The organism is Azospirillum sp. B510, from assembly GCF_000010725.1.
Taxonomy (GTDB): Bacteria; Pseudomonadota; Alphaproteobacteria; order Azospirillales; family Azospirillaceae; genus Azospirillum; species Azospirillum lipoferum_B.
Genome location: NC_013856.1, coordinates 610,001 through 667,671, shown reverse-complemented (window position 1 = coordinate 667,671; position 57,671 = coordinate 610,001). Strand labels below are relative to the sequence as shown.

General features: G+C 68.1%; 47 protein-coding genes (1 of these 47 cut by a window edge). 10 read left to right on the top strand and 37 right to left on the bottom strand.

Going from position 1 to position 57,671, the window contains the following annotated elements; all coding sequences use genetic code 11:
* The first annotated feature begins 115 nt into the window (after positions 1-115).
* Positions 116-883 (top strand): DeoR/GlpR family DNA-binding transcription regulator, encoded by a 768-nt coding sequence (locus tag AZL_RS24315; RefSeq protein ID WP_086935465.1) that lies wholly within the window; start codon positions 116-118, stop codon positions 881-883.
* Positions 884-896: 13 nt separating this feature from the next.
* Here the strand turns inward: AZL_RS24315 and AZL_RS24310 are convergent, their stop codons facing one another.
* Genes AZL_RS24310 through AZL_RS33630 form a run of 6 tightly spaced genes read right to left on the bottom strand, consistent with a single transcriptional unit; the run spans position 897 to position 7,163 of the window.
* Positions 897-1,799, bottom strand: coding sequence for a UbiA family prenyltransferase (locus tag AZL_RS24310; protein ID WP_012977083.1), 903 nt, complete (start codon positions 1,797-1,799; stop codon positions 897-899).
* Positions 1,775-2,968, bottom strand: coding sequence for a metabolite traffic protein EboE (eboE, locus tag AZL_RS24305; RefSeq protein WP_012977082.1), 1,194 nt, complete (start codon positions 2,966-2,968; stop codon positions 1,775-1,777). The genes AZL_RS24310 and eboE overlap by 25 nt, the downstream gene beginning before the upstream one ends.
* The gene (locus tag AZL_RS24300; RefSeq protein ID WP_012977081.1) at positions 2,968-4,161 is read right to left on the bottom strand and encodes a 3-dehydroquinate synthase; all 1,194 of its coding nucleotides are present in this window, start codon (positions 4,159-4,161) and stop codon (positions 2,968-2,970) included. The genes eboE and AZL_RS24300 overlap by 1 nt, the downstream gene beginning before the upstream one ends.
* Positions 4,158-5,579, bottom strand: a complete 1,422-nt coding sequence (locus AZL_RS24295) for an alkaline phosphatase family protein (RefSeq protein ID WP_012977080.1) — start codon at positions 5,577-5,579, stop codon at positions 4,158-4,160. Before AZL_RS24295 ends, AZL_RS24300 begins: the two co-directional genes overlap by 4 nt.
* A 5-nt stretch (positions 5,580-5,584) precedes the next feature.
* Positions 5,585-6,508 (bottom strand): TatD family hydrolase, encoded by a 924-nt coding sequence (locus tag AZL_RS24290; RefSeq protein WP_012977079.1) that lies wholly within the window; start codon positions 6,506-6,508, stop codon positions 5,585-5,587.
* The gene (locus AZL_RS33630; RefSeq protein WP_052293762.1) at positions 6,495-7,163 is read right to left on the bottom strand and encodes an EboA domain-containing protein; all 669 of its coding nucleotides are present in this window, start codon (positions 7,161-7,163) and stop codon (positions 6,495-6,497) included. Before AZL_RS33630 ends, AZL_RS24290 begins: the two co-directional genes overlap by 14 nt.
* A gap of 387 nt (positions 7,164-7,550) precedes the next feature.
* On the opposite strand from AZL_RS33630, the gene AZL_RS24280 reads away from it, so the two are divergent.
* Positions 7,551-8,945, top strand: coding sequence for a YcjX family protein (locus AZL_RS24280; RefSeq protein WP_012977077.1), 1,395 nt, complete (start codon positions 7,551-7,553; stop codon positions 8,943-8,945).
* A complete protein-coding gene (locus tag AZL_RS24275; RefSeq protein ID WP_012977076.1) occupies positions 8,942-9,958 on the top strand; it encodes a TIGR01620 family protein in 1,017 nt (338 codons plus the stop codon). The genes AZL_RS24280 and AZL_RS24275 overlap by 4 nt, the downstream gene beginning before the upstream one ends.
* A gap of 7 nt (positions 9,959-9,965) precedes the next feature.
* Here AZL_RS24275 and AZL_RS24270 read toward each other — a convergent pair whose 3' ends face one another.
* On the bottom strand, positions 9,966-10,496 hold the full coding sequence (locus AZL_RS24270) for an arsenate reductase ArsC (RefSeq protein ID WP_012977075.1): 531 nt from the start codon (positions 10,494-10,496) through the stop codon (positions 9,966-9,968).
* Positions 10,497-10,907: 411 nt separating this feature from the next.
* Between AZL_RS24270 and menD the strand changes: the two genes are divergently transcribed.
* The 3 genes from menD (at position 10,908) to AZL_RS24255 (ending at position 14,604) form a co-directional block, all read left to right on the top strand.
* A complete protein-coding gene (gene menD, locus AZL_RS24265) occupies positions 10,908-12,779 on the top strand; it encodes a 2-succinyl-5-enolpyruvyl-6-hydroxy-3-cyclohexene-1-carboxylic-acid synthase (protein ID WP_052293761.1) in 1,872 nt (623 codons plus the stop codon).
* Positions 12,780-12,852: 73 nt separating this feature from the next.
* Positions 12,853-14,055, top strand: coding sequence for an MFS transporter (locus AZL_RS24260; RefSeq protein WP_158306012.1), 1,203 nt, complete (start codon positions 12,853-12,855; stop codon positions 14,053-14,055).
* A gap of 54 nt (positions 14,056-14,109) precedes the next feature.
* Positions 14,110-14,604, top strand: coding sequence for a cupin domain-containing protein (locus AZL_RS24255; RefSeq protein ID WP_012977072.1), 495 nt, complete (start codon positions 14,110-14,112; stop codon positions 14,602-14,604).
* Between the two features lie 88 nt (positions 14,605-14,692).
* Here AZL_RS24255 and AZL_RS33625 read toward each other — a convergent pair whose 3' ends face one another.
* From AZL_RS33625 to msuE, 12 genes are all read right to left on the bottom strand, one after another.
* A complete protein-coding gene (locus AZL_RS33625; protein ID WP_158306011.1) occupies positions 14,693-16,651 on the bottom strand; it encodes a methyl-accepting chemotaxis protein in 1,959 nt (652 codons plus the stop codon).
* 163 nt (positions 16,652-16,814) lie between these two features.
* On the bottom strand, positions 16,815-17,789 hold the full coding sequence (locus AZL_RS24245) for a TRAP transporter substrate-binding protein (protein WP_012977070.1): 975 nt from the start codon (positions 17,787-17,789) through the stop codon (positions 16,815-16,817).
* Positions 17,790-18,114: 325 nt separating this feature from the next.
* Positions 18,115-18,495, bottom strand: coding sequence for a helix-turn-helix domain-containing protein (locus AZL_RS24240; RefSeq protein WP_012977069.1), 381 nt, complete (start codon positions 18,493-18,495; stop codon positions 18,115-18,117).
* A gap of 163 nt (positions 18,496-18,658) precedes the next feature.
* Positions 18,659-18,994 carry a hypothetical protein gene (locus AZL_RS24235; RefSeq protein ID WP_042445211.1) on the bottom strand — a complete coding sequence of 112 codons (336 nt, stop codon included), beginning with the start codon at positions 18,992-18,994 and terminating at the stop codon, positions 18,659-18,661.
* Between the two features lie 211 nt (positions 18,995-19,205).
* The gene (locus AZL_RS24230; RefSeq protein WP_012977068.1) at positions 19,206-20,459 is read right to left on the bottom strand and encodes an SfnB family sulfur acquisition oxidoreductase; all 1,254 of its coding nucleotides are present in this window, start codon (positions 20,457-20,459) and stop codon (positions 19,206-19,208) included.
* Between the two features lie 36 nt (positions 20,460-20,495).
* Positions 20,496-21,278: an ABC transporter ATP-binding protein gene (locus tag AZL_RS24225; protein ID WP_012977067.1), complete on the bottom strand. Its 783-nt coding sequence runs from the start codon at positions 21,276-21,278 to the stop codon at positions 20,496-20,498.
* 42 nt (positions 21,279-21,320) lie between these two features.
* A complete protein-coding gene (locus tag AZL_RS24220; protein ID WP_012977066.1) occupies positions 21,321-22,667 on the bottom strand; it encodes an ABC transporter substrate-binding protein in 1,347 nt (448 codons plus the stop codon).
* Positions 22,668-22,736: 69 nt separating this feature from the next.
* Positions 22,737-23,792: a branched-chain amino acid ABC transporter permease gene (locus AZL_RS24215; RefSeq protein WP_012977065.1), complete on the bottom strand. Its 1,056-nt coding sequence runs from the start codon at positions 23,790-23,792 to the stop codon at positions 22,737-22,739.
* A 3-nt stretch (positions 23,793-23,795) separates the two neighbouring features.
* Positions 23,796-24,683 carry a branched-chain amino acid ABC transporter permease gene (locus AZL_RS24210; RefSeq protein WP_012977064.1) on the bottom strand — a complete coding sequence of 296 codons (888 nt, stop codon included), beginning with the start codon at positions 24,681-24,683 and terminating at the stop codon, positions 23,796-23,798.
* A 3-nt stretch (positions 24,684-24,686) separates the two neighbouring features.
* On the bottom strand, positions 24,687-25,526 hold the full coding sequence (locus AZL_RS24205) for an ABC transporter ATP-binding protein (RefSeq protein ID WP_012977063.1): 840 nt from the start codon (positions 25,524-25,526) through the stop codon (positions 24,687-24,689).
* Positions 25,527-25,595: 69 nt separating this feature from the next.
* Positions 25,596-26,705: a dimethylsulfone monooxygenase SfnG gene (gene sfnG / locus AZL_RS24200; RefSeq protein WP_012977062.1), complete on the bottom strand. Its 1,110-nt coding sequence runs from the start codon at positions 26,703-26,705 to the stop codon at positions 25,596-25,598.
* A gap of 40 nt (positions 26,706-26,745) precedes the next feature.
* On the bottom strand, positions 26,746-27,321 hold the full coding sequence (gene msuE, locus AZL_RS24195; RefSeq protein ID WP_012977061.1) for an FMN reductase: 576 nt from the start codon (positions 27,319-27,321) through the stop codon (positions 26,746-26,748).
* 297 nt (positions 27,322-27,618) lie between these two features.
* Between msuE and AZL_RS24190 the strand changes: the two genes are divergently transcribed.
* The 4 genes from AZL_RS24190 to AZL_RS24175 all read left to right on the top strand — a co-directional run bounded on the left by AZL_RS24190 (position 27,619) and on the right by AZL_RS24175 (position 33,179).
* Complete coding sequence (locus AZL_RS24190; protein WP_173380518.1) at positions 27,619-29,796, top strand: aliphatic sulfonate ABC transporter substrate-binding protein; 2,178 nt, start codon at positions 27,619-27,621, stop codon at positions 29,794-29,796.
* A 174-nt stretch (positions 29,797-29,970) separates the two neighbouring features.
* Positions 29,971-30,828, top strand: coding sequence for an amidohydrolase family protein (locus AZL_RS24185; RefSeq protein WP_012977059.1), 858 nt, complete (start codon positions 29,971-29,973; stop codon positions 30,826-30,828).
* Between the two features lie 15 nt (positions 30,829-30,843).
* Positions 30,844-31,974, top strand: coding sequence for an FMNH2-dependent alkanesulfonate monooxygenase (gene ssuD, locus AZL_RS24180; RefSeq protein ID WP_012977058.1), 1,131 nt, complete (start codon positions 30,844-30,846; stop codon positions 31,972-31,974).
* Positions 31,971-33,179: an acyl-CoA dehydrogenase family protein gene (locus AZL_RS24175; protein WP_012977057.1), complete on the top strand. Its 1,209-nt coding sequence runs from the start codon at positions 31,971-31,973 to the stop codon at positions 33,177-33,179. Before ssuD ends, AZL_RS24175 begins: the two co-directional genes overlap by 4 nt.
* A 14-nt stretch (positions 33,180-33,193) precedes the next feature.
* On the opposite strand, the gene AZL_RS24170 is transcribed toward AZL_RS24175, so the two are convergent.
* The 18 genes from AZL_RS24170 to AZL_RS24085 form a co-directional block, all read right to left on the bottom strand.
* Entirely contained in the window at positions 33,194-35,575 is a 2,382-nt protein-coding gene (locus AZL_RS24170) for a hypothetical protein (protein ID WP_012977056.1), read from the bottom strand.
* 198 nt (positions 35,576-35,773) lie between these two features.
* On the bottom strand, positions 35,774-36,526 hold the full coding sequence (locus AZL_RS24165; RefSeq protein ID WP_012977055.1) for an MBL fold metallo-hydrolase: 753 nt from the start codon (positions 36,524-36,526) through the stop codon (positions 35,774-35,776).
* A 5-nt stretch (positions 36,527-36,531) separates the two neighbouring features.
* Positions 36,532-37,377, bottom strand: a complete 846-nt coding sequence (locus AZL_RS24160; protein WP_012977054.1) for an ABC transporter permease — start codon at positions 37,375-37,377, stop codon at positions 36,532-36,534.
* The gene (locus AZL_RS24155; protein WP_042445480.1) at positions 37,374-38,171 is read right to left on the bottom strand and encodes an ABC transporter permease; all 798 of its coding nucleotides are present in this window, start codon (positions 38,169-38,171) and stop codon (positions 37,374-37,376) included. The genes AZL_RS24160 and AZL_RS24155 overlap by 4 nt, the downstream gene beginning before the upstream one ends.
* 118 nt (positions 38,172-38,289) lie before the next feature.
* The gene (locus tag AZL_RS24150; RefSeq protein ID WP_371304245.1) at positions 38,290-39,453 is read right to left on the bottom strand and encodes an extracellular solute-binding protein; all 1,164 of its coding nucleotides are present in this window, start codon (positions 39,451-39,453) and stop codon (positions 38,290-38,292) included.
* A 74-nt stretch (positions 39,454-39,527) separates the two neighbouring features.
* Positions 39,528-40,643: an ABC transporter ATP-binding protein gene (locus AZL_RS24145; RefSeq protein WP_012977051.1), complete on the bottom strand. Its 1,116-nt coding sequence runs from the start codon at positions 40,641-40,643 to the stop codon at positions 39,528-39,530.
* 141 nt (positions 40,644-40,784) lie between these two features.
* A complete protein-coding gene (locus AZL_RS24140) occupies positions 40,785-41,792 on the bottom strand; it encodes a LacI family DNA-binding transcriptional regulator (RefSeq protein ID WP_012977050.1) in 1,008 nt (335 codons plus the stop codon).
* 57 nt (positions 41,793-41,849) lie between these two features.
* The gene (locus tag AZL_RS24135) at positions 41,850-42,359 is read right to left on the bottom strand and encodes a lysozyme (protein ID WP_042445203.1); all 510 of its coding nucleotides are present in this window, start codon (positions 42,357-42,359) and stop codon (positions 41,850-41,852) included.
* A gap of 93 nt (positions 42,360-42,452) precedes the next feature.
* Positions 42,453-48,764, bottom strand: coding sequence for a LamG domain-containing protein (locus tag AZL_RS37160; protein WP_042445200.1), 6,312 nt, complete (start codon positions 48,762-48,764; stop codon positions 42,453-42,455).
* A gap of 1 nt (position 48,765) precedes the next feature.
* Positions 48,766-48,975: a hypothetical protein gene (locus tag AZL_RS24125; protein WP_042445197.1), complete on the bottom strand. Its 210-nt coding sequence runs from the start codon at positions 48,973-48,975 to the stop codon at positions 48,766-48,768.
* On the bottom strand, positions 48,972-49,367 hold the full coding sequence (locus tag AZL_RS24120; RefSeq protein ID WP_148219603.1) for a hypothetical protein: 396 nt from the start codon (positions 49,365-49,367) through the stop codon (positions 48,972-48,974). Before AZL_RS24120 ends, AZL_RS24125 begins: the two co-directional genes overlap by 4 nt.
* Entirely contained in the window at positions 49,364-54,001 is a 4,638-nt protein-coding gene (locus AZL_RS24115; RefSeq protein ID WP_042445196.1) for a TipJ family phage tail tip protein, read from the bottom strand. Before AZL_RS24115 ends, AZL_RS24120 begins: the two co-directional genes overlap by 4 nt.
* The gene (locus AZL_RS24110) at positions 53,994-54,701 is read right to left on the bottom strand and encodes a C40 family peptidase (RefSeq protein ID WP_042445193.1); all 708 of its coding nucleotides are present in this window, start codon (positions 54,699-54,701) and stop codon (positions 53,994-53,996) included. Before AZL_RS24110 ends, AZL_RS24115 begins: the two co-directional genes overlap by 8 nt.
* A gap of 43 nt (positions 54,702-54,744) precedes the next feature.
* Positions 54,745-55,488, bottom strand: coding sequence for a phage minor tail protein L (locus AZL_RS24105; RefSeq protein WP_012977044.1), 744 nt, complete (start codon positions 55,486-55,488; stop codon positions 54,745-54,747).
* A 33-nt stretch (positions 55,489-55,521) separates the two neighbouring features.
* Positions 55,522-55,911: a phage tail protein gene (locus AZL_RS24100; RefSeq protein WP_012977043.1), complete on the bottom strand. Its 390-nt coding sequence runs from the start codon at positions 55,909-55,911 to the stop codon at positions 55,522-55,524.
* 3 nt (positions 55,912-55,914) lie between these two features.
* Positions 55,915-57,126: a hypothetical protein gene (locus AZL_RS24095; RefSeq protein WP_012977042.1), complete on the bottom strand. Its 1,212-nt coding sequence runs from the start codon at positions 57,124-57,126 to the stop codon at positions 55,915-55,917.
* Between the two features lie 15 nt (positions 57,127-57,141).
* Positions 57,142-57,375 (bottom strand): hypothetical protein, encoded by a 234-nt coding sequence (locus AZL_RS24090; RefSeq protein ID WP_012977041.1) that lies wholly within the window; start codon positions 57,373-57,375, stop codon positions 57,142-57,144.
* Positions 57,376-57,461: 86 nt separating this feature from the next.
* Positions 57,462-57,671 carry the 3' portion of a hypothetical protein gene (locus AZL_RS24085; protein ID WP_042445190.1) on the bottom strand. Its footprint extends 165 nt past the window's final position, so 210 of the gene's 375 nt are visible here — the last part of the coding sequence; the start codon falls outside the window, past its right edge — the gene reads right to left on this strand; the stop codon is at positions 57,462-57,464.

The following is a 57,671-nucleotide window of genomic DNA, read 5'->3' as shown; positions in this document are numbered from 1 at the left end:
TGTGATTCCGGCCATAATTCTCCTGCCCAAGGGGCCGTGCCATCGGGATTGACCCGTCTGGATCGCACGGTGCCGCCGGGCGCCGGGATGGACGGAAACGGTGTGGGATGGGGACATGTCGATGAGAAAGGCCGAGCGTCTGGACCGGTTGCAGAGCGCCCTGGAGGCCGGCGGCTATCTCCGGCTGAAGGATGCGGCCCAGTTGCTGGGTGTTTCGGAAATGACGGTGCGGCGCGACATCGCCTCCTGCGAGGGCCGCTTCGCCTATCTCGGCGGCTACATCGCCGGCGGGCCGGAGAGCGCCGGCGGCATGGGCTACATGCTGGACCGCGAGCGGGATGCCCATATCGAGATGAAGCGGGCGGCCTGCGAGGCGGCGGCGGGCCTGTTGAAACCGGGCGAGACGGTGTTCGTCGATTGCGGCACCACCACCACCCATCTGGCCAGCCGCATCCCGGCCGACAGCCGGATCACCGTGGTCTGTTACGCCATGAACATCGCGGAGATCGTCTGTAGGAAGCCGGGTGTCCGCGTGGTCATGCTGGGCGGCCTCTACCACGCCTCCTCGGCCTCCTTCTCCAGCCCGGAATCGCTGGAGATGCTGCGCGGCATCGGCATCAACACCGCCTTCATCTCGGCCGGCGGCGTGCATGAATCGCTGGGGATCAGCTGTTCCAACTTCCACGAGGTCGAGATCAAGCAGACCGCCATCGCCAACGCGGTCACCAAGGCGCTGGTGGTCGACAGCAGCAAGTTCGGGCAGGTCAAGCCGGCCTTCTTCGCCAAGCTCGACAGCTTCGACCTGCTGTGCTGCGACGGCGGACTGGGCGGCGAGCGGGCCGGACGGCTGGCCGCGGCCGGGCTGCGGGTCGTCCGGGCCTGAGTACCGCCTCCGGTCAGGTTCCCGGAACGATCCGCTGGAGCGCCAGGGTCGCCGGGAAGCACAGGGCGGCGACCAGCGCCAGCGGACCGGCGGAGCCGGCGGCGGCGACCAGAACCGCGTCGTAGAGCGCGATCGCGGCGATCAGCATCGCCACCGCGCGGGGGACGTCGCCGGGTACCCGGCGGAACAGCCGGTGCAGCGCCCAGCCCGTCGCCGCCGCCAGCGCCGTCCACAGCCCGAGCGCTGCCGGACTGCCGAGCGCGACCCACAGCGACCCGACCAGCGGAAGCGCCAGCACGCCGAGCGGCCAGGCGGTATCCAGCCGGTCATAGGCCTCCTGCCGGGCGGCGAAGGTCAGCCCGACGACATGGCAGAACAGCCCGCCCGCTCCCAGCAGCATCCAGGGCGCCAGCGCGCCGCCGCCTGCCGACCCTCCCGCGACGGTCGCCGCGGTGGTGTAGGACAGCAGCCGGCACAACCCCATGATCGCCGGGGCCGCCGCGGTGCGCTTGTGCAGGATGTCGTAGAGCAGGATGGTCCCGGCCAGCAGCGCGCCGCTCACCCCGGCCGCCGGACCGATGGCGGCCGTCAGGGCGACACCCAGTCCGATCATGACGAAGCCGGCGGCGAACACGACCGCTCGGCTGGCGTCGCCCTTGGGAATCGGGCGGGCCGGCCGTTCCCGCGCGTCGATCTCCGCGTCGAAGGCGTCATTGAGATACATGCCGCCGACATAGAACAGCGCCAGCACGATGGCCGCGCGGGCGATGCCTCCAAGGATGTCGCCGCCGGCCATGCCGACACCGGCCAGCGCGATGCCGGCGATCGCGTTGCTCAGCACCGTCGGCAGGTTGGAGACGCGGCCCAGGATCAGGGCCGCGCGCGGGCGGATCAGGACAGCCGTTCCAACACCCATCGCAGTTCCCTTTCAATTCCGTCGACGACGCTCATGGCGCCCGCGCCGCAGGCTTCGGCGGGCAGGACATCCCAGGTGTAGGTTTCGACCTCCAGATGCGGGGCCACCGGGTGGTTGCGGTGGATCTCCAACACCTGCTCCAGCGCGCCGCTGGTGGAGTCGAGCGGCGGTTCCGGCTCGGCGAAAAGCGGGACGTGGAAATGGACCCGCCATTCCTCCCCCTCTCCATCCTTCTCGCCACCCTTGCTTTCCAGCGCTTCCGGCAGATCGACGAAGCGCCGCGTCGTCCCGTCGGCCGCGCGGGTGACGGTCTGGTGGAGATAGACGGCGTCGCGGAAGGCGGCGATGCGTTCGCGCGCCACGGCATCGGCCCGCGCGATCCGCAGTGCGGCGCTCAGTTGCAGCTTGTGGATCGGGATGCCGGCGCCGGCCAGGGCGGCCAGCGCCTCCGCCGGCTCCTCGAAATTGACCGCCATGTGGCAGACGTCGAGGCAGAGGCCGAGATGGCGCGGCAAGGCCGCCGCCGCCTCGTCCGCCGTCAGGCCGGCAAGGGCGCCGAGCCGCTCCGCCGCCGCGCTGGTGAACAGGTGTTCGCCGAAGAAGGCGACGGCGTCGGCGGTGCTGTCCAGCAGGCACCAGGGTTCCGGCTCCAGCGCCAGCGCCACGCGGTGGCCGGTCTCCCGTTCCAGCCGGACCAGCCCGGCCACCGCCCGCAGCAGCCCGTCGGCCACCGCCGCCTCGCGTCCGCGCACCCGTGGCGCATAGCCGCCGGGCACCGTGCTGATCGTCGCGAAACCGCCCGGCGGGACCAGCGCCGCCATGGTCTCGGCCAGCGAGAGGCTGTAGGCGACGCGGTCGGCCGTCGTCCAGTCCGGCTCATAGACCGCCTGCTTGACCGGCGCGCCATGGAAGCGGCCATAGGGAAAGCCGTTCATGGTGTATGCGTGGAAGCCCTCCCCGGCGAAGATCGCCGCCAGCTCCGCCGCCACGTCCGGGTGCGCCGCCGCCTCCGCCGACAGGCGCAGCCCGACGCCGAAGGGCTGGTCGGGGCGGAGCCGGTGCTTGATCTCCCGCACCGGTCCCAACAGGGCGGCCCGCAACTCGGCGAAGCTCTGGGTCGGGTGGACGTTCAGGCAATAGCCGAGCGTGCCGCCGCCGGGCAGGCGCATCAGGCGGCCTCCCGCGCCGACAGCCAGCCGATGGCGCTTTCGACCAGGGCCGCGTCCATGGTGTTGACCTCGATGCCCCGGCCGATTCCCGCCAGCAGCGTGATGGTCAGCCGGCCGCCGAGATGCTCGCGGAACTCCTCCAGCCCGGCCAGAACCTGCGGTCGGCCCTCGCCGTCACGGCGGGCCAGCGCCGGGTGCCACAGGCGGAAACCCAGATGCTCCAGCAGGACGGCGACACGCAAATCCGCGCCTTCCGGCAGCAGTCCGGCCAGCACCGAATAGCGGGTGTCGAGCGCGATGCCGATCGCCACCGCCTCGCCATGGCGCAGATGGTTGCGGCTCAGTGTTTCCAGCTTGTGGGCGGCCCAATGGCCGAAATCGAGCGGACGGGCGCTGCCCTGTTCGAACGGGTCGCCGCCCTCGGCGATCTGGCGCATGTGCAGTTCGGCGCAGCGGCGGATCAGATGGGCGACGGCGTCGGCGTCGAACAGGGCCAGCGCATCGGCCGAGCGCTCCAGCCAGTCGAAGAAGGCGCCGTCGCGGATCAGCGCCACCTTCACCGCTTCCGCCATGCCGGCGATGCGGTCGCGCTGCGGCAGGCTGTCCAGGAAGGCGGCGTCGTTGACCACCGCCCAGGGCGGGGCGAAGGTGCCGATCTGGTTCTTGGCGCCGTTCATGTTGATGGCGCTCTTCACCCCGACCCCGGAATCATTCTGCGCCAACACCGTGGTCGGCATGCGCACCAGCCGCACGCCGCGATGGGCGGTGGAGGCGGCGAGGCCGACCGCGTCGAGGAAGGCGCCGCCGCCGACCGCCAGCACATAGGAATGGCGGTCGATGCCGTGTCCGAGGATGGCGTCGTGCATCTGCCCGATCAGGGCGGGGTCGTTCTTCACCGCCTCCCCACCCGGCAGCGGCCGGGGCGGCGCCACCAGGGTGGGCAGGTCGCCGCGCGCGGCGAAATGGGCGGCGATCGCCTCGGGCAGGGTCGGCCGCCCGGCCAGCACGCCCATGTCGACGAAGGCGAGGCAGCGCGGGCGCGGAACGGCCCCCGCCGTCCCCATCGCTTCGGCCAGGGTGGAATTGGCCGGGTCGAAGGCGTTCCGGGTGAAGGCGACGGCGTACTCGAAGGTGACGGCGAAGCGCCGGCGCAGGATGGGCGGGCGGACGTCCGCATGAAGCGTCGGGGTCATCGGACGGTCACCTCGTCGAACGAATGGTGCGAAAGGAAGGGCGAAGGGGTGGGGTCGAACAGATGGGCGAGCAGCAGGGACTTGACCGCTTGCGCCGGCACCGGGCCGTCGGGCAGCAGGCCGGGTTCGGAGGAAATCAGCAGCGGCCCGGCCTCCGCCCGGTCGGTCGGCCGGCCATGCGATCCCTTCACCAGCCCGGCATCGAGCGGGATCACGTCCATCAGCGTGCGGAAGCCCAGCGCCTTCTTCGCCAGCCGCCAGGCGATCGACGCCTTGGGCCAGGGCAGGGCGGGGTCGAGGAACAGCTCCGCCGGGTCATAGCCGGGCTTGCGGTGGATTTCCACGGTGCGGGCGAAGTCGGGCGCCCTGTCGTCGTCCAGCCAATAGGGATAGCTGAACCAGCGGTCGGCGCGGGCGACGGCGACCAGTTCGCCGGCGCGCGGGTGGCGGATGCCGGCGGCCCGCTGCGCCTCGGCATCCAGAACCCGCTCCACCCCGTCCAGCCCCAGCAGCAGGTCGCGCACCGCCGCCACCTGTTCGGGCCGGCGGACATAGACATGGGCAAGCTGATGGTCGGCGACGGCGAAGGCCTCCGACGCGCCGGGGTCGAGCAGCTCGCCACCCTGTTCCTCGCGCACCGCGATCAGCCCGGCCCAGCGCAGGGCGCGGTTGATGGCGACCGGGCCGCTGACGCCGGTGATGCCATATTCCGACAGCACGACGACCCGTGTTCCCTCGCGCTCCGCCGTCTCGATGAGCGGGGCGGCGAGGGCGTCGACGGCGGCCACCTGGGCGGGGATGCGCGGGTCGTCGGGACCCAGCCGTTGCAGGTCGTAATCGAGATGGGGCAGATAGACCAGCGACAGGCTGGGGCGGTATCGCCGCTCCACCTCCGCCGCGCAATCGGCGATCCAGCGGCTCGACACGATGTCGGCCCCCGGCCCCCAGAAGCGGAACAGCGGGAACGGACCCAGCGCCTGGGCCAGCTCGCCGCGCAGGGGGGCGGGGTGGGTGTGGATGTCCGGCAGCTTGCGGCCGTCGGCGGCATAGATCGGGCGCGGCGTGACGCTGATGTCGGCGCCGGAATACATATTGTACCACCAGAACAGCTTGGCCCCGACGAAGGCCGGGTCGCGCCGCCGCGCCTCCTCCCACAAGGTCTCGCCGCTGACCAGCCGGTTGCTCTGCTTCCAGAACAGGATCTCCGACAGATCGCGGTCATACCAGCCGTTGGCGACGCAGCCATGGCCGCCGGGGGGAAGCCCGGTCAGCATGCTGGCCTGCACCGAACAGGTGACCGCCGGCAGCACCGGCAGCAACGGGCGCATGCCGCGCGCCGCCAGACGGGAGATCGCCGGGGCGTGGGGCAGGAGGTCGGCGGTCAGCCCGACGATGTTCAGGACCAGCGTGCGCCTCATCGCCGTCAGACGTCCGCTTCGGCGGTCAGCGGCGAGTCCACTGTCGGGGCGTCAACCGTGGGGACTTGGCCGCGCAGCACCGTGTTTCCTTCGAACAGCAGGCGTTGGTCGACCGGCAGCGGGATTTCCAGTTCGGCCGGATCGAGCCGTCCGCTCTGGGCGTAGAAGGCGATGGGGTTGCGCCAGACGATGGTCTCGACGGCCGCGTCGGCGATGCCGGCGCCGCGCATGGCCCGCGCCGTCTTCGGCACCTTCAGCGGATCGCTGATCCCCCAGTCGGCCGAGCTGTTGACCATGATCCGCTCCGGTCCGAAGGCCTGGACCAGGCCGACCATGCGCGGCTCGTCCATCTTGCTGCCGGGATAGATGGTGTGGCCGGCCCAGCAGCCGCTTTCCAGCACCATCTCCAGCGTCTGTTCGTTGTTGTGGTCGATCAGCACGAGATGCGGTGGCATCCCCGCCTCGCGCAGCAGGTCGAGCGTGCGCCGGGTGCCGGCCTTCTTGTCGCGGTGGGGGGTGTGGATCATCACCGGCAGGGCGTGGCGCTTCGCCATCTCGACCTGCCGGGCGAGGATGTCGTCCTCCGCCGGGCTCATGTCGTCATAGCCGATCTCGCCGACCGCGACGACGCCTTCCTTCTCCAGATAGAGGTCCACCAGCTCCAGTACATCCTCGACGATCTCGGGTGTGTTGGCCTCCTTCGGATTCAGGCCCAGCGTGCAGTAATGGCGGATGCCGAACTGGCTGGCGCGGAAGCGCTCCCAGCCGATCAGCGACAGGAAGTAATCCTCGAAACTGCCGGCATGGGTGCGTGGCTGGCCCAGCCAGAAGGCCGGCTCGGTCACCGCGACGATGCCGGCCCGGCGCATTGCGGCATAATCGTCGGTGGTGCGCGACGTCATGTGGATGTGCGGGTCAAAGAGCTTCATCGTGTCGGCTTCCCAGGTCGAGGAGGAGGTCGAGGTCGGCCGGCACCGGCCGGCCGGCGGCGCGGCGTTCGTCGCGGAAATCGGCGGCCATGCGGCGGAGTCCGTTGGTCATCCGTTCCGCCAGACCGGCGACGCGGGCCAGCGGCGCGCCGGTGAACACCGCCTTCAGCACCATCTGATTGAAGACCGGTTCGGCGAAATGGACGGCGGGAAAGCGGTTGTCGCAGGCGATGGCCTCGAACACCGGCTGCACGCTGGAGCGGCAGGCGTCGGCGGCCAGATCGGCGAAGCGGGCGGGATCGGGCAGCAGCATCAGCGACTGGAGGATCGCCGCCCGCTCCGTAGTGTCCGAGCGGCGGAAGGCGGTCGCGAGCCGGGCCGGTGCCTCCGCTCCGGCGGCATGGACGGCGGCGGCCAGCAGGGCCGCGCGGGCGGTCCGCGCGGGCGGCCAGCCCGGTGACGCCGTGCCGCCCAGCTTGCGGCCGGCGATGGCGAACAGCCGCATGAAGTCCGGCGTGCCGGGCAGGGGCGGATCGGCCAGCGCCGCATCGAGCCAAGCCGCGGCCTTCCGATCATGCTCGGCGACCCTGGCGATCAGGATAGCCGGCATCGCGTCGGGCGAAGCCGTCGGCAGCATCGTCGGATCGGCCATCATGCGCCCCTTTCGTCTGCCGCTGCTCCATACGCCACAATCGCCATGGACGACGGCTCCTGTATCGCGATGTTTCTTTGGCTGAAAACGCACGTATCGGTGCATTTCAAGGCCTCACACAACCCCTATGGGATGCAAGAAACAATAACGTGTCAACTAAGGATGATCATATCGGCCTTGCGGGCCGGGCGATGCGGCCTGATCCGGGGTGGAATGTCGATTTTTCAACTATTGGATGTTCGCAGCCGGTTGGACAGAGGCCGGGGAGCCGTTTCATGCTGTTCCAAGCGCTCCTTCCGGCGTCCCGCGCGCCCGATGGCCGCACCCCTCGCATCCCGCCCGGCCGACCCCATATAGGGCCGGTCTTCGGCCAGAGGTGAATGACCGTCCGTGCGCATCCCCGATCTGAACAGCCACCTGAACAGCCTGTACGACGCCGGCAGCCGGTTTCTCCTCGAATCGACGGTGCGTGTCGGCGTTACCGGCCTGCGGCGGGCGGGCAAGACCGTCTTCGTCACCGCCCTTGTCGACAATCTGCTGAAGGCCGGGCGGCTGCCCTTTCTTGATGTGGTGTCGTCGGGCCGCTTCCACGCGGCGCGGTTGCGGCCCCAGCCCGATCCCGACGTGCCGCGCTTCGATTTCGAAGGCCATCTTGCCGCCCTGGCCGGTCCCGATCCCCATTGGCCGGAGCCGACACGCGGCATCGGCCAGATGCGCGTCTCGCTGCGCTACCGTCCGGACTCGGCGCTGAAGCGGACGGTGCAGCCGGTGGCGACGCTCAATCTCGACCTCGTCGATTATCCCGGCGAATGGCTGCTCGACCTGCCGCTGCTGCGCCAGAGCTTCGCGGAGTGGAGCGCGCAGACGCTGGAGCTCGCCGCCCGGCCGCCGCGCGACGCGCTGTCCGCCTCCTGGCGCGGCTGGCTTGCCACCATAGACCCGGCGGCTTCGGCGGAGGAGGAGACGGCGCGGCGCGGGGCGGCGCTCTACACCGACTATCTCCATGGCTGCCGCCGCGCCGACACGCTGCTCAGCCTGATCCAGCCCGGCCGCTTCGTCGAACCGGGCGATATGAAGGACGCTCCGCTTCTGACCTTCTGTCCCCTGCATGGCGCCCAGAGGGGGCGCGGCAGCCTGTGGGCGCTGATGGAGGAACGCTACGAGGCCTATAAGACCAACGTTGTCCGCCGCTTCTTCGCCGAACATTTCGCCCGGCTCGACCGCCAGATCGTGCTCATCGACGTGCTGGGCGCGCTGAACGCCGGCCCGGCGGGGATGGCCGACATGAAGCGGGCGCTGGAGCTGAGCCTGGAGCCCTTCCGCCATGGCGCGTCGGGCTGGTTCGACTGGCTGTTCGGCGGCAAGATCGACCGCGTGCTGTTCGCCGCGACCAAGGCCGACCACATCGCCGCCCATCAGCATGCCCAACTGCGGGCATTGCTCGACCGGCTGGTCGGCGACGCCCGCAACGCCATCCGCTTCGAAGGCGCCCAGGTCGAAACCATGGCCATTGCCGCGCTGAAATGCACCGAAAGCGTGGTGACGGAGCATGAGGGCCGGCAACTGCGCTGCGTCCGCGGCGTTCCCGTCGGGCGCGACCGTCCGACCGTGCTGTTCCCCGGCGAGATCCCGGAGGATGCGGAGGCGTTCCCACCCGGCCGCGACCGTCCCTACAACTTCCTCGCCTTCCGCCCGCCCGACGATCTCGGCCGCGACCCGCGCGGCCTGCCGCACATCCGTGTCGATCAGGCCCTGCAATTCCTGCTGGGGGATTGCCTGACGTGACCGAACGCGACAACCGCAAGCCCGCAGCCGATTGGGTTCCACCGATGGAGCTTGAGCCCGATCGTGCCGTTTCGGTGCCGGTGGAGGAGGAGACCGCTCTGCTGACCGGATCCGGCGATCCGGCCGATCTGCCGCCGGAACCGGCCATCCCGATGCGCAAGTCGCGCAAGCTCGGCCGCTGGCTGTTCGGCGCGCTGGCGGCACTGGTGCTGGTGGCGCTCGGCTTCGATACCGCCGACCTCCTGGCGCGCGCCTTCGCCGCGAGCCTGGCGCTCGGCCTGCTGGTCGCCATTTTGGCCGCCACCGCCGGCATCGCCGCGCTGGCGATGCTGGTGACCGAGCTGTGGTCCCTGCGCCGGTTGCGCCGGATCGAGGAGCTGCGGGCGGAGGCTGGGCGGCTGGAGGCGGAGATGGCGGGCGGACGGGCCGACCGATTCGCCGGGTCGCTGGTGGCGCTCTATGCCGACCGGCGGGAACTGGCCCCGGCGCTGGCCCGCGTGCGCGACCATGTCACCGACGCCCATGACGAGCATGAGGTGGTCCGGCTGCTCGACCGCGAGGTGCTGGCCCCGCTCGACCGCGCCGCCTATCAGCGGGTGTTGCGCGCGTCCCGCGACACCGCCGTCGCCACCGCGCTCAGTCCGGCGGCCCTGTTGGATTTCGCGGTGGTGCTGTGGCGCAATCTGGCATTGGTGCGGGAGATCGCCGCCCTTTACGGCGCCCGGCCCGGCTATGTCGGCTCGCTGCGGCTGTTGCGCCGGATGCTCGCCAACATCGCCGTCGCCGGGGTGACGGAAAGCGCCCACCATGTGGCGGTGGAGGCGCTGGGCGGCTCGCTGGCCGCCGCCATCTCCACCCGGATGGGGCAGGGGGTGATCAACGGCCTGCTGACCGCGCGGGTCGGGCTGACCGCCATGCATCTGTGCCGCCCCATCGCCTTCGGTCCCGACAACCGGCCCAGCCTGAACCGCATCAGGAAGGAACTGTTGTCGGTGCCCAAGCGGGTGTTGTGAGGCGGTCTCAGGCGCCGGCCAGAGCGTCCGTCTGCGATCCCTGGACGGTGCCGATGGCGTGCAGCGAGCTTTGCAGGCTCAGCCGGTCGAGCTGGTCGACCCGCAGGCTGGCGAAAATCTTGATGCGGCTTTCCAGCTCGACATAGGTGCGGCGGAAGGCCATGCGGATCCGGTCCTCCGACCCGGTGGCGGCGGCCGGATCCTCGACCCCCCAATGGGCGGTCAGCGGCGTGCCGTTCCACGCCGGGCACAGCTCTCCCGCGGCCTGGTCGCAGACGGTGAAGACGAAATCCAGCACCGGTGCGTCCGGACCGGAAAATTCGTCCCAGCTCTTGGAGCGCAGATCGGTGGTCGGCAGGTTGAAGGCCTGCAGCGTGGCGAGGGTGTGGGGATTGAGCTGGCCCGCCGGATGGCTGCCGGCCGACCAGGCGTTGAAGCGGCCCGCACCCCACCGGCGCATCAGGCATTCCGCCATGATGCTGCGCGCCGAGTTGTGGGTGCAGAGAAACAGGACATTGTAGGTCTTCTGCGCGGTCATCGCCTACCCCAGGTTCGGCCCGCCAGCGAAGCGCGGCGGGAACAGGACTGGCGTCACTCTGCCGCCGGCCCCGCTTCAGGTTCAAATCAAGCTTTTATGTCAAGCCTGACACATTGCGACCGAGGCATGCCGGCGGGAAAACAGGCCGGGCGCCAAACCGCCAGATTCGCCGATCAATGCGACGGCAACCGCGCCTTATCTAAAAATTGTAGAAAAGATCATCACTGATTGTTGGTTATTCGAATATTCCCATAGAAATTGCGCAACATATCCGAACTAACCTATTGTGATCTTGCACGGCCGGAATGGCATGCTATCGTGTTCAGAATGGGGGCTGACTTGGGCAGAGAAGTTGTATCTGCGGAACGCATCACCGATGGAAACGCGGCGGCCACCGCGGAGGGAGGTGCGTTGACGCCGTCGTCAATCGCCGCGGCGCCTGCGGAAATCGACAATACAACCTTCCGCGGGATCGTGTCGGGCGATGCGGAGCTGAACTTCACCTGGTCGGCCTTCCTGATCGATTCGCTGGTGGAGGCCGGCTGCACCCATGCCGTGATGTGTCCGGGGGCGCAGATGGCGCCATTGGCGCTGGCTTGCCGCGCCAACCCGAAGCTGAAGGTGTCCATCGTCATCGACGAACGGTCGGCCGGGTTTTTCGCGCTGGGGTTGTCGAGCGTGACGCAGAAGCCGACCATCCTGGTCTGCACGTCCGGGTCGGCGGTGGGGCAGTTCTACCCCAGCGTCATGGAGGCGAATTACGGGATGATCCCGATGATCATCATCACCGCGGATCGCGCCCCGGAGAACCAGGATCGCAGCTCGGCGCAGGCGATCGACCAGATCCGCGCCTTCGGCCAGCATGTGCGGGCCTCCCACAACATCCAGCTTCCCGACGCGAGCATCGATTCGCTCTCCCCGCTCGTCTCCCGCATCTACGAGCAGGCCACCGGAGCCACGCCCGGCCCGGTGCATGTCAATCAGGCTTTCCGCGATCCGCTGGTCGCGCGGATCCGCAGGAAGCGGCCGGTTCCGACGCCGCCGGCGGTCACCACCCCGGTCCTGACCGTCGACGAGGCGCACGCGCGGCGGCTTGCCGAGCGGCTCGCCGGCCGTCGCGGCGTGATCGTCTGCGGTGCCGGCGCGATCGACGAGCCGGGCTTCCCGGCCGCCATCCATGAGCTGTCGCGCCAGCTCGGCGCGCCGATCATCGCCGATCCCTTCAGCAATCTGCGCTTCGGCGCGCCGGCCGATGTTCCGGTGATCGCGCGGGCCGATTCCTTCCTGCGGGCGGCACGCTTCACCGAGACCCACCAGCCGGAATGGGTGATGAATTTCGGCGGGCCGCCAATCTCCAAGCCGGTTCTGACTTATCTCCAGAACACCGGCTGCACCGATTATATCGGCGTCGATCCGACCACCAAATGGCAGGATCCGATCCTGCGGATGACCGAGATCGTGCGCGCCAGCCCCGAGGCCCTGTGCAAGGCGCTGATCTCGTCGGGCGCTCTTCATCCGGCTCCGGCGTCCTGGGCGCAGTCCTTCGTCGCTTGCGACACCTACATCGACGGCCTGTCGGGCACCGCCTTCGACACGATGTTCTGGGAGGCGCCGATTCTGCGGCGGATGGTCCAGGCGACGCCGGAAGGGGCGGTGTTCTTCTGCGGCAACTCGATGGCGGTCCGCGACGCCGACAGCTTCTCCGGCCGGACCGACGTTCCGCTTCGGCTCTTCGCCAATCGCGGCGTTAACGGTATCGACGGGTCCATCGGCACGCTGGTCGGAGTCGCGGCGGCCCAACGTCCGATCAAGACCCTGTCGGTCATCGGCGACATGGCCTTCTCGCATGATGTCGGCAGCCTGCAACTGGCCGGCGACCTGAACATCGTCCTGGTGGTTCTGAACAATGGTGGCGGCGCCATCTTCGAATATCTGCCGGTGGCCAAGGCACCGGAGGTCATGGACTTCATCGCCCCTCCGACGCTGAACATCGGCCTCGCGGCGCAGGCCGCCGGCTGGCGGACATGGCGGGCTGGCGATCTCGCCGCGTTCAACGGCGCGCTGGAGGAGGCGATGGCGGCCAGCGGCCCCTGCCTGATCGAGGCGGTCATCGACCGCAAGGAGAGCGTGCGCCAGCACAAGCTGTTCTGGGGTGCCGCCGAGGGCATCAACGCCATCATCCGGCTGCGTGGGCCGGAGGGGATGACGATCACCTTCGGTGTTCCGCAGATCACCGAGGCCGACAAGTCGAGTGTCGAGTTCGACCCCAACGTCAACGACTGACCGCGCGGCACGGATCCCAATGGACGGCCATCACCCCGAAAAAGCACCTGTGGCAAGGGAGGATGACCGTCCCGTGCCGGCGTCTTCCGCCACGCCATCCCCGCTTCCGATCCTGCTGCGGGAGAGGGCGGCGATCTTCCTTCTGGGCTTCGCGGCGTTCCTGCCACTCTATGCGCCCCAATCGGTCCTGCCGCAGCTGGCCAGCAGTTTTTCGGCCAGCCCGGCGGAGACCGGGGCGGTGATCGGTGCGACGACGCTGGCGGTCGCCCTGTCGGCGCCCCTGGCCGGACCGCTGACCGACCGGTTCGGCCGCAAGCGCTCCATGCTGACGGCCATTTCCCTTCTGGTGCCGCTGACGCTTCTGCTGACGCTGTGCGGCAGCCTGGACCAGCTGCTCGCCGTCCGCTTCATCCAGGGCATCGTGCTGCCGGCACTGTTCACCGGAGCGGTCGCCTATATCGGCACCCGTTGGGAGGGCGCGCGCGGCGCGTCGGTCACCGGCATGTTCGTGACCGGATCGGCGATCGGCGGGTTCGCCGGCCGGTTCGTCTCCGGCCTGCTTGCCGATCTTGCCGGCTGGCAGAGCGGGTTCGCCGCCCTCGCCGTGGTCTCGGCGCTGTGCGCGGTCTTCGTGGCACTCTGGCTGACACCGGATGCGGCGCGCCGGACCGGGTCGATCCTGTCGAACCTGCGGGGGATGAAGGAGCATCTCCGCGACGGCCGGATTCGGGCCGTGAGCCTGTGCGGCGGCACCGTCCTGTTCTCGATGACCGGATGCCTGTCCTATCTTGGCTTCCATCTCGCGGAGCCGCCCTTCGGACTGACGGCGGCGGGGATCGGTCTCGTTTTCCTGGTCTATCCACTGAGCGCCACCGCTCCGCTCGTCAACAGCCGGCTGCTGCGCAGCCTGGGGACCGGCAATGCCTACCGTGTGGCCTTCGGCGTCTGTGCGGTGGGGCAGCTGCTTCTTCTGCTGCCCAATCTCGCGGCGGTGACCGTGGGAACCGGCATTTTCCTTGGCGGCGTGTTCCTGTGCCAGTCGCTTGCGCTCGGCTATGTCGGCCGGGTGGCGACGACGAACAAGGGGGCTGCCGCCGGCCTCTATGTCTGCTGCTTCTATCTGGGCGGCAGCCTTGGCGCCATCGCGCCCGGACTTCTATGGAAGACCGCGGGGTGGTCCGGGTGCGTGGCCCTGGTTCTTGCCGCCCTTTCAACGGGCGCCCTGATTTCCCTGGCGATGCGTGAGGGGAGTCGCATCGTTGCGGAACCGGCTTGAGCGTCAGGCCGACAGCGCCCTGTTCCACCCTCCCCCTCGGATGAGAAGTGCGCCATGGTCAATTTCATGAAAAGCCGGCAGAGAAGCGTTGAAACAGGGCACCGGCAGCGCTCCCATGCTGTCCTGCTCGCCGCCGGCCTGCTGCTGGCGGGATCGCCGGTGCTGGCCGACAGCACGGACGCCGGAGCGGGCAAGACTCCGCCGGCGCCGCGCTCCACGGTGCTGCTCCAGACCACGACCCATGCCAACGGTGCTCCGATCGTCTACCCGACCGGCAAGCCGATGGTCACGGTGCGTGTGACGGAAATACCGCCGGGTGTCGACACCGGCATCCACAACCACCCGATCCCGCTGATCACTTACATCCTGGAGGGAGAACTGACGATCCGCGGCGTATCGGGCGTCGCCTATGTCTACAAGCCGGGCGATGCCTTCGTCGAGACGGCGGAATTCCACCATGGCGTCAATGAAGGCAAGGAGATGGTCCGGCTGTTGGCCGTCTATGCCGGCGAGGTCGGAGCGCCGCTGTCGATCAAGCCGCCGCAATAACAAAGTGTTGTGAAACACGAAAACGGCGCCGGAGCGGGGTCCCCCGTTCCGGCGCCGTAACGTTCTTGCCGCCCCGATGTGATCCGGTTCAGGCCGCCCGGATGCGGTCGGTGAAGGAGTTGACCTCGTCCTTCAGCAGCGACGTCTGGTGGGTCAGCGTGCCCGAGCTTTCCAGCAGCATCTCGGCCGAACTGCCGGCGTCGGTCGCCTTGTGCAGCACATGGGTGATGGAGCTGGCGACCTCCGTGGTGCCCAACGCCGCCTGACGCAGATTCTCGCTGATTTCCGTCGTCGCCTGGAACTGCTGCTGCACCGCGCCCGAGATGCTGAGCGCGATGCTGTCCATGCGGTCGATGGTCTCGCCGATCCGCTTGATCGCGTGCACGGCGTCGAAGCTGGTCGATTGGATGGCGTTGATCTGAACGCTGATCTCGCCGGTCGCGACGGTGGTCTGGTTGGCGAGCGCCTTCACCTCGTTGGCGACCACGGCGAAGCCCTTGCCGAATTCGCCGGCGCGGGCGGCTTCGATCGTCGCGTTCAGCGCCAGCAGGTTGGTCTGTTTGGCGATGTTCTCGATCATATGGACCACGTCGCCGATGCGGCCGGCGGCCTCGGCGAGGGCGGAGACGACATCGTTGGTCTTGCGCGCCTCGGTGACCGCGTCGCGGGCGATCTCGGTGGACTGGGAGGCCTGGCCGCTGATGGCGGCGACGGAGTGGGACAATTCCTGGACCGCTTCCGACACCATCTTGACGTTGATGCTCGCCTCTTCGGTGGCGGAGGCGCCCTGGGTCGCCAACTCGACCGTCTGTTCGGCGACGGTGGCGAACAGGCGGGAGTTGGTCTCCACCACCTCGGCCTCGCGGATGACAAGCTGGACCACGTCCATGACCGTGCTTTCGAAATTCTCGGCCAGCCTGTTCATGGTCTCGCGCTTTTCCGCCTCGTTGCGCTGGCGCTGCTCCTCCTGCGCGTTGCGCAGCCGTTCCATGTGGATGGCGTTCTCCTTGAACACCTGGACCGCGCGGGCCATGTCGCCGACCTCGTCCCGGCTTTCGGTGGCCGGGATGTCGATGGAGGTGTCGCCCTTGGCCAGAACGCTCATCGCCGTCGTCATGCTGCGGACCGGGCCGACGATCGATCTGGCGATCAGCAGCGCGAAGGCGATGCCGGCCAGCACCGCGATGACGGGGGTGATGACGGCCTGACGCCAACTGGAGTCGAGCGCTTCCGCGGCTCTCGACTGCGTCTGGGTCTGCATCTGCGAGAAGGCGGTGACGATGCCGCGGACGATGCTTTCCAGATCGGCCAGGATGTCGCGGATCCGCCCCTGGGAGTCGATCAGCATCTGGCTGCCGCCGACGGCGTCCTCCAGCCCCTTGGTGAAGGTGACCAGCTGCGGTTCCATCGAACCGAGGAAGCGCAGATGGCGCTTGTTGGTGATGGCGGTCTTGGCGTCCTGGATCGTGTCGCGCAGGCGCGCCAGCTCACCCTTGGCGGAATCGGCATCGTTGGGATCGAAGGTGGTGAAATAGCGGGCCGCCGCCATGCGCGTGGCCTGAAGCGCCTGCTGCAGGCGCAGCGCGGCCTGGAGGGCCGGCGCCTCGCCGCTGTTCTGCGTGCCTTCCACCAGGGCCACGGCGGTGGTGTTCAACTGGGCGCCGACCAGGAAGGACTGGCCCACCCCGTCGCGGCGGCGGGTCACCGCTTCGACGGTGCTGTCGAAGGCGGCGCGGTAGCTGGCCGCGGCCTTCTGCAACGCGGCGATGCTCGCCCGGTCGACCGCGTTGCCCGTGCCGGTGTCCGTTTCGCCGATGGCGCGCGCGAAAGCATCCACCTCCTTGCGCGCACTGAAAAGCTCGGTCTCGGATTGCGACGCGATGTAATTCAGGACCGCCCGGTCCATGCGCTGGCTGATCTCGACCAGCCGTGCCGTGCTCATGGCGTTGTGACCAACGGTCATAACCCCCTCGAGTTCGTCGCGGATGGTGTCGACATTGTTCACGAACTGAACACCCAGAAACACGATCAGGGCGATCGAGGCCATGAAACCTGCATAGATTTTCTGCGAGATTTTCATGCGCGAGGCCAAACGAAACATGCGGACACCCGTTGTGAAGAACGTCTTGCGGACGTTGGGGGCGGGATCGCGTCAGGGTGTGGGATGGCTCCGAGGGGGCCATCCCACCATCGGTGACGAACTTCAGGCGTTACTTGGCGTTCTTGATCGCAAGGATCTTTTCCATCGTGAATTTCTTGGCGGCTTCCTGGTAGAAGGGCTCCAGAGCCTTTTCGAAGGCCGCGCGGTCGAAGTCGGTGGTGATGGTGATCGGCGTGGACTTGAGGGTGTTCATGCCCTCACGGTCGCGGCTGCGCACATACTCGCGCGATGCCTTGCCGCCGGCGCGGGCCGCTTCGATGAAGGCGGTCTTCATATCGGGCGACAGATCGTCGAAGAACTCCTTGTTGATCAGGATGACGCCCGGCGAATAGGTGTGCCGGCTGATCGTGATCTGGCTCTGCACCTCGTACAGTTTCGAACCGACGATGGTGGTGACCGGGTTCTCCTCCCCTTCCGCCTGACCGCTCTTCAGGGCGGGATACAGCTGGGCGAAGGGCATGCTGAAGGGTTCCGCCCCCAGCGTCTGGAAGGCTTGCTTGAAAAGCTCGCTCTCCGCGATGCGCATCTTCAGGCCTTTGAGGTCGGCCGGGGTCTTGATCGGTCGCACCGAATTGGTCAACTGCCGGAAGCCGTTCTCGGCCCAAGCCAGCGCGACCGTGCCGGTGTCCTTGAAGGAGTCGAGAAGCTCCTGGCCGATCGGGCCGTCCAGGACCAGATCCGCATGCGCCTCGTCCCGGAAAAGCAGCATCAGATCCAGGATGCCCATCTTGGGATTGAACTGGGCCAGCGCGCCGCCTGACGACGACAGCACCATGTCGATGGTGCCGAGCTTCACGGCGTCCAGCATGGCCGGACCGGAGCCCAGCACGCTGGCCGGATGCTCCTCCAGCACATACTTGTTGTTCGTCCGGCGCTGGAGTTCCTCGCTCATCACCCGCACGGCTTCGCTGAACTGCGACCCTTTCGGCAGCACATGGCCGACCCGAAGCTTCTCCTGCGCCTGCGCGCCGACCGATGCCATCAGCAGGGCCGCACCGACCACCGCACCCCAAAACGCCCTCATAACGAACCTCCGTCCGTGAATCGCTGGCCCTGCATAAGAGCCGCAGCGCCTATACCGTTTGGCAGTTGTGAAAGTAGAAAGTGGATGCTTACAGGTCAAACCTATTTTAGCACCCAGTCCGCCAAAAGCCCGTGGGACGGGAGAGTTCGGTCATTTGTTGAACTGAAAAATCAACTGCATTACCGGGTATGCGCTGATAAGACGCAGCAATCTTGTAATGGCTCCGTAATTCAGGAGAATTTCAGCCTTTGCGGTCCTGTTGGTGGCGATGGCGCCCGCGAAGATGGCCGGGATTCAGACGTGGGCGGCCCCTGTTCGCGTCTTCTCAGCCGGTGACGCTCTCATTGGGCGTGTCCTCCGCGGCACAACAGCGCGTGGTGCGGAATTGGCGGGGAAACAGTCCGGTTACCCGCAGGAATTCACGATTGAAGTTCGATTTGGTCTGAAAACCTGACTCGAACCTGATCCGGCCGACGAGCATATCGGAGTTTTCCAACAGACGGCATGCTTCGCGGATTCGCAATTCATTCACATATTGCGACACGCTTTTGCCATGGATGCGATTGATCGCCTCCGAAATCCTTCTTGCCGGGATATGCAACTTACGTGACAGTCTGGTCAGATTGAGATCAGCCACCCTGTAGTGGCTCTTTTCCCGCATGGCTGTTTCAACGGCGAGCGCTATGAGGGAATCATCATCGTTCATGGCGGGTGCCGCCTTGGCATCGCGGTGTTCTTTCTCGCCAACCCCGTCGGCATTGGAGACCGTCTGGGCGTTGACGGCAACGGAGGCGGCCCAGCCGGATTTGGCCGAAGCCGCCGTCCAGATCGATGTCAGCCGCGGGCTGTTCGACGATCACGTCGCCGCCTTACCGCATGTTGGCGGTAACGGCGTGATGGCAGCTCGACAGAGTGCCGGACGCGATGGTGACGACAAGGGTGTCGCCGTCAAGCCGCACGCCATTCTTCGCGCCACAGTCGTCATGGCTCCAGAAGGACAGCGACCGTCCGACCCAGCCTTGGCGGCGCTGGGTGATCGTGCCGGCGAGGGGCGCGTCCATGCGGGTGGTGACCATGACGCTGCCGGGGGCTCCGACGACACGAATGTCTCTGACGGCGGATAGGTCGAACCGGCCGTCGTCGGCGAAGGCCGGCGACAGGGGAAGGGGCATGCACAGGATCATGAGGCCGCGCGAGAGGGACATGGACGGACTCCTGGAGGGTGTCCGGGGAAAGATGACCGAGGGGCGATGAGCGCTGGCCCCAGCCTTTCCGATCTTGCCGCCTCCAGGCGACCCCGATCCGGTTCCCGTCCGTCCTCATACGCGTTCGAGGACCTTCGCCGGGGAAGGGCCGGGCCATGGTCACGGCGACCCGCCGTCCTGGCCCGACCGTCCTGGCCCGGCCGCCCCCGGGTCAGCTCCAGGCGTGCAGCGGCGGGTTGACGCCGTTCAGGGCGTGGTTGCCGAGGATCGCGTATTTCCAGCGCACCGGGTCATGCAGCGTGTGGGTGCGGGCGTTGCGCCAATGCCGGTCGAAATTGTTCTCGGCCAGGACGGAGCGGGTGCCGGCCAGCTCGAACAGGGTGTTGCTCGCCTCCAGCGCGATCTCGGTGCTGAGGATCTTCGCCTCGGCCACCGCCAGCTGGGCCTTGGCGACCGTCTCGGCGCCGGGGGCGGCGACGGCGGCGTCCACCGCGAGGCCCGCCTTCTCCTGAAGGGCTTCGGCGGCGTGCAGCCGCAGGGTCAGGCGGCCGACCGCCTGGATGGTGTAGGGGTCGTCCGACGCCCGGTCCTGCCCGCTGTCCACCCAGGGACGGCTGCGGGTCCGCACGAACTCCAGCGTGTCGCGGATCGCCGCCTCGGCGATGCCGTTGTCCACCGCGACCTGGATGATCTGGAAGATGGCGCCGTCGGCGGTCGGCACCTCGTAACCCTTGTAGCCGGGAACCAGATGGGTCTTCGGCACCTTGACCTTGTCAAGGATCACCGTGCCGCTGGCGGTGGTACGCTGGCCGAAGCCCGACCAGTCGTCGATCACCGTCAGGCCGGGGGCGTCGCGGTCGGCGATGGCGTACCAGGCGCGGCCCTCGCCATCCACCGCGACGATCGGCACCAGATGGGCGAGCAGGGCGCCGGTCGAATAGAATTTGCGCCCGGTCACCAGCACATGGTCGCCTTCGTCGGTGAAGCTGGTGGCGAAGTCCGCCGCGCGCTTGGTGCCGAATTCGGAAAAGGCGTTGCCGAAGCGCACGCCCTTCAGCACCTCGCCGAACAGCAGGCGCTGCTGCGCCTCGTCCGAGACGGTGCGGATGGCGGCGACCACCCCCAGATGGTTCTGCGAGATCTGCGACAGCGACGGGTCGGCCGCCGCCACGATCTGCACCACCTTGGCCAGCGTCGCATAGGAGACTTCGGGCCCGCCGAAGGCCTTCGGCACGTTGATCGACCAAAGGCCGCTCTGCGAGAAGGCGTCCAGTTCCGCCACCGGCAGGATACGCTCGCGGTCACGCTTGGACGCGGTCCCGGCGACGTCACGGGCCAGCGCTTCCGCCACCGCGATGGCTTCGGCATCATCCTTGATGATGTGGGCGGGCTTGGCGGGGCGCGGCAGGCCGGGCACGCCCTGCGGTGTCGCGACGGGCGGGGTGTCGAGGACGGCAGTGCTCATCGTCTCGGTTCCTTTATCGGTTTTGGGTTGGTCCGGTCAGGCGGCGGCAGCGTCGGCGTTGGTGGCGGCGACGCCGAAGCCGAGGTAGAAAGCCTTGATGTCGTCGCGTTCGCGCAGGTCGGCGGCGGGGCCGTCCAGCACGGTGCGGCCGGTCTCCAGCACGGTGGCGCGGTCGGCGTGGCGCAGGGCGACGGTGGAGTTCTGTTCGGCGACCAGGATCGACAGCCCTTCCTCGCGGTTCAGGCGTTTCAGCGCGTCGAAGATGCTCTCGACCACCAGCGGGGCGAGGCCCATCGACGGTTCGTCGAGCACCAGCAGGCGGGGCCGCGCCATCAGCGCCCGGCCGATCGCCGCCATCTGCTGTTCCCCGCCGGAGGTCAGGCCGGCGAGCGTCCCGCGCTTGTCGCGCAGCCGGGGGAACAGGGCGTAGATGCGGTCCAGTTCGGACCGCTGGGCGATTCTGCCAAGCCCGCGCACCTGACCGCCGACAATCAGATTGTCCTCGACGGTCAGGGAGCGGAAACAGTGCCGCCCCTCCAGCACCTGCACCAGCCCGGCGCGCACCAGCTCGGCCGGGCTGCGGCGGGTGACATCCTCGCCGTCATAGACGATGCTGCCGGCGGCGATCTGGCCGCGCTCGGCCGGGAGCAGGCCGGACAACGCCTTCAGGGCGGTGGTCTTGCCGGCCCCATTGGCGCCGAGCAGGGCGACGATCTCCCCCGTCCGCACGCTTAGGCTGACGCCGGACAGCGCGCGGATGGCGTGGTTGTAGGTCGCCTCGACCCCGTCCAGCGACAGCAGCGTCTCGTTTATCGTCATGACGGCGGGACTCCTCTGCGCCCAAGTTCCGAGTGCTTCCGCTCAGTTGCTCGCCTCTTCGGCGGCGGGGTCGCGGACCTTGATGCCGTGTTCGGCGGCATAGGCCAGCGACGACTTCTCGATGATCGGGCGCAGCAGCGCCCAGTCCGGGGCGATCCAGTCGGACACCACCTTCCACTTGGCGCCGTCCCATTGCTGGAAGGTCACGCGGCCCTCGCCCTCGTGGTTGGCGACGCTGACGTTGATCGAGTGGAACAGGCCCTTGGCCCCCAGCGCCTCGACCCGCTTGGGATCGAGCCGCAGATGCTCGAAGCCCCAGCGCACCTCGTCGCCGGTCAGGGCGCGCTTGCCGAACTTCTCCTGGGCGATGCGCACCGCCTCGACATTCAGGATGCCGTTCACGATGCCGAGATTGTGATAGACGCTGCCGATCCGCTTCTTGTCGTCGAGGTTGCCCTTGCCGGCGCCGTAGACCGCCTTGACGATCTCCTGGAGCACCGGATATTCGGCGCCCGACGCCTGGGTGGTGATGGCGGTGTAGCCCTTGGCGGCATCGCCGGCGGGGATCACGTCCTCTTCCGAATTGGACCAGACGTTGCCGACGATGTGGTCGGCGGGGAAGCCGACCTTCTGCGCCGTCTTCAGCGCCACCGGATTCATCACGCCCCAGCCGCGCAGGACGACATAGTCCGGCTTGGTCCGGCGGATCGACAGCCATTGCGACTGCTGCTCGTTGCCGGGATGCGGCACCTCGATCTGCTCGACCGAGAAGCCGTATTTCTCGGCCAGCAGCTGGTAGATCGGGATGGTTTCCTTGCCGTAGGGGGAGCCGTGGTAGAGCACCACGATCTTCTTGCCCTTCAGCTTCTCCAGCCCGCCTTCCCGCGCGCCGATGTAGTTCACGATGCCCGAGCTTTCGCTGTAGGGGTTCAGCAGCAGCGGGAAGACATATTTGAAGACGCGCCCGTCGGTGCTGTCGGTGCGGCCATGGTTGACGGTGATCAGCGGAACCTTGTCGCGGCCCACATCGTCGATCATGGCATAGGCGATGCCGACCGACAGCGGGTTCCAGGCGGCGACGCCGGGCCGGTTCTTCTGCCGCTTGTAGCATTCGACGCCGCGCTCGACCTCGTACTGGGTCTCGCACTCGTCCCAGGTCAGCTTGACGCCGTTGACGCCGCCGTCCCGGTTGTTGACCAGGGTCAGATAGTCGATGAAGCCGCCGAAGAAGCCGGTGCCGCCGGCGGCATAGGGGCCGACGCGGTAGCTTTGCAGCGGGAAATACTGCTCGTCGGCTTGCGCCGCGCCGGGCAGCAGGGCGGCGGTGCCGATCAGCGCGCCGAGCAGGGCGGCCTTCAAGGGCAAGAGGCGGGTGTTCGGACGCGACATCTGGTGTGTCTCCGTGGGAGTGGTTGGTTCTTGAAAAAGGGGCGGCAGGCCCCGGATGGCGTGTGGCGGTCAGCCGGGTGGTTGGACGCGCCGGGTGATCCGGCTCCAGGTCCGATCGAGCAGGGCGGTCAGGCCCGCCGGCTCGGCGATCAGGAAGGTGACGATCAGCAGGCCGAGCACGATGCGCTGGCTCATTTCCAGGACGCCGCTGTCGAACAGTCCGCCCAGCAGCGCCTCGCCCAGCCGGGCCAGCAGCAGCGGGAAGACGACGATCAGCGCCGCCCCCAGGAAGGCCCCGCGCAGCGAGGCCAGCCCGCCGATGATCACGATGAACAGGATTTGGAAGGAGCGGTCGAGGTTGAAGCCGGCCGGCTCCACCGTGCGCAGATAGGCGAAGGCCCACAGCACCCCGGCCACCCCGATGATGAAGGAGGAGACGGCGAAGGCCAGCAGCTTCACCCGCAACACCGGGATGCCGATCACCCGCGCCGCCGTCTCGTGGTCGCGCAGGGCGACCAGGGCGCGGCCGGTCGGGCTTTCCACCAGCCGCCACACCGCCAGCGTCACCGCCGTCACCACGCCGAGCGCGAACAGGTAGCGGCCGGCGGAACTGTCGAGCGTGAAGCCGGCGACCGACAGCGGCGGCACGGTGACGATGCCCGACGGGCTGTCGTTGGAAAACCAGCCGACCTTGTTGAAGATCCACTGCACGAAGAACTGGGCGGCCAGCGTCGAGACCGCGAGGTAGAAGCCGCGCAGCCGCAGGCTGGGCAGGCCGAACAGCAGCCCGACCGCCGCGGCGATCAGCCCGGCCAGCAGGATGTCGAGCAGGAACGGCACGCCAGGCAGGCGCAGCGCCAGATTGTAGGCGGCATAGGCCCCCACCGCCATGAAGGCCGACGATCCCAGCGACACCTGCCCGGCATAGCCGGTCAGGATGTTCAGCCCCAGCCCGGCGAGCGCCAGCGCCAGGAACGGCGTCAGGATGGCGTCGAACAGATATTCGCTGCCGACCAGCGGCAGGACGCCATAGGCGACGATCAGCAGCAGGGCGATGCCGGGCAGGGCGGGGGAGACGCGGCGCGGCGCGGCCGCCGGGGTCTTTTCAAGCGCGAGATCGGTCATGGCTCAGACCCTTTCCACCAGCTTGGCGCCGAACAGACCGGACGGGCGGATCAGCAGGAAGCCGAGGGCGGCGACATAGGCGATCCAGCCTTCGATGCCGCCGCCGACGAATGGGCCGAGATAGACCTCCGCCAGCTTCTCCACCGCGCCGACGATCAGGCCGCCGACGATGGCGCCGGCGATGGAATCGAAGCCGCCCAGGACAAGGACCGGCAGCGCCTTCAGCACCACCAGCGACAGCGAGAACTGCACGCCCAGCCGGGCTCCCCACAGCAGGCCGGCGACCAGCGCCACCACCCCGGCGGCGGTCCATACCGCGGTCCAGATGCGATCGAGGCTCAACCCGACCGCGAGCGCGGCGAGCTGGTCGTCGGCGACGGCGCGGAAGCCGAGCCCGATGCGGGTGTAGCGGAAGAACAGGGTCAGCGCCGCCACCATCGCCCCGGCCACCGCCGCGGCGAACAGGTCGAAGCTGCTGATCAGCACGCCGCCAATCTCCAGCGGCAGATCGTCGATGCCGAGATCCAGCCCGTGCACCTGGGTGCCCCACAGCAATTGCGCGGCACCCTCGATGACGTAGGAGACGCCGAGCGTCGCCATGAACAGGGTGATCGGCGGCTGGTTGACCAAGGGGCGCAGCACGGTGCGCTCGATCAGCGCTCCGATGAGCGTCATCGCCGCCAGCGTCAGCAGGATCGCGGCCCAGAAGGGCAGCCCGCGCTCCGCCAGGCTGACGAAGGTCAGGGCGGCGAACAGCAGCAGCGCGCCCTGGGCGAAGTTCAGCACGCCGCTGGTCTTGTAGATCAGGACGAAGCCGATGGCGACCAGGGAGTACATCACCCCCGACAACAGGCCGCCGACCAGCACCTCGGTGAAGAATTGCCAATCCATCGCTCAGATTCCCTCGCCGGCTTCCAAGTCGTGGGCGACGCCGAGATAGGCGTCGATCACCACCGGATCGTTGCGGATCTCGTCCGGCGTGCCGTCGGCGATCAGCCGGCCGTAATCCAGCACGGCGATACGGTCCGACAGCCCCATCACCACGCCGATGTCATGTTCGATCAGCACGATGGTGGTGCCGAGATCGTCGCGGGCCGACCGGATGTAGCCGCTCAGTTCCCGCTTCTCGGTCAGGGTCATGCCGGCCATCGGTTCGTCCAGCAGCAGCAGGCGGGGCCGCGCCACCAGGGCGCGGGCCAGCTCGACCCGCTTCTGCACGCCATAGGGCAGGGTTCCGGCCGGGCGGTCGCGGACGCCGTCCAGATGCAGGAAGGCCAGCAGTTCCTCCGCCCTGGCATAGGCCTCCGCCCTTTCCCGCCGGGCTGAGGGCAAGCCGGCGACCTGGGCCAGCACCCCGGCGCGCAGCCGGTGCGACAGGCCGGCGGCGACATTGTCCAGCACCGACAGCCCCTTGAACAGCGCCAGATTCTGGAAGGTGCGCGAGACGCCGAGTTTCGCCAGCCGGTCGGTCGGCACGGTCGCGAAGCTGTGCCCGCCGAGCCAGACCCGGCCACGGTCCGGCCGGTAGAGCCCGCTGACGACGTTGAGCAGCGAGCTTTTTCCGGCGCCGTTCGGACCGATGACCGCACGGATTTCCCCCGGCGCCACGGCGAAGGAGACCTCGCTCAGCGCCGTGACGCCGCCGAAGGACAGCGACACCGCCTCCACCGCCAGCGCGGACGGGACAGTCCCCGCCGCAGGCGTGGGCAAGGAGTTGGAAAGGACGGCCGGCATGGGCGCGCTCCGCTCGAGACCTCGGGTTATGGGCGGGGGGAGGGGTCACCTCCCCCGTTGCGGGGTGGTTCAGGCGGCGACGGCTTCGCGCGCCTTGGCCGCTTCCAGTTCGCGGACCAGCGGGATGACGTGCTTGCCGAAATACTCGACCTCCTCCTGGAAATGCAGGAAGCCGAGCAGGACCAGATCGACGCCGATGGATTTCAGGTGGACGATGCGCTCCGCCACCTGGCGCGGCGTACCGATCAGGTTGGTCTTGAAGCCGTCATTGTACTGGACGAGATCCTCGAAGGTCGATTTGGCCCAGTTGCCCTCGCGCTCCGGCGAGGCGTTGCCGGCATTCTGGACCTCGTGGTGGAAGCCCTTCACCGCATCCGGATCGGCCTTCTCCAGGATCTCGTTGAGGACGGCGCGGGCCTCCTCCTCGGTTTCGCGGACGATGGCGAAGGCGTTGACACCGATCTTGGCGTGGTGGCCGGTGCCGGCTTCCTTGCCGCGGATGTCGTCGATCTGCGCCTTGATGCCGTCCGGCGTGTTGCCGTTGGTGAAGTACCAGTCGGACACGCGGGCCGCCATGTCGCGGGCGGCGCGGGAGCTGCCGCCCTGGAAGACTTCCGGCAGTGGGGCCAGAGGTTTCGGCTTCAGCGTGTAGTTCTCGAAATGGTAATAAGATCCGTTGAACGAGAAATTATCCTGGGACCAGACGCCGCGGATGACGCGGATGAACTCCTCGGACCGGCGGTAGCGCTCGTCATGATCCAGCCACGGCTCGCCGATCGCCTGGAATTCGCCGCGGAACCAGCCGCTGACGATGTTGACGGCGATGCGGCCCTTGGTGACGTGGCTGATGGTGGCGACCTGCTTGGCCAGCACCACCGGATGCCAGGGGCCGGGCAGCACCGCGGCGATGACGTTCAGCTTTTCCGTCGCCCCCAGCAAGGCGTGGGAGAAGGAGACCGATTCATGCTGGTTGTCGGCGCCATAGCCGGCGGTGAAACGGATTTGCGTCAGCGCATACTCGAAGCCCGCCTGTTCGGCGATCTGGGCGAGCTTGCGGTTGTAGTCGATGTCCCAGCTCGTGCGCTGTTCGATCTTGCTGATGACGAGGCCGCCGGACACGTTCGGAACCCAATAGGCGAACTTCACGGCGTCGGTGCGGTCGGTCGTGGTGGCGGTCATGGCGGAGTCTCCGGGAGGGAAGGCGGGAGTAAAGAGGGAATCAGGCGGCAGCCAGCGATGCGTTGGCGGGAGCCGCCAATCGGCCAAGGCCGGCGATACGCGCCGCCTCGTCGGCGGCGCGGGCGGCGCGGGCGGCGATCTCGGGGCTGCTCAGGCGGTAGTCGGTGAAGTCGCTGTCCTGGGCGAAGACGCCGGTCGGAACCGTGTGGGCCAGGAAGAAGCCGAACAGCGGGCGCAACTGATGCTCGATCACCAGGGCATGGCGCGGGCTGCCGCCGGTGGCGGTCAGCACCACCGGCACGCCCCCCAGGGCGTTGGGGTCGATGAAGTCGATCAGATGCTTGAACAGCCCGGTGTAGGAGCCCTTGTAGACGGGCGTGCCGACGACCAGCAGACCGGCGCCGGTGATGGCGTCCAGCGCGTCCGCCACGCGCGGCGGCAGAGCCTTCGGATCGGTCAGCGCCCCCAGCTCCGGCGCCAGTTCGCCGATGACGATGTCGGTGCGGTGGATGGGGATTTGCGCCTCCACCCCCTCCACCACGGCATCGATCAGGGCGCGGGTGCGGGAGCGGGCGCCGAGATTGCCGGAGACGGTGACGACCTTGATCTTGCCCATTTTACACAAGCTCCAGTGCGGGATGGTCCGGAGCCATAGGGGCAATCAGCGTGCCAAATCGGTAAATTATTGATCTTGCTGGAAACAGTATGTCGGACCTGTTGAACGCCCCGCTTCATACGCAACAAACTTCACACTGTTCATGCTGCACATGCAGCAGAATCAATGCATCATGGGAAAGTGAATGCGGGGCTATGAACATAATCAGTTTGTAATATTGAATCCATTTCCATATTGATACACTGGGAAATGATCGGGGTGACCCGACGATGCCCGCCCCAGGAAGCAGGTGCCGCCATGACCAGGATCCCGCCCAGTGACCGCTGGCCCGCCGCGACAGCCTTCGACGCCGCTCCCCGCCTGGGGACCGGCCCGTCCTCCTGCCGGTTCGACGCCGCCGCCTTACCGTCCGTCGCGGTCGGGCAGGCGGACGGTTGCGGAACGGGCATCGATGCCGCCGGCTACGAACAGCGCCGCATCGTCGCCTTCGATCCGGCCAGCCGGGGCCGCAAGCCGAAGATCCGCGCCACCGCCATGGTGTTCGAGGATCCGCGGTCGCAACGGCTCCAGGCCGATCTCGACCGGCTGGCGCCCAGCGACGCCACCGTGCTGATCATAGGCGAAACCGGCACCGGCAAGGAACTGGTCTCTCGCTATATCCACAGCCGCAGCCGCCGGGCCGACGGCCCGTTCGTCGCCGTCAATTGCGGCGCCTTCACCGACACGCTGGCCGAGGCCGAGCTGTTCGGCTTCGAGAAGGGGGCCTTCACCGGCGCGCTCAAGACCCAGGCCGGCTGGTTCGAGGCGGCCCATGGCGGCACTCTGCTGCTGGACGAGATCGGCGACCTGCCGCCCGCCCTTCAGGTCAAGCTGCTGCGCGTGCTCCAGGAGCGTGAGGTGGTGCGTGTCGGCTCGCGCAAACCCATTCCCATCGACGTCCGCGTCATCGCCGCCACCAACGTCGATCTCGAGGCGGCGGTGGCGGCCAAGCGTTTCCGCGAGGATCTGTATTTCCGCTTGAACGTCGCCTCGGTCCGGCTGGCGCCCTTGCGCGAGCGGCCGGGCGACATCCCGCCGCTGGCCGAGCATTTCCTCGACCTTCACAAGGAGCGGCTCGGCCGGCCCGAACTGTCGTTGAGCGCCGAGGCTTTGCGCCGGCTATCCCTCTGCCCCTGGCCGGGGAACATCCGCCAGCTCGAGAATGTGCTGCACAACGCCGTTCTTCTGGCGCCGGGTCCGGAGATCGGCACGGATGATGTCCGGCTGCGCTGCGAGGGGCATGGCCGGCTATCCGGCTCCGCCGAGCCGCTGCCCTGCGATGTCGAGGGCGCGGTCAAGGCGCTGGTCGCCCGCGCCATCGCCAATGGCGAATCCGAACTGTATGAGCGGCTGGTCCGCACCGCGGTGCGCAGCGCCTTCGAACTGGCCGACGGCAACCAGATGCGGGCGGCGGAAAGCCTGGGCATCACCCGCAACGCCTTCCGCACCCAACTGGCCCATCTCGGCGCCATCGCGCCGCGCCGCCGTCCCGGCGCGGCGGAAGCGGGCGAGGAGCGGTTTGCCAAGCCGTCCTCCTCACCCCGTCCGGCCCAACCGCCGGCGCCACTCGTGGATCTGCCGATCGGCTATCAGAAATTCGGCACCTCCAGCATTCTGAAGATGCGCGGCGCGGTGGAACAGCGGTTGGCCGCCCATGGCTACCGCGTCACCTGGAGCGAGTTCGTATCCGGTCCGCAGATGATGGATGCGCTCGGCAGCAAGGAGGTGGAGTTCGTGGCGACCGGGGAGGCGCCGCCGGTCTTCGCCCAGGCCGCCGGCGTGCCGCTGGTCTATGTCGGCTACGATCCGCCCGCCCCCAATGCCGAGGCGCTGCTGGTCCGCCGCGACAGCCCCTTCCGCGGCACCGCCGACCTGCGCGGGCGCACGGTGGCGCTGCATACCGGGTCGAACGTCCATTACTTCCTGCTGCGGGCGTTGCAGGCCTATGGGTTGACGCTGGACGACGTGCGCATCGTCCATATGCAGCCGGCGGCGGCGCTGGAAGCCCTGCTCGACGAGATGGTCGATGCCTGGGCGATCTGGGATCCTCTGCTGTCCTCCGCCCAGATCCGCGACGACACGCGGGTGCTGACCGACGGCAACGGGCTGGTGCCCAACCACCAGTTCTATCTCGCCAACCAGAGCTTCGCCGACCGCAACCCGGAGGCCGTCGCCATCCTGCTGGACGAGGTGGGAAAGGCCGGCGAATACGCCGCCCTCCATGCGGCGGAGGCGGCGCGGAGCATGACCCGCGATCTTGGCATCGCCGCGCCGGCGCTGGAGCTGGCCTTCAGCCGGCTTACCTATGGCGCCAAGCCGCTCGACGACCGGGCGGTGCGGCGCCAGCAGGCGGTCGCCGACAGCTTCCACGCCTCCGGTCTGCTGAAATCCAGCATCTCGGTGCGTGATGCGGTGTGGTCCGGCGCCTGGGTGTAGACATGAAAGTGTGCAATCGGCGCTGCCGATGCAGCAATTTCCCGGTGGCGGCTGTTGCGATTGCAGCGCCGCCACCGGGGAAACCGCTCTTCAAGCTCTTGGGAACAAAGGAAAACACAGGTTGGCACCGTTGTTGCGCTTATCCGGCGGACACCGCAACCGGAGACCGCAACCGTGTCCCGCAAGATCATCGACCTGCGCAGCCGTCCCGCCTTTCTGCATGATTTCTACGGGGCGACCCCCGGCACCCCCGGCTTCGAGACGGCCAGATGGCTGAACCGGCGGGTCGGCACCCGCGGCGACGACAGCCATTTCACCCGCTCCCACACGCTGGACGGCTTCCTGTCCGATGTGCGGGAGGCCGGCATCACCGCCGCTGCCATCATCGGCCGCGACACCCCCGGCGTCAGCACCTCCAACGACCGGGTGCATGAGCTGGTCGCCGGCCGGCCGGAACTGATCGGCGTCGGCTCCGTCGACCCGCAGCGCCAGGGCACCGCCGCCGCGGTGGCGGAGGCGGGGCGCGCCGTCACCACGCTGGGTCTGAAGGGCATCAATCTGGAACCCGGTTTCCTCGATCCCGCCATTCCCTTCGACGATCCGTCGCTGCTGCCGGTCTATGACGCCTGCGACCAGCTGAAGGTACCGGTCTTCCTGATGACCGGGCCGACGACGCCGGACCCGCGCTTCAACGATCCCGCCCCGGTCGGCCGCATCGCCCGCGAGTTCCCCACCCTGAACATCGTCATCCACCACGGCTTCTGGCCGCATGTGGCCGAGATCATCGGCATCGCCTTCCGCCATCCCAACGTCCATATCGTGCCGGACATGTACATCTTCCTGCCCGGCAGCCGGCTCTATGTCGAGGCCGCCAACGGCTTTTTGCGCGACCAGCTTCTGTTCGGCAGCTCCTACCCGTTCCGGCCGATGAAGCAGACGGTGGAGGATTTCCTGAAGCTCGGCTTCGACGGGGCGGTGCTCGACGGGCTGCTGTTCGACAACGCCCGGCGCCTGCTGGCGCTCGATCTCTGAGCGGAGGAGCGACCCATGGACATCTTCTGGTTTCTGCCGGTGCATGGCGATGGCCCCTATCTGGGCAGCCAGATCGACAGCCGGGCCGCGTCGCTGGCCTATCTGACGGAGATCGCCCAGGCCGCCGACCGGCGCGGCTATCACGGTGTGCTGGTTCCCTGCGGCAAGGCCTGCGAGGAGCCCTACATCGTGTCGGCCGCGCTGATCGCGGCGACCGAGCGGCTGCGCTTCCTCGTCGCCACCCGGCCCTCCTCGATGACGCCGACCTTCGCCGCCCGGCTCGCCGCCGGGCTGGACCGGCTGTCGGGCGGGCGCTTCTACCTGAATGTGGTGGCCGGCGGCGACGCGGCGGAGCTGGCCGGCGACGGCGTCTTCCTCGACCATGACGCCCGCTATGCCCAGGCGGCCGAGTTCTTCACGGTGTGGAAGCGGGTGCTGGCCGGCGAGACCGTCGATTTCGCCGGCCAGCATGTGACGGTGAAGGGCGCCACCGTGCCGCTGTCGCCGGTGCAGCGTCCCCATCCACCGCTGTTCTTCGGCGGCTCGTCGCCCGCCGGCCATGCCGCGGTGGCCGAGCATTTCGACACCTATCTGACCTGGGCCGAGCCGCCCGACGCGGTGGCGGCCAAGATCGCGGATGTACGGGCGCGGGCGGCGGCCCATGGCCGCACCCTGTCCTATGGCCTGCGCGTCAACATCATCGTGCGGGAGACCGAGGCCGAGGCCTGGGCCGCCGCCGAGACGCTGATCAGCAAGATCGACCGCGGCGCCGTCGAGGCGGCGCACGGCGCCTTCCGCCGCTTCGAATCCGAAGGCCAGCGCCGGATGACCGAGCTGGCGTCGCGCCCGGATCTGGTGGTGGCGCCCAATCTCTGGGCCGGGGTCGGGCTGGTGCGCGGCGGGGCCGGAACCGCGCTGGTCGGCAGTCCGCGCCAAGTCGCCGACCGGCTTCTGGAGTACCGCGACCTCGGCATCGACAGCTTCATCCTTTCGGGATATCCCCATCTGGAGGAGGCGCACCGCGTCGCCGACCTGCTGTTCCCGCTGCTGCCGGTGACGGCGCCGCCGCCGGCATCCCAGGCCGCGCCCGACGTCGCCTTCGTCAGCCCGTTCGGCGATCTCCAACCGGCGCGGAGCGCGTCATGAGCATCGTTCCCCTGTCCAGCCCGGCCCTGCGCGGGGCGCTGGCCGACCTGAAAAGCCTGCTGGCCGAAACCGCCGTCGCCCGCGACCGGGCCGGCGGCACTGCCAAGGCCGAGCGCGACGCCATCCGCCGCTCCGGTCTGCTGACCCTGGCCATCCCCCCCGCCTATGGTGGCGAGGGGGAGGGTTGGCCGGCGATCCTGGGGGCGGTGCGGGAACTGGCGCAGGTGGATTCCTCGCTCGCCCATCTGTTCGCCTTCCATCATCTGATGGTCGCCTCGATCCTGCTCTACGCCAACCCGACCCAGAAGGCCGGGCTGCTGACAGCCACCGCCCGGCGCACCCTGTTCTGGGGCAACGCGCTGAACCCGCTCGACCGCCGCACCCGGTTGACGCCGGCCGGAGAGGGGGGTGAGGAGGAGGGTGAGGAGCCGCTGGCCTGGATCCTCGACGGAACCAAGAGCTTCTGTTCCGGCGCCAGCGATTCCGACCTGTTGCTGGTGTCGGCGGACGGGCCGGACGGGGTGTTGCGGGTCATGGTGCTGCCGACCGACCGCGCCGGCATCGCCGTGCTGGATGATTGGGACGCCATCGGCCAGCGCCAGACCGACAGCGGCACCGTTACCTTCACCAATGTGGCGGTGTCGGCCGCCGACATCCTGGGACCGCCGGGGCCGTTCGGCGACGTCGCCGCCAGCCTCAGGCCCTGCATCGCCCAGGCGATCCTGTCCAGCCTTTATCTCGGCATCGCCGAGGGGGCGCTGGCGGCGGCCCGCGCCTTCACCCTGGCGGAGGGGCGGCCCTGGCGGGCGTCGGGCGTGGCCAGCGCCGCCGAGGATCCCTATCTCCTCCACCATTTCGGCGAGGCGCAACTCGCCATCGCCTCGGCCGACGCGCTGGGCGGTCCGGCGCTCGACCGGCTGCAACGGGCGTGGGAGCGCGGGCGCTCGCTGGGAAGCCAGGAGCGGGGCGAGACCTCGCTCGCCGTCGCCACCTTCAAGCTCGCCGCCGCCCGCGCCGGGCTGGACGCCGCCAGCCGGCTGTTCGACATCACCGGCGCGCGCGGGGCCGCCGGGCGCTATGGCTTCGACCGTTTCTGGCGCAACATCCGCACCCATTCCCTGCACGACCCGCTGGACTACAAGCTGAAGGAGCTGGGAGTCCACGCCCTGACCGGCGCCCTGCCGGAGCCGGGCTTCTATTCCTGACCGGACGTCCGTTCTCAGACGGTCAGGAACAGCGCCGAGGTCCAGACCCGCGACTGGTCGCGCTGGCGGGCGGTGAGGAACAGCGGATGTTCCCGCCCCGCCGCCAACCCCAGACCGGCCAGCGGGATACGCCCGGCAAGGTCGCGGGGGAGCGGCGCCTCGGTCACCCGCTCCACCGTCACCTCCAGCTCGGTGCCGGGCAGGGTCCGGCGGATCGATCCGGCGGCGGCGGAGCCGTCGCCCAGCAGCGTGTCGCCGTCGATCTCCAGCACTGCTTCGGGTGCGTGCGGGTTGGGCGGCGGCGTCAGCGGGTTGCCGACCTTCACATAGGTGCCGATGTCGAGATGGACCTGGATGCGGGTGCCGGCCAGCCGCGACAGCGTCAGTTCCACCCCGTCGGTGTCGCCATGGGTCACCGTGCGCAGCGCCACGGTGGTGGCGTCCTGGCGCCAGAATCCCTGTTCGGGATGGTCGAAGCCGAAAGGCTCGACCCGCTGCACCGCCGCCCCGGTGACGGTGATGCCGCCGCTCCAATAGGCGCCACGATAGCGGTCCTTGATGCGGGCGCCGCCGAGCCGCAGACGGATGCGCCGTTGCGACAGGCCCAGCTCGCGGTGCAGGTCGCGCTCCCACAGCAGAGTCTCGCCGTCATAGAGCCGCAGGCTTTCCCATCCGCGGTCGCCGAGCAGCCGGTAATCGAGCGTGTCGGTCGCCGCCGCTTGCGCCACCTCGCCCATCCAGCGCTCGCCCAGCCGCAGGCTGGCGAAGCTGCGCTCGCCCGTGGTGGCGAAGGTGCGGCGCGACCGTAATGCCCGGCCGATGGTGGCGCGGTCGAGCCGGTCGGCCAGCACCCCGGTCAGCCCGCCGCGCGCGCCGAACACGGCGGTTGCCGGCGCGCCGCCGCCGCAGCGGCCCTGATGCTCGTCGCTGCTGGCCGAGGCGCCGAGCCGGTAGCCGCGGGCCAGCGCCTCGGCATAGACCCAGTGGAACTGGCCCCAGGCGGAGCCGATTTCGATCAGCCGTTCCAGCTCGGGATGGTGCCAGTCGAGATTGCAGCGCCGTCCGCCGACATGCGGGATCAGCAGATGGCCTTCCGGGTCGTCCTGATAGGCGGCATAAAGATCGTCGAGCGGCCAGGCGCCGGGACGCAGCTTGCCGCGCGTGGACTCGTTCCATTCGAAGGATCGGACCGGCTGGCCCCGGCTGTCGGTGGGGAATTGCGGCACGCCGTCGCGCAGGAACACGACATTATGGTCGCCACCCGCCGCCGAATTGCCGCACCATTCGGTGCCGGGATAGCAGACGAAGCGGCCGGCCTCGTTGAAGCGGTCGATCAACCCGACCGCCTCGCTCCAGGCCTTTTCGGTGACGTTGAAGTCGTTGGCGGTGTAGCCCAGCACGTCCAGCCCGGCGATGTCGCGGCCGTAGGACAGGTTGTAGGCGGTATCGTTGGTGCCGACCGTGTCGTTGGAATGGACATGGAGGTCGGCGTAATAGGCGCGCGGCGCGTCCTCCTCGACGGTGACGAAGGCCTCCGCCGGGACCAGCCCGTCAGCGGTGGCGGTGATGCGCCACTCCCCGGCCGACAGCGTGGTCTCCCGACGATGGACCAGCCAGCCATGGGCATCGGGGTTGGGCGAGAGCGTCAGCGGCTCCACCGTTTCTCCCTGTGGCCCCGCCAGGGTCAGGGCGGCGTCGATGGTGCCGTCGGTGCAGCAATTGCCCCAGACATCCTCGGCGCGCAGCAGCAGGCTGGCCGGGCCGGGAGTGGTCAGGCGCGGCGCCACCAGACGCAGGGCGGCAGGATCGCCGGCAACGATGTCGATCACGCAGTCGCCGGGCACCTCGGCATATTTCTGGCTGCCGAGCGGGTCGATGAAGACGCGGAAGCGGAAGCCCTGCTCGACGAAGCTCTGCACCCGCGTTCCCGGCCCGCCGCGCCGCCGGTCACCCAGCCGGACGACGATCCGGTCGCCGGGATTGAGGTAGCCGTCGATCACGTCGATGACGATGGCTTTCTGATAGGGACGCTCGTGGCCTTTCTGGTCGAAGCGCACCTTCAGCGCCTGGATCGTCGCCGGACTCTGCCCCGGCACCAGCGGCCCGGCCTCATACTCCGCCGAGACGTAGTTGGCGGCCTGCGGGTCGCTGGTCTGGAACAGCGCCCAGTCGGAATAGAACTTCATCGCCAGCTTGATGCCGGCCCCGTCGGCGAGGCCCGACGCGCCGACCTCGTAGACCAGCCGCAACTCGGTCCATTCACCGGCGACCAGCCGGCGGTGCGAGCAGCTGGTGGACCCCAGGAAGGGGCGGTCCTTGTTGCGCTCGTACAGCCCGACGGGGGCGATGTGGCGGGGGGTGGTCGCTGGGCTGTCGGTCATCGGGCTGTCGGTCATCGGACTATCCTTGGAGCATGGCAATCGGGCCGGCTCGGATGCGGCGCCGCTAATACAATACCATACATGTAATACATTATAATACAAATAGAGTCTTCCCACGGGCGGCAGGCCATCCCGTGGGGGCGATCAAGCGGGTTCGGGTGGATGGTCGGCGGGGTGTGCCGGGCGGCTTGGCCCGGGCTTCGGCCGCGAGCGTCAGATCGGAGTCCGAGGCGCCAGGGCGATCCGCTCCCCGGGCTGGGCAAGGCTGATTCGCGGATCGGCGGCGCAGGCGGCGGCCAGACGCTCCCGCTCGCCCATGCGGACATGGTAGAGGCGCATTTCGCCGACACCGAGCCGGGCGGGGAAGTCGGCGAGCTGGCCGTAGGCGGCGTGGAAGAGCTGGGTCGGATCCGGCTCGACGGTCAGGCACTCGTGGAACAGCAGATCGGCGTCCCGGAAGAGCTCCTCCGACTCCGGCGTGGCGCGGCCGTCGCCGGAATAGGCGAAGGCGACGCCGCCCGCTTCCAGCCGGATGGCGCGGTTGGGCATCGAATGCCGGGTCAGCGCCGTGCGCAGGCGGAAGGGGCCGAGCCTGCCATCCGTCGGGGTCTCGACCCAGCGCAGGGGAAAAGAGAGCGACCGTTCGGGATCGGTGGCGCCGGCCTGGAACAGCAGCGCCAGCTGCTTCCAGCCGCCGATGGTGGTGACGATGTCCAGCGGCTTGCTGCGGCGGTCGTCGGTCCAGCGGATCAGGGCCGGGACCAGACCGAAGCAATGGTCGGGGTGGTGATGGGTGAAATAGAGCGCGTCGATGGCGTCGGGATCGGGCACCTCGCGCCACAGGGCGGACGGCACCGAATGGCCGCAGTCGATCATCAGGCGGAAGCCGTCGGCGGCGACGATCAGCGAGGAATTGGCGAAGGAGGGGTCGGCGGCTTCGCCGACGCCCAGCACCTGGATGTCCATGGAGGTCAATGTCCGACTTTGGCCAGCACGTCGGCCTTGAGGAAACGTTCGATCACCAGCATGAAGCCCACCGAGGGAACCAGCAGGATCAGCGCGGTGATCGCGGCGATCTGGAAATTGCCACCCATGCCGGCGTTGAACATCAGCAGCGGCAGGGTGGAGATGTCGGGAACGCCGACGAAATAGGTGCCGGTGAACTCGTCCAGCGATTCGAGGAAGACGAAGATCGAGCTGGCCATCACCCCCGGCGCCGCCAGCGGCAGGGTGACGCCGAAGAAGCTGCGCAAGGGGCCGGCGCCCATGTCGCGCGCCGCCTCCTCCAGCGAGCGGTCGATGGCGCCGAAGGCGGCGGCGGTGATCCAGACGGAGAAGACCAGCCCGTGCACCGTGTGGACCAGCACCACGCCCGCCACGGTGCCGTTCAGCCCCAGCGTATAGAAGATGCGCGCCACGTTGATGTAGACGGCGACGCTGGGAAAGGCTTGCGGCAGCAGGAAGGCCAGCAGGATCGCCCCGCGCCAGGGCAGCCGCAGCCGGGCCAGCGCGTAGCCGGCGGGAACCGACACGGCGAGGCAGGCCGCCACCGTCAGCAGCGCGATGGTGACGCTGGTCGCCAGCGACGCCATGGCGTTGGAACGCGGGGCGAACACCCGTTCCCAGAAGGAGAAGCCGTATTGCAGCGGCAGCGTGTGGGGGAAGTACCATTTCTCCGCCACCGCCCACAGGCCGAGATTGGTCAGCGGCCCGAAGATGACGAAGGCCAGCAGCCCCAGCGCCAGCCCGCGCGGAATCCAGGCGAGAGTCTGGGCGAGAGTCTGGGCGAGCGCCCGCGTCGGGAGAAGGGCGGTCATCGCGCACCACCCTGGCGCACGCCGTGCCGCAGATAGAACCAGCCGACCAGACCGGCCATGGCGTAGGAGACGAAGCCGAGGGCGTTGGCGACGCCGTAATCGCCATGGGCGTTGATGCGATAGGCCATGTCCACCGTGATCATCGTCGGGCTGTTGGGGTTGATCATCATCGGCACCGACATCACCGACAGCATGGTCACGAAGCTGAGGATCAGCCCGACCACCAAAGTCGGCCGGACCTGGGGAACGACGATCTCGCCGAGGATGCGCAGCCGTCCGGCGCCGAGATCGCGCGCCGCCTCGATGGTGGAGCGGTCCAGCGAGGCCATCGCGCCCGCCACCATCAGCGCCACGAAGGGCGTCTGCTTCCAGACGAAGGTCACCACCACGCCACGCCAGTCGAGCAGGCTCGCCGCCTGCAACGGCTCGATGACGCTGCCGCCGATCAGCAGGTTGTTCATCAGACCGTTCTTGGCCAGGAAGGACCGCATCATCTGGGCGGCGACGATGAAGGGGATGAACAGCGGCCAGCGGTAGAGCCAGCGCAGCAGGGTCACCGCCACCCGGTTCTCGCCGAGCGTCAGATAGCCGCCGATCGCCACCGACAGCACGGCGACCAGGGCGGAGGACAGCAGCACGATCGCCAGCGTGAAGGCCATGTCCAGGCTGTACAGCTCGAACGCCTTGGCGATGTTCGCCAGCGTCCAGCCGCCGTTGCGGCCCTGGAAGGCGCTGAGCGCCGACAGGCCGAGCGGATAAAGGAAGAACAGCGCCACCATCGCCAGCGCCGGCATGACCAGAAGCACGCCCCAGACCCAGCCGGGGACGGTCGCGGCGGGCGGCTGGGTGACGGGCAGGGCGGGGGCGCCGTCTCCCCCGCCGGGGCGGGGGAGGGAAGCCGGCCGGTCGGCCTCAGTTGGCAACGGTGCGCTCATAGGCTTCCATGATGTCGGTGAAATAGCCCGACAGCGGGAAGGGCTTGCCCTTGCTCGCCAGCTCGTCCGGCTTCACGTCGGTGAACAGCTTGGCCCAGGTCTGGGCGTCCAGCTTGGGCTGCACATAGGTGGCGTCGATGCCCGGATACCAGTTGAAGCGCTTGACGATGCCGTCGGCCTGCACCTCGGGGCTGGTCGCCAGCTCGATGAATTTGCGGGCGGCCTCCTGGTTGGCGGCCTTGGCCGGGACGGCATAGTACATCGGCTGGCCGGGCATGCCCGGACCGATCAGTTGCAGCTTCATCGCCGGGTTGAGACGGCCGTCGGCCTGCCAGCTATAGAACATGTCGACCCACACCGGCCCCATGGCGATCTCGCCGCGGTTCAGCATGTCGAGCGTGCCGGCGTTGCCGGGGGTCAGCGTGACGCTCTTGTTGAACTCCTTCAGGCCGGACAGCGCCTTTTCGATCGCCGGCTTCATCGCCGCGTCATAGGGCCCCTTCTCCAGCTTGGCGGCGTCGCCGATGTTGGCGGCGGCCCAGCCGGTGACGAAGCCGACGCCCGACATGCCGCCCTTGATGCCGTTGTAACCGAAGGCCTTCGGGTTGCCCTTCACCCATTCCGCCAGTTCGGCGTAGGTCCTGGGCGGCGCCTTCACCAGATCGGGGTTGTAGGCCAGCGCGATCTGGCTGTGGAACATCGGCAGGACATAGCCGGTGACGTCGGTGCCGAGCGCGTTGCGCGCGCTGTCGCGGCTGGCCAGCGCGCCGGTCTTCACATCGCCGACATAGGCCGAGAGCATCTTCTCCTGCACCATCTGGCCCGCCATCTTCTGATGGATGACGGCGACGTCGACGTCCCACTTGGCGGCGCCGGCGGCGGCCTCTGCGCTCAACTTCTCATAGATCTTCTGCGACCCGCCGTCGCCCGGCCCGGTGCCGGCGGCGCGGACCTTCACGCCCGGATTCTGGGCCTCGAACTTCGGCGCCAGATATTCGTTGACGTAGTCGACCATGTTCTGGTCGCCGGCGGTGAGCACGGTCAGCACCGTCTCGGCCTTCGCCGATGCGGCGGAAAGACCGGCGGCGAGGGCCAGAGCGGCGGCGCCGGCCAACAGCGTCCTCGGCATCACGAGCTTCATAAGATCCCCCTGCTTCCAGGTTGGTTGGGCCATTTGGCTTGGTCGGGTGGCTTGGTCGGGTGGTTGGAAACGCCTCAGGCCGTTCCCGCCGCCTGCTGGCGGATCGGGAAGCAATGCAGGGCCGAAGGCGGGATGACGATGGCGACGGCATCGCCGGTGGTCCGGCGTTCGTCGTCGTCGACCAGGAAGACCGTGCCGCCGACCGCGACGCCGTAGCGCCAGCGGCCGCCGGGATAGGCGGTCTGGGTGATGCGGCCGCGCAGGACCAGTGCGCCGGCCGGCGCCTCGCCGGAGGCGGTCAGCCGTACGGATTCGGTGCGGAAATGGGCGGCGACCGGTCCGGCTTCCGTCGTCCCTGCCTCGATCATCTCGGCCTGCGCGCCGTCCTGGCCGAGCGGCAGGCTGGCGGCGTCATGGTCCGGGCCGGCGGCGATCTCCAGCGTCCGCTCCGTCCGCGTCGCCTGCAAGGTCACGACATTGTCGGCGCCGAGGAAGCTGGCGACGAAGGCGCTGGCCGGGCGGCGGTAGATCTCCTCGGGTGTGCCGATCTGGGCGATGGTGCCGGAATTCAGGATGACGATGCGGTCGGCCATCACCATGGCCTCCTCGCGGTCATGCGTCACATGGACGGCGGTGATGCCCAGCCGCTGTTGCAGCGCGCGGATCTCGTGGCGCAACTCCAGCCGGATACGGGCGTCGAGGTTGGACAGCGGCTCGTCCAGCAGCAGGATTTCGGGATTGACCGCCAGCGCCCGGCCGAGCGCCACGCGCTGGCGCTGGCCACCCGACAACTGGGTGACGTTGCGCTCGGCCAGCCCGTCGAGCTTCAGCAGCCGCAGCATCTCCGCGACCCGCTCGGCGATGCGGGGGCGGGTCCAGCGGCGCAGCTTGAGCCCATAGCCGATGTTCTGGGCGGTGGTCATGTGCGGCCACAACGCATAGGACTGGAAGACCATCGCCGTGTCGCGCCGTTCCGGCGGAGCCTTGGTCACGTCCCGCCCGGCGATGGCGATGCGTCCGCCGTCCACCGGCACGAAGCCCGACACCGCCCGCAGCAGCGTGGTCTTGCCGCAGCCCGACGAGCCGAGCAGCGCCACGAACTCGCCCGGCTGGACATGCAGGCTGACGCCGTTCAGCACGCGGGACCCGCCATAGGCGACCGTCAGATCCTCGACATGCAAGTCCGCCATGGCCGCACCCTCTCCAGCGTTCCCGATCGCGTCAGCGGCCTTGCATGCGTATGCAAAGCCGCTGATGCAGGGTTTAGGCGCGAAGCGTGACCTGCGGATGATGGATTTATAACGCTTTGATGAATGCGTCGGCGCGACGCGTCACAGGCGCGCCGATCCGCGCCTGACCAGGACCGGGGCCGGGCGGTGCAGCACGGGCGGCGCCTCGGGATCGGCCAGCCGGCGCTCCAGCATGTCGAGCAGGATCGACACGATGCCGTCGACGGGGTTGCGGACGGTCGTCAGCGCGAAACTCGGCCAGGCGGCCATCGGCACATCGTCGAAGCCGATGATGGACAGATCCTCCGGCACCCTCAGGCCGAGCGCGGTGCGCGCGGCGTCGAGCGCGCCGAAGGCCATGGCGTCATTGCCGCAGAACAGGGCGTCCGGGCGGTCGGGACCGGCGAGCAGCCGCAGCGCCTCGCGATGGCCGCTGTCGTAGCTGTAGTCGCCCTCTCCGGCGGCGGCCAGAGGGATGTCCAGTTTCGCCAGCTCGTCGCGGAAGGCGCCGCCGCGTTCCTGTTCGGAAAAGGCGGTGGGGCGTCCGCCGAGATAGGCGATGCGGCGGTGACCGGCGGCGGCCAGCGCGCGGGCCACCAGACGGGCGCCCAGCGGGTTGTCGCAGCAGATGCTGTCCACCCCGTCGGCCGCCACCGCCCGGCCGTAGAGGAGCAGCGGGGTACCCAGCGCCATCAGGCCACGGATCGCCATCGGCGACACGCTGCCGGCGGTCACCACCACCGCATCGACCTGATAATCGAGGGCGGCCATCGCCGTGCCGTCCAGCGGGTCGGCCGGATCGCCGCGCACCAGCAGCGGCTGCCTGCCGCGCGACGTCAGGCCGCGGGTCAGCGTTTCGAACAGATAGGGCTGGAACGGCCCGTCCAGATCACCCATGACGACGCCGATCAGGTTGGTGCGACGGGTCGTCAGGCTGCGCGCGATGGCGTTCGGGCGGTAGGACAGCCGCCGCGCCGCCTCCAGCACGCGGGAGCGCATCTCCGGCGACACGCTGCCGCCCTCGGTAAAACACCGGGAGACGGCCGACTGAGACACGCCCGCCAACCGCGCCACATCCACCGCGGTCGCCCGCCTACGCTCCCCCGTCACCGTTCCCCCCTTGAAAGAGGCGACAGTGTAGAGGCTTCGCGGCCAGGCTGCCAGCCGTCACGCGGCAGGCGTGTCGACGGCCTGCGGCATCGGGTCCGCCGCCGCCATCCTGGTCAGGAACAGGTTGCGGCGAAACAGCAGGGTTTCGGCCTCCCGGCGCTTCACCAGACCGGGGAGCTTGGTTTTCCGGCCCTGGACGGTGGCGTTGACCCAGCGGCCGAACTCGCCGGCCGCCCCCTCGGGATCGCCGCCGTTGAGGCGTTTCAGCAGGGTCGAGGATTGGAAATTGCCCCGGCCCAGATTGAAGACGAAGCTGGCGAGCGCGCCGCGCTGGCCGCCGGTCAGCGGCACCGTCACCAGCGCATCGACCGCGGCGGCGGCGGCGGCGAGGTCGTCCGCCAGCAGAGCCTCGGCCTTTTCGGCGGTGATGCGCTGGCCCAGCGACACGCCGGCGGTGTGGCCGTAACCGATGGTCGGGATGCCGGCCGGGCAGAGATAGGCGTCGAGCGACAGGCCCTCGAAATGCTTCACAAGCTCGATGGCGGCCTTGCAGATCGGATCGGGCATCGGTTGTGCTCCCATGTGGGTTTTGAGGAGATGCGGGTCGGGCTCGGTCCCGGGGGTGCCGCCGGGACCGGCCGTGTCGGGCGCCCCCGCGCGTCAGGCGACGTAGTCGTAGACGATGTTGACCGGGTAGGGCCTCAGGTTGGTGATGCGGTGGAGTTCGGTCCCGGCCGCGCCGTTGCGCTTGATGGTGTAGTCGGTCTTCGGCACCGCCAGCTCATACTCGTCACGGGCGAGCGTGACGGCGTCGACGCTGGGCGAGAAGTTCGGATTGTTGGTTTTCAGCGAGAACAGGAAGTCGATGCTGCCGATGGCTTCGACATTCAGGTTGGCGAGCGCGTTCTGCAAGGTCAGGTAATCATTGCCGTTCGCGTCAACGGCGACGCCGGTGGAGGAGGAGAGGGGAGCCCAGGCCGAGCCGTTCCATGTCTTCCAGCTCGCGCGCCCGTCGAAGCTGACCGCCCACCTGATGCTGGTGCCGGGCGGGGTGGTCTGGCTGATCGTCGCCGAATGGATGGTGCTCCAGTCCGACACGTCGATGCTGGTCGCCGCCGTGGTCGAGACGGCGAACGGGCCGGTGACATATTGCTGGCCGTAGGGAATCGTGGGCGGGGTGAAATTGGAGGTCCAGCGGGCCACGGTGCTGTAGCGGAACTCGTCGATCCACATGCTGCTGGTCTGAGAGCCGTCAGGCTGTGCGAGAAGTTGGAAGTTGCCGGCGGTATCCTGCCGGACACCGTTCGCCCAGGTGCGGTTTGCATTGGCTACCCCATCCACATAGATCGTCACGGTCGTCCCACTGCGGACGAATGCGAAGTGGTGAGTCCCTGTGGCAATGTCAGTGGAGCTGAAGTCGTTGTAATTTCCGGCATTGTCGTAATATTGGAAGGTAATGACCGAGCCAGTCCAGTAGGCTGAAATCGACCAGGTGGTGCCATTGTTTTTGCCGAACATGCGACCCGCTCCGACTCCAACATTTGCCCAGAAGTCGAAGGTGTAATCGCCGGTTGGGCAGAACTCCAGAGAGTGCGGGGCATAAAGGTAGTTACCGGCGGTGCCGTTGCCCTGGAGCGCTCCGCCGCCGAACCTGGAGTTGACCGTGGTGATTCCAAAGTTGTTCCCGGTCAAAACAGGAATGAGGTAGCGCCCATCTTTCACCGTGCGGGCGTTGCCGCTGGCGGCGATCATGGCGCTGTTGCCGGACAGTTCCTTGACCCATTTCTGGCCGACCGCGCCGTTGAACACCCACATCAGCGTGGTCATGTCGTCGGCCACCAGCGTGGCGGGCGTGAAGTTCGCGGTGTAGCGCGGGTTTCCGTTGGTAATGCGAATAGCGTCGAAGTAACCGTCACCGATAGCGAGGGGATTGTTCCAGGCACCTACCCACAAGTTGCCGACGCTGCCCGGCGTGGTGAATTGTGTAGAAGGCGCTGCTATGGCACCAGCGATACCATTGACATAGACACACCATCCCCGGCCTTCCCGAACAAAGGCGAAATGGTTCCATCCGGTTGCCGGAGCGGGTCCAGTCGCGATTGCGCTTCCATTGACGTAGAAGGTCGTGCCGGAAGGGCCTGCGCCGCCCCGCATAGACCCGGAATCCGGGTTCTGACCAATCTGGAAGATTGCGAGGGAACCACCCGCAGGAATGTACGCCCAGGCTTCTACGCACCATTTGGTATAGTTGCCGAAATACAGAGGGTGACCCGCTGCCGGATTGTCGGGAAGCAGCCATTGCGCGAACTGAGACCCGCCCGTATATAGACTGGTACTATGCCCGCCGCGGGCCTGCGCGCTGGAAAGAGCCGCGGCGTTGGTGAAGGCGAGGGTCGTGGTAGTCGTACTGAAGGCACTAGTGCCGTAGCTGCTGCCCGACGAGTCCAGCGTCACCACATCGCCGTTCGCGCCTTCGAAATGCAGAAGGACTACGGTGCGGTCATCGGCGGTGTAGGGAGCGGTCGGCGGGGTGAAGTTGGAAATCCAGACGGCCTCGCCCCGCTTTATCCGCACCTCGTCGATATAGCCGGCCATGATCGAGGAGTTGTCGCCAACTCCGCCGAAGTAATGATAGGGGCCGCCCATGGTGATTGAGCCGGTGCCGACGGTGTGGCTGCCGATCTGCGTGCCGTTGAGGAAAATGTAAAGCGTGCCGCCGTTGCGCACCACGGCCAAATGGTTCCAGCTGTTGACCGCCGGCACGACGCCGGTGCCGACGCCGTTGGCGACGTTCCAGCTGGAGTTGTCGGTACTGATGTAGGCGGTGATCGCTCCGCCGGCGCCGTTGGTACGGATTTGCATGCCGTAGGCGTTGTTGCCGGCGCACCACAGGCAGCCGTCGGCGGTATTGGTCTTGTAGAACCACAGATCGGTGGTGAAGTTGTTGTCGCCCAGCGCCAGATCGGCGTGCGGCGTGCTGGCCCAACCGATGACGCAGCTGCCGCCGGCGCCCAGCTTAAAACTGGTGGTGCCGAATTTGGCCTGCTCGTTGGAGATCGTCGCGCCGGTACCGCCGAGTAGGATCGGTCGGCCGCTGTTCGCCCGATCCTTCAGAACTTGTCCGCCATGCCCGTCGTCGAAGGTGAACAGGTGGATGCTATTGGCATCTGCCACCTCGGCGGCTGATGGTGTTGCATATGCTGCGGTATGCCGAGCCACCCGTGATACATGCACCTGATCAATCCAGCCGACGGGGCTGTAACCCGCTCCAGAGAGCGACCCACCGATGCGCATGCCGGCTGCTGGAAATGACGTGGAGTCTGCACGCGACGCCGCAACGACCCCATTCACATACATCGTCATAGTGCCGGCGTATCGAACGACCTCCACAAAATGCCAAGTATCTGCGGCGGAAACAAATGAAGAGGTGGTAGCGGTGGCGTGAACATAGAAATAGAATTTCCCCTGGTTCGCCCAGTTTCCATACATGCCGATAAGAAGCTGTGGCCAATATGTAGAACCGGAGTCGCGGCAGTCGATGAAGTCGAAAGCCGCAGATGTTCCCATAACTTCAGAGGAAATCCTGATCCAGCAGGAAACGGTGAAGTCCTGATTTGCACCGAAACCCAGCTTGTAGGACTTTGGAACTGTCCAATAGGATGAGCCGTCAAGCCACCCGCAATGCGTTCCGAAGGGCGTGATGCCGCGCTCGTCGATGATCTCGGTCGAACCGTTGGCGCCGTCGGCATGGATCAGCAGCTTGGTGGCGCTGTCGATCTGCCCGCCTGCCATGTTGTGGAGCTGGAAAGCCCCGGCGGCCTGATCGGTGCCGGTGGCGGCGTTCTCCTGGCTGTATTGCGCCTCGGTGTTGTATTCGACGGTGAAGGTCTGGCCGACGAACTGCGTGTAGACGGCCGGGATCGTCTGGGCCGGCACGCTGACCGACCCGGCCGCCGGGATCGTCGTCACCGCGGACTTGGCGACCGAACCGCGGGTACTGACGAGAGGCTGGCCGTTGACGGTGGGCTGCTGGGCGAAGTCGATGACTTTGCTGGAGGCGTCCATGGTGAACACCCTCCGCGGCGACAGCCGCCCGGCGTATAGCCCGTAGCCTCCGTTGTTGACGATCAGGTTGAGCGACCGGGGACCGCCCAGCGTGCCGTTGCCGGACCCGTTGATCTGATAATAGGCGTCCAGCGCATCGACGTCGTTGCCGAGGACAAGGGAGGCCTGCCCGGCGGCGTTGGTGGTGCGAATCGCGATGTCCGTCGCCGCCAAGGCGCCGGTTCCTGTGCGCTTGACCAGCGTGTCGGGGGACGCGGCTGTATCGATGGGGGCGTTGCCGGCATGCCAGACGCTGTTGTTGTCCACCTGCATGCCGGTGGCGACATTCAGTTTGGCCCCGCCGGTCGGCATCATGGTGGTGCCGATGGCGGTCAGCGACCCGCCCTCCGAGATCGCGAGGTTCTTCCAGGCCGACCCGCCGAAGGCGCCGATGCGCCCGCGGTCGTTGCCGTCGTCGAAGCCGACGAAGCTGAACTTCGTCCCGGCGGCGTTCTCCACATGCAAGGCTTCAACAGCCGACGAGCGCACGTTGAGGCCGCCGGTGAAGGTCGCTCCCGAAAGCTGGGCGTATCGCCCGTCGGCCGCCGCGCGGTCCGGAATGTCGGTCGCCGACGCCACGCCGATGGCGCGCTTGGCGGCGGTGTTCTCGGAGGTCTGGGCGAGCAGGCCGGTTCCGGAATCGAGCGCCGCGATGGAGGTCAGCAGCCCGTTCAGCGGCTGGGCGTCGGTGATGCCGTAGCCGGCGCGCGTGGTCGGCCGGTTCTCCACCCCCGACCAGTCCACCGCCGTCGCCCGCGAGGCGGTGTAGGCTCGGTAGCCGGCGGCATTGTTCAGGTTGGCCTCGTCGATGACCCGGTACATCGGGCCGGACGTCCCGACCTGCACCGTATCGCCCAACTGCACGGTGGCGGTGGTCAGGGCGAAGCGTTCGGCGTCGCTGGCGACGGTGACCAGCCGCTCCAGCGCGCCAGCCGGCAGATTGGCGAGCGGAACGGTGCCGGTCAGCGCCGACGCCGACACCGCCGTGACCGGGATGGCGATGTCCTGGCTGCCGTCGAAGGCGGTCGCGGTGCCGGTCGCTCCACCCGACAGGCTGATGCTGCGCGGGGTGGTCAGCTTCGCCGCCCCGGCCGACAGCCGATGGTCCATCTCCTCCAGCGCTCCCTGCACGGTGCCGGCGGTGATGCCGCCGGTCGTCGCCACCGGGGCGGTGGTCGCGTCGAAACCGACGGCGACCGCTTGATTGCCGGGGTTGAAGGTGATCTTGCCGCCGGGAGCCTGGACGAAATTCAGCAGCGAACCGGGGCTGCCGGCGGCGAAGCGCTGGGAGGTGCCGTCGCCGACGATGCCGAAATTGGAGCCGCCGACGATGGTGGCGGCGGTCTGGGCGTGGCCCTTGGCCTGTTCGGACCAGTGGAAGGCGGAATAAACTCCGGGGCTGGGCTGGTAGCCGACGGCGCCCTGGGCGAAGGCCTGGGCCAGATCGCGGGCGCCCTGGGCCTCGGTGCGGGCGGAAGCGGCCAGATCGCGGGCGGCGGTGGCGTCGGACTTGGCGGAGATGGCGTCGGACGCCGCTCCCGCCGCGGTCTGGGCGCTGTTGGCGGCGTTGATCTGCGACTGCCCGGCCTGGGTCGCGGCGACCTGCGCCGCCGTCATCGCGGTGGCCGCGCTGTCGCGGGCGGCTTCCGCCGCGGCTTTGGCCGTCATGCCGCCGGCCGCGGCGGTCTGTGCCGTCTGTGCCGCCGAACCGGCGGTGTCGGCCGACAGGGCGGCGGCGGCGGCCTTGACGCTGGCGGTCTGGGCGCTGGCGGCGGCGTCGCCGGCGGCGGTCTGCGCGTTGGTGGCCGCGGCGTCGAGGGTGGCGGCGCTCGTGGCGGCGGCGGCGGCGCTGCCGGCGGATTCATTCGCCTTGGTGCTGGCGATGGTCGCCTGGGCGGCGGCGTCCAGAGCATAGGACAGCGCCGACTTCAGGCTGCCGGAGACCGCGGCGTCGGTCTTGGTCGCCCAGTCCCGCGCCTGTGCCCCTGCGGCTTGCGCCGTGTCGCGCGCCTCCAGGGCGGTGTCCCGCGCCCCGGTCGCGATGTCGCGCGCGGCTTCGGACGCCGCCTTGGCGGATTGGGCGCCGGTCGCCGCCGCACTGGTCTCGGCGCGCGCCTCTAACACGATGTCCCGTGCCGCTTCCACCGCCGACAGGGCGGCGCTGGCCGTGGCCGCCTGGCTTGTGGCGGTGGCGGCGCTGCCGGCCGCGGCGTCGGCATGCTGGACGGCGCTGGCCGCCTGGGCGGTCGCGGTCGCGGCGGCGGTGGCGCTGTCCTTGCTCTGGGTGGCGACGGCGGCGGCGGCTTGCTCCACCGCCTGCCGGTCGGCCTTCACGGTGGCGATCGCCGCGCTGGCGTTTGTGGCCGCCTGCCGGGCGGTCGCCACGTCATCCTCGATCGCCGCGATGATCTGCGCCGCATGCTCGACGACCCCGTCGTCGAGGAGCTGGAGCAGGCGGGCCGGGCTTTCGACCAGACGGGTGACGCCCTTGCTGTCGGTCAGCGGGTATTTGCCGTCATGGTTCGGGCCGCCGTTCGGGGAGCCGCCGAGCCAGTCGTCATACTGGTCCTCGCGCACCGCCCATTTGGCGACCATCGCCGCGATCTCGCCGGCGAGCTCGGCATTGGACAGGGTCGCCGTGGCGGCGATGACGGCATAGGTGGCGGAGGCCGCCGCCTGCCCCTCCCACGGGCGGTCGAGGGTCAGGTTCCGGTCGTCGGCGACCTCGCGGATCTCATAGAGCGTCCTGCCGTCGGTGGTGAAGGCGGAGCCCGGACGCAAGACGCCCAGCCACATGGTGCCGGTGCCGGCGACGGCGGCCGATCCGGGGGTCAGGGCGACGGTGCCTTGGCGATACCAGCCGGCCATCTCAGGTCTCCTCGTTGGGGGTCGTGTCGGGATAGGGGTAGAGCGCGCGGATGGCCGAGAAGTCGGCGCGCATGCGCTCCCATTTGGCGGGGTTGCCATCCAGCTTGTCCTGCTGGGCTTCCAACTGTTGGGCAGCCGGCCAGGCGGCGAGATAGGCCCGCTCGCGCAGCTTCGCGATCTCGTCGCGGGTGCGTGATCTGGTGACGTTCATTGTGCGCCTTCCAAATCCACGGTGAATTCGGCGTCCTTCCAGGGGAAGGCGCGGACCGTGATGGTGTAGGTGCCGGGAAGGTCGGCGTACCGGAAGCAGCCGTCCGTCACCTCGTAGGTTTCGGTGGTTTCGAGAGCATGGCTGTAGACCTCGACGCGGCATGGGCATGGCAGGGCGTCAAGGTTGCGGGGAGCGGCGGGTCGTTCGGCGATGAGGCCATCCTCCACCCAATGGAGCGTGCTGCTCGTATCGGGCGAACATGGAATGGCTTTCTGCTCATGTGCCGCGGCCAGTCGCCGCATCGCTTCCTCGGTATGGCGGTTGGGGAGCGACACCACCGTCGCAATGCGGCCGGAGGCGGGGTCGTAAAGAGCGAAATGAGTCATTGTCATCGCATTGATCCGAAAGCAGTGCAGACGGCGCGGGATATCCTTACGGGAATATTGCTCAAGGGTCTGGCCGTAACTCCGTAGAAAACCCCAATTCCTTTTGGAATGTTCACAAGAGTGGAAAATGATCTCAGATGTCCACTTTCGCCGGCTGCGGAGAATATCGGTGTTCCCCACCCGCCATCATGGCTCATCCAGAGAGCATATTCAGCAATTCCTGTGAATCCTCTGTCACGATTATGGACGAATGTGACAAGTATAAGTTCTTGTCTGTCGTCAACAAGGGGAGGAACGTAAACATTTGATCCTATATCATGCCAGTTCCCATCATAGATCAGGGTATCTCCATCATTTTTTCCAACGGACTGGACGGTTACCGAACGACCGGCCAATTTCATCGTATCGACGGCAAGATCCCTGATCTTCGCGCTGTCGATCGAGGCGTCCTGGATGAAGGCGGATGACATGCTGATCCTGGGCGCGCCGTTCACGGTGCCGATGACGAAGGGATGGTCGACGCCACTGGCGACCGTCGGAATGCCGATCAGGAAGCGGTCGGCCCGCACGGCGAATTCGGCGACCATGCCGTTCTCGCCGGAGGGGTAGGAGGCGAGGCCGAAGCCCGACATCCAGCCGTTGTTGTCGATCTTGACGGTGTATTGGGCGGACAGGCCGTTCGCGGTCGAGGCGATCTGCTGGATCGATGCCGAGTTTCCGCCGATCGCGCTGTTCAGCGTGTTGATGCTCTGCGCAAGGCTGCCTTCGCCGTTCGCGCGGGCGGTGATCTCGTTCTGCAACGAGGCCGAGATGCCGCCGATGGAGGCGTGCAGACTGTCGATGCGTTGGGCCAGCGCGCCGTCTTGCGCCGCGCGGGCGTTGGTTTCGCTGGTCAGGCCGGCTTTCACGCCATCGATGGTGGCCCCGAAGGACTCCAGCCGCGTCGTGAGCGCGCTGGTCGCCGTCGCGGTGGCGGTGATGCGGCTGTCGTAACCGGCCAGGTTCTGGTTGAAGCCGGCGACGACGCTGTCGATGCGCTCGGCGGTGGTCCGGGTGTCGTTCGCCGTCGCGGTCAGCTTCGCCTGCACGCCGGCCAGATTGCCGTTCCAGACCGCGGCCACCGTGTCGATGCGCGTCGCCGTCGCTTCGTCGGCGGTCACCAGCGTCTTCAACTCCTCCTTGACGGTGGCGAACTGCCCGTCGAACTGGGCGGTGACGGTGGTGACCTGGCTGGCCAGCGACCGGGTGTCGTCCTGGACCTGTTTGACCTCCGCCTTCACCTCCGCGACGTTGGCTTCGCGTTGGCCGATCTCGCCGCGGATGCGGGCATAGCTGTCGTTGACGCGCACCAGTCCCGAGGTGACCGTCTCCGCGATCTTCTCGATCCCGGTGATGCGTTCGGCCAGAAGGGGGACGAGCTTCGATTCCGAGACCAGCTTGTCGGCGAGGTCGTTGTGGGAGATCTGCTCGGTGGTGGCGCCGGTGCCGATGTTGGAGTTGACGTCGCCGACATTGCCGCCGAGATCGACGGCGCGGACCCAGTAATAGCGGGTGACCAGCCCGCCCAGCCCGGCGCGCACGAAGGCGTTGCCCTTGACCGTGCTGATGACGGCGGCGGTCGACAGGGTGTTCGCCGCACTCTCCAGCACCTCGATGTGGGCAAGGTCGGTGTCGGGCGGATTGATCCAGGACAGGGAGATCTGGCGCAGCCCGCCGGTGGCGACCAGCCCGGCGGGCTGGCCGGGCGGCGTGCCCTTGCCGCGCACCGTGGCCCGGATTTCCGCCGCCCCCGAACGGCGGTTGTCATAGGCGAGTGCGGTGATGCGGATGGTATAGACGCCCTCCGCCGCCGGTTCGATGTCGAAGCTGCCGGCGCGGGTGACCTTCCATTCCTGCCACTGGCCGCCGGGCGTCATCACGTCGGCGCGGTAGCCGGCGATGCGGGCATCGTCGCTGGGCGTCCAGCTGACGGTCAGCCGGGCCTGCGGCAGGCCGTTGACCCAATAGGCGCTTTCCACCGCCGCGAGATTGGTGGGGGAGGGGATGGCGTTGGCGGCGCTCTGGGTCGCCACCGGCTCGATCTGCACGCCCTCCTCGACCCGGGCATATTTGCCGGGCTCGTGCAGCAGGGCGGTGACCTCGTAGACGCCCGGCGACTTCTCGCTGACGGCGCGCACGCGGAACAGACGCGGGGCGAGATTGGTCGCGGTCAGCATCCACACCGCATGCGGCCGCGGCACCGCGCCGCCGAGCGGAGCCGCATCGATGGCGAGCTGGTCGGTGGTGTGATCCCCCTGCACCGGGCGGCGGACCGGACAGTCGATCAGCCGCCCGTCCGGCAGGGTCAATGCCAGGACATGGCTCTGTCCGGCTTCCAGCGTCACCGTGTCGTCCAGCGTGACGACCTGCCGTTCCGGATCGTAGCCGACCATCCGGCCGCCGGTGCGCACCAGGGCCCAGTTCGGGTCGGCCAGCTTGATCACGTCGCCCGGCATGACGTCGAGATGATCGAAGGAACAGCGGTAGGTGACGGTCTCGGTCTCATGCTGCTCGCTGTCGAGCATCCACAGGCCGAGGCGCCGGGCCTGGCTGCGCCGGGTGCAGCCATAGGCCGTCGCCTCGATCGGCCGCCAGCCGTAGCGCTGGATCATCCCGCCATTCTCGACCACCTCCACCGTCGGGCGGTAACCGTCCTCGGGATCGTTGAAGGTGATCAGCGCCGCGGTGTGCCGGGCCTTCAGCGCCGTGCCGGAATAGGTGAAGGCGCCGCCGATGACGTTGGCCGGTGTCACCAGCTTGATCGGGTCGGCCGGCATGTCGGCGCGGGCCAGCACGCCGCCGGCCGACCAGAAGATCAGGCCGCGGAAGGTCGAGGCGATCGATTGCAGGACGCGGTAGGCCTCGGTCCGGCCGGAGATCACACCGTTGAAGGTGAAGCGCGGCTCCATGATGTCGCGGCCGCTGCCGTCGGTCCGGCCCGACTTGACCGGCTGGTCGCAATGGATGCCGATGCTGTAGAGCGACCAGCGGTCGACCGCCGCTTCCGAGATCGACTGGCCCAGGCCGTAGCGCCTGTTGGTCAGCAGATCATAGAGCACCCAGGCCGGGTTGTCGCTCCAGGCGGTCTTGAAGCTGCCGTCCCACTGGCCGGAATAGGTCCGCTTCTCCGGATCGTAGTTGGACGGGACCTTGATCTTCAGGCCCTTGACGTCATAGGCCCGTTCGGGGATCGAGTTTCCGAACTCCTCGGCCTTGACCGTCAGCGCGACCAGCGCCGAATTATCGTAGCCGAATTTGGACTCGACGATCTCGGCGTAATGGGACCAGGAAAAGCTGTTCTGGACCGAGGCGCGGGTCGGATCGGGGGTGACGCGGCTGACGCGGATGTCGTAAGGGCTCTTGCCCAGCTGGCGCAGCCCGACCTTGTAGGACCGTTCATAGGCGCTGGTGGTCTTGCCGGTCACCGTGTCTTCGACCAGGACCGTCCAGCGCCCGTCGGCCGCCCGCCCTTCGATGGACAGCTGCACCGTCGAGCCGTGCAGATTGCCGTTGGAGGTGTCCTGTTCGGTCAGGGCGTTCCAGCGCAGCACGATGCGGGCGGCGTCGGTCTCGTCGCCATGGATGGTGCGGACGACCGGGCTCGCCTGCTTCACCTCGGTACCGACCGCGACGGTGGTTTCGCTGGCGGTGAAGCCGCTGATCGGCTGCTGCGAGGGAAGGCCCTGGCGCTGTTCCCAGGTCACGCCCTTGAAATTCACCGACCCGTCGGGGGCGATCAGCGGCGTGCCGTCGAAATGGATGCTCTTCGCCCCGTCCACCAGCCCGACGATCTCGCCCTCGCCCAGCAGGTCGATCACCCGGGCGGTCGCGGCGGATTGCAGGCTGTTGGGATCCTCGGTGGCGCCGGAGCCGCCGCGGCCGGACTTGCCACCGCCGCCCTTGGCCCCCTGGATGCCGCCCGCCGGATTTCCATCCGAAGTTGTGGTGATGGCGGACGCCGCCGGCTGGGCCTGGGCGGATCCGATCTGCACGCTGTCCAGGCTGGAGGAGACGACGGTCGAGCCGACCCAGCAGCGGCCATAGACCAGAGGAACCGACCCGCCCTGTTCGCTGACATTGGCCGGACCGGAGAACAGATAGCTCTGCTTGGTGTCCGGCAGATTGGCCTTGGGCGTCGGCGACAGCATCTGGCTGATGCCGGACAGCATCATCGACGCGCCGAACAGGGCGATCGAACCGTAGGACACTGAATATCCGGCGATTTCAAAGGCGGCCGCACCAAGCCCCTGGGTCGGGCCGAGAGCGCCGACGACCGCCGGTGACGCGGCGATCGCCACGACCATGATCAGCGCGCCCATGATCGCCTTACCGGCGCCGCCGCTCTTGGCGCCGGCCGGCACCGGGATGATGTGCAGGTCGGCGCTGCCCAGCCCCAAGGTCAGGGTGTCGAGGGTCAGGTCGATGCCGCCACGCGAACGTGGGCCACGGACCAGCCGGTAGGAGCCTTCGCGGAAGACCTTGTCGAAATCGGGATGATTGGCGGCAAGCGCCCGGATCGCCTCGGCGGCGTCGCGCACCTGATAGTCGGCGCAGCGCCCGAACCGGCGGCCGAGCGCGCCATGCAGATGGATCCTAGCCATGAGCGAGATCCTTGTGACGCAGGATGTGGACGATCTGCCGGTGCCAGGGGCCGAAGGGTTCGCGGCGCGACAGGCGGCGCGGCAGGTGGTGCAGCAGCAGGCCGCCGTCGAGGACGACGCCGGCATGGTTGGGCACCGGCGACAGCACGGTCATCAGCGCGACGTCGCCGGCGACCGCCTCGCCGGATCGGACCACCGAGAAGCCGGCATCGGCGAAATGGTCGAGATAGAGATTCCCGCCCGCGTGCCACCATTCGTCGTCGCGCGGGAAATCCGGCAGCCGGATGCCCCGCTCCAGCAGGAACCAGTCGCGGACCAGGGCGTAGCAGTCGGTGACGCCGTGGCGGAATTCGCGGCCGATCAGATCGGGCACCGGCACGCCGTCGCCCCACAGGATCGGCTCGGAGCAGCGCTCCCCGTCGGTCGCCAGGATCGCCCAGGGGACCGCGCTGTCGATCTGGCCGCGCATGTCGGCGGCGGACGGGTGGGGCGGTCCGTCCGGATGGCTGTGGACGATGGCCTCGATGGCGCCGGCATGGGCGAGGTAATCGGCATCGTCGATGCGGAAATGGGCGGCGGGGTCGGTGGCGTGGTTGGCCAACGGCCGATAGCTCCCGGCCACGACCAATCCGCAGCTCTCGCGCGGATAGTCGGCAAGGGCGTGGCGCTTCATCGCGAGGATGGCGTCAGCGGTGAACATGCGCTGCTGGCTCCTCTCATCCTGGAGGGAAGGGATACCGGGGTCAGACCCGGATGCGGGAGACGCCGGGAAAACCGCCGAAGGGCAGGAGATCCTGGCTGTTCGGGTAGCGCAGCCGGCAGTCGGCCAGCCGCTTGCCGCAGGCATCCCTGGCCGGGTCGGCGCGCTCGCCGGTCGCGGTGAAGCAGGCGTCGCCGGCATAGGGACAATCGGCCCCCTCGAACGACCAGCCCGATCCGGTCCAGTGGCGATAGCGGCGGGTGCAGCCGTCGCGCAGCACCTGCCGGCCGGGCAGCATGGCGCCTTCCTGGTCGATCGCCGCCGACAGCTCGAATTCGACATGGGTGGCGGTGTGGGCGCTCTTGCGTTCGACCCGGTAGAGGTCGGGCGGGAAGAAGGCCAACGGGTCGGCTTCGGGCCGGCCATCGAGATAGCGGTCGAAGGTGCGCAGCCGCCTGACCTTGGCGCCGAGCAGATCGGAGAACTGATAGATCAGCGCCGAGATCTGGCGGTTGATGTTGGCGATGCGCAGGCGCGGCGTCGGCAGCGCGCCGGTCGCGGTCCATTCGAACCCTTCGGTCTCCATCTCGACCGGGACATAGGCGATGCCGCCGAAGAGGACCGGTTCCCCGCCGCTGCCCGACGGGGTGAAGTGATGGATCGTCCCGCCGGGATACATGGTCAGGTCCAGCGTGAACAGCGTGACATAGGCACCGGGATCGGGCGACTGGGCGGCGGCGGCAAGCGCCGGCCGTCCATCCCAGCCGGGGATGTTGGTCTGGCTCATCGTGAAGTCCTTGATGGGCGCCGGAACGGCCGGTCAGAGGTCGAAGACCTCGACGAAGGTCGCGGAGATGCTGGAAAACAGGTAATGGGTGCGGGTGCGCTTCCATTTGCCGCAAATCCAGCGCCGCGGGGCGGGCTCGCCGGGCGGTGTCCACAGGAAGCTTTCCGCACCCCGCCGCGCCCGCAGGAATTCCTCGATCGCCCGTGCCTGGTCGGTGTCGAGATACTCCCAGCTCAACGCATACTGGTCGCGGATGTTGTGGATGCCGTCGGGCGCCCGCTGGGTGTAGCCGTCGCCGAAGCCGGCGGTCAGTACCTTCACCTCCGGTTCGATGCTGCTGCCGGTGATCGGCGGGCAGGGCGGCAGGAAGACCGGGACGGCGGTCTGGCCCGTGGGTGCCTGGCTCGTGGTCGCAGCGGCCATGGCTCAGCCTCCGTAGCTCATGTTGTTCAGCATGCCGCCGGGACGCATCTGCTGGCGTAGCTCGTTGCCCATCATCGCGCGCAGCTGTTCCCTGACCGACGCGCCGATCCGCTCGGCCAGCGCCTTGTCCTGTTCGCGGTCGCCGGTGGATCCGCCGGCGACATTCACCGTGACCGACTGGTTGACCGCGCGGCCGCCATCCTGTGCCGCCTGGATCAGCCGATCAGCGTTCGTCATTTGTTCAGGCGTGAAGACGGCCTCGCCCTTGCGGGCGATGATCGGCACCTCACCCGCCACCAGACCGCCGCTGTGGAAGCGGGGGGCACCGGTGAACAGGCCGGCGGACAGCGTCCGTCCCGGCCGGGAGGTTTCGCCGATGACGCCGCCGCTGTGGAAGATCCACGAGATGACGCTGCTGATGCCCGACAGGATGCCCCCCGCCAGCCCGTTCTTGCCGAACAGCGAGGAGAAGAGGCCGGAGATTCCCGACATCAGGCTGTCGAGGAACCCATCCCGCTTGAAAAGCGAGGATAGTTTGGACGTGATGGTTCCAAGCAGGCTATCCGGCCTGAGATTCGAGAGAAGGGCGTCCAGGAAGCCCGTTTCGCTCGAAGCGGTCGGGCTGGTGGCGGTGTTGGTCGCTTGGTTGGGCGAGGATCCGCCTGCCGTCCCCGCATTGGTCGACGAGGTCGCGTTTCCCCCTGTCTGCGCGGTGGCTTGTTTGGCGGCCTGGGCGGGATCCTTTGGCTTCATGTTGATACCAAGCAGATCCAGGGCACCGACGGCGACCTGTTCCGAGGCCCAGTTCACGAAGAAGTCACGCAGCTTCTTCCGCATGCCGACGACCAGCTTGTCGAACGCCGTGCCGATCGTCGCCTGCTTGTTGATGACGCTGAGGACGCCGCTTTTCCAGTTGTCGACGAATTCCTTGATGCCGTCGCTGAATTTGAGCTGTACCTGCTGGCCGATGGACAGATTGTATCCGTTCAAGAGGGCGTCTTGTGTCTGCTGGGCTTTCTCGAGTTCCCCCTGGAAGAATGGCTTCTTGTCCTGGCCCGTCCCACCGGCGGCCGGGGCGGCCTGTCCCTGGGCGGAGCCCGCCGTCTGGTTGGTCGTCTGTAGCACGACGGACGCCGCGGCCCCCGTTACGGTCACCGTGAAAGGCTTGATGTCGAAGTTCAATGTTATGGTCGAGGATGGTGAAGCGTCGGCCATGATGCTCCCTTTCTGTTAACCGAAGCGGGCACGCAGCCTGGTTCTTGCTCTTTCCGTCAGGCCCGGCTGCCCGTCCGCTCGTCCGTCTTCCGGCTGGCTTGAAAAGACGAGCGGGGTGCCGACCCGCCGGCGCAAGCGGTCGTGCAACTCGCTGGCGCCGATGCCGGCGGCGGTCAGATGCACCGGCAACCAGTCGGCCATCTCCTCCGCGCGCAGGCGGTCGATCTCGCCGAACAGGGCCCAGAACATCCGAACCGGCAGCGCCAGCAGGCGCAGCGGATCGATGCCGTAGAAGCGGCTGACGCGGGCGAAGCAATAGGCGAAGTCGAGCCGCGTCAGCGTGCCCGACGGCTCCCCCGCTTGCCCGCCCGCGACTCCCCCGGTCGGTTCTCCTCCAGCCTGTTCTGCCCCGGCGCGCTTCCTTCCGTCGGACCGATCCCGCGGATGAAGGCCAGCAGGATCATGAGCTGCGCGAGGTCGAGGCCGAGGATGTCCTCGCGCGGGGTGTCTTCGAGATGGCCGGCGATCAGGTCGATCAGGATCGG

Coding starts and splice junctions, on each gene's coding strand:
- AZL_RS24315 (WP_086935465.1), top strand. CDS start 116: ATGTCGATGAGAAAGGCCGAGCGTCTGGACCGGTTGCAGAGCGCCCTG.
- AZL_RS24310 (WP_012977083.1), bottom strand. CDS start 1,799: ATGGGTGTTGGAACGGCTGTCCTGATCCGCCCGCGCGCGGCCCTGATC.
- eboE (WP_012977082.1), bottom strand. CDS start 2,968: ATGCGCCTGCCCGGCGGCGGCACGCTCGGCTATTGCCTGAACGTCCAC.
- AZL_RS24300 (WP_012977081.1), bottom strand. CDS start 4,161: ATGACCCCGACGCTTCATGCGGACGTCCGCCCGCCCATCCTGCGCCGG.
- AZL_RS24295 (WP_012977080.1), bottom strand. CDS start 5,579: ATGAGGCGCACGCTGGTCCTGAACATCGTCGGGCTGACCGCCGACCTC.
- AZL_RS24290 (WP_012977079.1), bottom strand. CDS start 6,508: ATGAAGCTCTTTGACCCGCACATCCACATGACGTCGCGCACCACCGAC.
- AZL_RS33630 (WP_052293762.1), bottom strand. CDS start 7,163: ATGATGGCCGATCCGACGATGCTGCCGACGGCTTCGCCCGACGCGATG.
- AZL_RS24270 (WP_012977075.1), bottom strand. CDS start 10,496: ATGACCGCGCAGAAGACCTACAATGTCCTGTTTCTCTGCACCCACAAC.
- AZL_RS24255 (WP_012977072.1), top strand. CDS start 14,110: ATGGTCAATTTCATGAAAAGCCGGCAGAGAAGCGTTGAAACAGGGCAC.
- AZL_RS33625 (WP_158306011.1), bottom strand. CDS start 16,651: ATGGCCTCGATCGCCCTGATCGTGTTTCTGGGTGTTCAGTTCGTGAAC.
- AZL_RS24245 (WP_012977070.1), bottom strand. CDS start 17,789: ATGAGGGCGTTTTGGGGTGCGGTGGTCGGTGCGGCCCTGCTGATGGCA.
- AZL_RS24240 (WP_012977069.1), bottom strand. CDS start 18,495: ATGAACGATGATGATTCCCTCATAGCGCTCGCCGTTGAAACAGCCATG.
- AZL_RS24235 (WP_042445211.1), bottom strand. CDS start 18,994: ATGTCCCTCTCGCGCGGCCTCATGATCCTGTGCATGCCCCTTCCCCTG.
- AZL_RS24230 (WP_012977068.1), bottom strand. CDS start 20,459: ATGAGCACTGCCGTCCTCGACACCCCGCCCGTCGCGACACCGCAGGGC.
- AZL_RS24225 (WP_012977067.1), bottom strand. CDS start 21,278: ATGACGATAAACGAGACGCTGCTGTCGCTGGACGGGGTCGAGGCGACC.
- AZL_RS24220 (WP_012977066.1), bottom strand. CDS start 22,667: ATGTCGCGTCCGAACACCCGCCTCTTGCCCTTGAAGGCCGCCCTGCTC.
- AZL_RS24215 (WP_012977065.1), bottom strand. CDS start 23,792: ATGACCGATCTCGCGCTTGAAAAGACCCCGGCGGCCGCGCCGCGCCGC.
- AZL_RS24210 (WP_012977064.1), bottom strand. CDS start 24,683: ATGGATTGGCAATTCTTCACCGAGGTGCTGGTCGGCGGCCTGTTGTCG.
- AZL_RS24205 (WP_012977063.1), bottom strand. CDS start 25,526: ATGCCGGCCGTCCTTTCCAACTCCTTGCCCACGCCTGCGGCGGGGACT.
- sfnG (WP_012977062.1), bottom strand. CDS start 26,705: ATGACCGCCACCACGACCGACCGCACCGACGCCGTGAAGTTCGCCTAT.
- msuE (WP_012977061.1), bottom strand. CDS start 27,321: ATGGGCAAGATCAAGGTCGTCACCGTCTCCGGCAATCTCGGCGCCCGC.
- AZL_RS24190 (WP_173380518.1), top strand. CDS start 27,619: ATGACCAGGATCCCGCCCAGTGACCGCTGGCCCGCCGCGACAGCCTTC.
- ssuD (WP_012977058.1), top strand. CDS start 30,844: ATGGACATCTTCTGGTTTCTGCCGGTGCATGGCGATGGCCCCTATCTG.
- AZL_RS24175 (WP_012977057.1), top strand. CDS start 31,971: ATGAGCATCGTTCCCCTGTCCAGCCCGGCCCTGCGCGGGGCGCTGGCC.
- AZL_RS24170 (WP_012977056.1), bottom strand. CDS start 35,575: ATGACCGACAGCCCGATGACCGACAGCCCAGCGACCACCCCCCGCCAC.
- AZL_RS24165 (WP_012977055.1), bottom strand. CDS start 36,526: ATGGACATCCAGGTGCTGGGCGTCGGCGAAGCCGCCGACCCCTCCTTC.
- AZL_RS24160 (WP_012977054.1), bottom strand. CDS start 37,377: ATGACCGCCCTTCTCCCGACGCGGGCGCTCGCCCAGACTCTCGCCCAG.
- AZL_RS24155 (WP_042445480.1), bottom strand. CDS start 38,171: ATGCCGGCGCTGGCGATGGTGGCGCTGTTCTTCCTTTATCCGCTCGGC.
- AZL_RS24150 (WP_371304245.1), bottom strand. CDS start 39,453: ATGAAGCTCGTGATGCCGAGGACGCTGTTGGCCGGCGCCGCCGCTCTG.
- AZL_RS24145 (WP_012977051.1), bottom strand. CDS start 40,643: ATGGCGGACTTGCATGTCGAGGATCTGACGGTCGCCTATGGCGGGTCC.
- AZL_RS24135 (WP_042445203.1), bottom strand. CDS start 42,359: ATGCCCGATCCGATCTGCAAGGCCGCCATCGAGCTTGTGAAGCATTTC.
- AZL_RS37160 (WP_042445200.1), bottom strand. CDS start 48,764: ATGGCCGGCTGGTATCGCCAAGGCACCGTCGCCCTGACCCCCGGATCG.
- AZL_RS24125 (WP_042445197.1), bottom strand. CDS start 48,975: ATGAACGTCACCAGATCACGCACCCGCGACGAGATCGCGAAGCTGCGC.
- AZL_RS24120 (WP_148219603.1), bottom strand. CDS start 49,367: ATGACAATGACTCATTTCGCTCTTTACGACCCCGCCTCCGGCCGCATT.
- AZL_RS24115 (WP_042445196.1), bottom strand. CDS start 54,001: ATGGCTAGGATCCATCTGCATGGCGCGCTCGGCCGCCGGTTCGGGCGC.
- AZL_RS24110 (WP_042445193.1), bottom strand. CDS start 54,701: ATGTTCACCGCTGACGCCATCCTCGCGATGAAGCGCCACGCCCTTGCC.
- AZL_RS24105 (WP_012977044.1), bottom strand. CDS start 55,488: ATGAGCCAGACCAACATCCCCGGCTGGGATGGACGGCCGGCGCTTGCC.
- AZL_RS24100 (WP_012977043.1), bottom strand. CDS start 55,911: ATGGCCGCTGCGACCACGAGCCAGGCACCCACGGGCCAGACCGCCGTC.
- AZL_RS24095 (WP_012977042.1), bottom strand. CDS start 57,126: ATGGCCGACGCTTCACCATCCTCGACCATAACATTGAACTTCGACATC.
- AZL_RS24090 (WP_012977041.1), bottom strand. CDS start 57,375: ATGTTCTGGGCCCTGTTCGGCGAGATCGACCGCCTGCGCGCGGAGGAG.